This window comes from Aliivibrio sp. S4MY1, from assembly GCF_028765545.1.
Lineage (GTDB): Bacteria > Pseudomonadota > Gammaproteobacteria > Enterobacterales > Vibrionaceae > Aliivibrio.
In genome coordinates, this window is sequence record NZ_JARACP010000013.1 from 57,672 (window position 1) to 103,622 (window position 45,951).

At 37.4% G+C, this 45,951-nt stretch carries 55 protein-coding genes and 2 pseudogenes (1 of these 57 cut by a window edge); 24 read left to right on the forward strand and 33 right to left on the reverse strand.

Annotated elements, in window-relative coordinates:
- The 4 genes from PVK71_RS14985 to PVK71_RS15000 all read right to left on the reverse strand — a co-directional run.
- Nucleotides 1-284: the 5' portion of a DUF1439 domain-containing protein gene (locus tag PVK71_RS14985; RefSeq protein WP_274419674.1), read on the reverse strand. It extends 271 nt beyond the left edge of the window; the window shows 284 of its 555 coding nt (coding positions 1-284); it begins with the start codon at nt 282-284; its stop codon lies beyond the left edge, outside the window.
- A gap of 411 nt (nt 285-695) precedes the next feature.
- Nucleotides 696-2,771 (reverse strand): ATP-binding protein, encoded by a 2,076-nt coding sequence (locus PVK71_RS14990; protein ID WP_274419673.1) that lies wholly within the window; start codon nt 2,769-2,771, stop codon nt 696-698.
- A gap of 9 nt (nt 2,772-2,780) precedes the next feature.
- Nucleotides 2,781-3,965, reverse strand: a complete 1,185-nt coding sequence (locus tag PVK71_RS14995; RefSeq protein WP_274419672.1) for an FIST signal transduction protein — start codon at nt 3,963-3,965, stop codon at nt 2,781-2,783.
- Between the two features lie 96 nt (nt 3,966-4,061).
- The gene (locus PVK71_RS15000) at nt 4,062-4,517 is read right to left on the reverse strand and encodes a hypothetical protein (RefSeq protein WP_274419671.1); all 456 of its coding nucleotides are present in this window, start codon (nt 4,515-4,517) and stop codon (nt 4,062-4,064) included.
- A gap of 269 nt (nt 4,518-4,786) precedes the next feature.
- Here PVK71_RS15000 and ccoN point away from each other — a divergent pair, with 269 nt between their 5' ends.
- From ccoN to ttcA, 11 genes are all read left to right on the forward strand, one after another.
- Nucleotides 4,787-6,217, forward strand: coding sequence for a cytochrome-c oxidase, cbb3-type subunit I (gene ccoN, locus PVK71_RS15005; protein ID WP_130047355.1), 1,431 nt, complete (start codon nt 4,787-4,789; stop codon nt 6,215-6,217).
- Nucleotides 6,218-6,229: 12 nt separating this feature from the next.
- On the forward strand, nt 6,230-6,841 hold the full coding sequence (gene ccoO, locus PVK71_RS15010) for a cytochrome-c oxidase, cbb3-type subunit II (protein WP_130044484.1): 612 nt from the start codon (nt 6,230-6,232) through the stop codon (nt 6,839-6,841).
- Nucleotides 6,842-6,851: 10 nt separating this feature from the next.
- Nucleotides 6,852-7,034 carry a cbb3-type cytochrome oxidase subunit 3 gene (locus PVK71_RS15015; protein WP_130044485.1) on the forward strand — a complete coding sequence of 61 codons (183 nt, stop codon included), beginning with the start codon at nt 6,852-6,854 and terminating at the stop codon, nt 7,032-7,034.
- The gene (gene ccoP, locus PVK71_RS15020) at nt 7,031-8,002 is read left to right on the forward strand and encodes a cytochrome-c oxidase, cbb3-type subunit III (protein WP_274419670.1); all 972 of its coding nucleotides are present in this window, start codon (nt 7,031-7,033) and stop codon (nt 8,000-8,002) included. Before PVK71_RS15015 ends, ccoP begins: the two co-directional genes overlap by 4 nt.
- Nucleotides 8,003-8,104: 102 nt before the next feature.
- Nucleotides 8,105-8,584: a FixH family protein gene (locus PVK71_RS15025; RefSeq protein ID WP_130047358.1), complete on the forward strand. Its 480-nt coding sequence runs from the start codon at nt 8,105-8,107 to the stop codon at nt 8,582-8,584.
- Nucleotides 8,585-8,602: 18 nt separating this feature from the next.
- Nucleotides 8,603-10,981, forward strand: coding sequence for a heavy metal translocating P-type ATPase (locus PVK71_RS15030; protein WP_274419669.1), 2,379 nt, complete (start codon nt 8,603-8,605; stop codon nt 10,979-10,981).
- Nucleotides 10,974-11,138, forward strand: a complete 165-nt coding sequence (ccoS, locus tag PVK71_RS15035) for a cbb3-type cytochrome oxidase assembly protein CcoS (RefSeq protein WP_274419668.1) — start codon at nt 10,974-10,976, stop codon at nt 11,136-11,138. Before PVK71_RS15030 ends, ccoS begins: the two co-directional genes overlap by 8 nt.
- Nucleotides 11,135-11,809, forward strand: coding sequence for a sulfite exporter TauE/SafE family protein (locus PVK71_RS15040; protein WP_274419667.1), 675 nt, complete (start codon nt 11,135-11,137; stop codon nt 11,807-11,809). The genes ccoS and PVK71_RS15040 overlap by 4 nt, the downstream gene beginning before the upstream one ends.
- Nucleotides 11,810-11,904: 95 nt before the next feature.
- A complete protein-coding gene (locus PVK71_RS15045; protein WP_274419666.1) occupies nt 11,905-12,657 on the forward strand; it encodes an FNR family transcription factor in 753 nt (250 codons plus the stop codon).
- Between the two features lie 149 nt (nt 12,658-12,806).
- Nucleotides 12,807-13,754 (forward strand): universal stress protein UspE, encoded by a 948-nt coding sequence (gene uspE, locus PVK71_RS15050; protein WP_274419665.1) that lies wholly within the window; start codon nt 12,807-12,809, stop codon nt 13,752-13,754.
- Between the two features lie 148 nt (nt 13,755-13,902).
- Nucleotides 13,903-14,826, forward strand: coding sequence for a tRNA 2-thiocytidine(32) synthetase TtcA (ttcA, locus tag PVK71_RS15055; RefSeq protein ID WP_130044493.1), 924 nt, complete (start codon nt 13,903-13,905; stop codon nt 14,824-14,826).
- Between the two features lie 83 nt (nt 14,827-14,909).
- Here ttcA and PVK71_RS15060 read toward each other — a convergent pair whose 3' ends face one another.
- From PVK71_RS15060 to PVK71_RS15070, 3 genes are read right to left on the reverse strand one after another with little or no spacing between them, the layout of a single operon-like run.
- On the reverse strand, nt 14,910-15,557 hold the full coding sequence (locus PVK71_RS15060; protein ID WP_274419664.1) for a DUF2987 domain-containing protein: 648 nt from the start codon (nt 15,555-15,557) through the stop codon (nt 14,910-14,912).
- Nucleotide 15,558: 1 nt separating this feature from the next.
- Nucleotides 15,559-16,293 (reverse strand): glucosaminidase domain-containing protein, encoded by a 735-nt coding sequence (locus PVK71_RS15065; RefSeq protein WP_338000084.1) that lies wholly within the window; start codon nt 16,291-16,293, stop codon nt 15,559-15,561.
- A 7-nt stretch (nt 16,294-16,300) separates the two neighbouring features.
- Nucleotides 16,301-17,113 (reverse strand): hypothetical protein, encoded by an 813-nt coding sequence (locus PVK71_RS15070; RefSeq protein WP_274419662.1) that lies wholly within the window; start codon nt 17,111-17,113, stop codon nt 16,301-16,303.
- Nucleotides 17,114-17,437: 324 nt separating this feature from the next.
- Between PVK71_RS15070 and potA the strand changes: the two genes are divergently transcribed.
- From potA to PVK71_RS15095, 5 genes are all read left to right on the forward strand, one after another.
- Nucleotides 17,438-18,556 (forward strand): spermidine/putrescine ABC transporter ATP-binding protein PotA, encoded by a 1,119-nt coding sequence (gene potA / locus PVK71_RS15075; RefSeq protein ID WP_274419661.1) that lies wholly within the window; start codon nt 17,438-17,440, stop codon nt 18,554-18,556.
- Nucleotides 18,540-19,397, forward strand: a complete 858-nt coding sequence (gene potB / locus PVK71_RS15080) for a spermidine/putrescine ABC transporter permease PotB (protein WP_274419660.1) — start codon at nt 18,540-18,542, stop codon at nt 19,395-19,397. Before potA ends, potB begins: the two co-directional genes overlap by 17 nt.
- Complete coding sequence (gene potC, locus PVK71_RS15085; protein ID WP_274419659.1) at nt 19,397-20,167, forward strand: spermidine/putrescine ABC transporter permease PotC; 771 nt, start codon at nt 19,397-19,399, stop codon at nt 20,165-20,167. Before potB ends, potC begins: the two co-directional genes overlap by 1 nt.
- Before the next feature lie 108 nt (nt 20,168-20,275).
- Entirely contained in the window at nt 20,276-21,310 is a 1,035-nt protein-coding gene (locus PVK71_RS15090) for an extracellular solute-binding protein (protein WP_274419658.1), read from the forward strand.
- A gap of 205 nt (nt 21,311-21,515) precedes the next feature.
- The gene (locus PVK71_RS15095) at nt 21,516-22,559 is read left to right on the forward strand and encodes an extracellular solute-binding protein (RefSeq protein WP_274419657.1); all 1,044 of its coding nucleotides are present in this window, start codon (nt 21,516-21,518) and stop codon (nt 22,557-22,559) included.
- 80 nt (nt 22,560-22,639) lie between these two features.
- On the opposite strand, the gene cobB is transcribed toward PVK71_RS15095, so the two are convergent.
- A complete protein-coding gene (gene cobB / locus PVK71_RS15100; protein WP_274419656.1) occupies nt 22,640-23,371 on the reverse strand; it encodes a Sir2 family NAD+-dependent deacetylase in 732 nt (243 codons plus the stop codon).
- 165 nt (nt 23,372-23,536) lie between these two features.
- Here cobB and PVK71_RS15105 point away from each other — a divergent pair, with 165 nt between their 5' ends.
- A complete protein-coding gene (locus tag PVK71_RS15105) occupies nt 23,537-24,448 on the forward strand; it encodes a LysR family transcriptional regulator (RefSeq protein ID WP_130044502.1) in 912 nt (303 codons plus the stop codon).
- A 250-nt stretch (nt 24,449-24,698) separates the two neighbouring features.
- Entirely contained in the window at nt 24,699-25,919 is a 1,221-nt protein-coding gene (locus PVK71_RS15110; RefSeq protein WP_274419655.1) for a NupC/NupG family nucleoside CNT transporter, read from the forward strand.
- 116 nt (nt 25,920-26,035) lie between these two features.
- On the opposite strand, the gene PVK71_RS15115 is transcribed toward PVK71_RS15110, so the two are convergent.
- The 9 genes from PVK71_RS15115 to PVK71_RS15155 all read right to left on the reverse strand — a co-directional run bounded on the left by PVK71_RS15115 (nt 26,036) and on the right by PVK71_RS15155 (nt 32,878).
- On the reverse strand, nt 26,036-26,326 hold the full coding sequence (locus tag PVK71_RS15115; RefSeq protein ID WP_274419654.1) for a putative quinol monooxygenase: 291 nt from the start codon (nt 26,324-26,326) through the stop codon (nt 26,036-26,038).
- Nucleotides 26,327-26,377: 51 nt separating this feature from the next.
- Complete coding sequence (locus PVK71_RS15120; RefSeq protein WP_274419653.1) at nt 26,378-27,034, reverse strand: Qnr family pentapeptide repeat protein; 657 nt, start codon at nt 27,032-27,034, stop codon at nt 26,378-26,380.
- Between the two features lie 225 nt (nt 27,035-27,259).
- Complete coding sequence (locus tag PVK71_RS15125) at nt 27,260-27,634, reverse strand: hypothetical protein (protein ID WP_274419652.1); 375 nt, start codon at nt 27,632-27,634, stop codon at nt 27,260-27,262.
- A 124-nt stretch (nt 27,635-27,758) separates the two neighbouring features.
- Nucleotides 27,759-28,358: a sugar O-acetyltransferase gene (locus PVK71_RS15130; protein WP_274419651.1), complete on the reverse strand. Its 600-nt coding sequence runs from the start codon at nt 28,356-28,358 to the stop codon at nt 27,759-27,761.
- Nucleotides 28,359-28,387: 29 nt separating this feature from the next.
- Nucleotides 28,388-28,816 (reverse strand): PACE efflux transporter, encoded by a 429-nt coding sequence (locus tag PVK71_RS15135; RefSeq protein ID WP_130087115.1) that lies wholly within the window; start codon nt 28,814-28,816, stop codon nt 28,388-28,390.
- 135 nt (nt 28,817-28,951) lie between these two features.
- Entirely contained in the window at nt 28,952-30,877 is a 1,926-nt protein-coding gene (locus tag PVK71_RS15140; protein WP_274419650.1) for a transglycosylase SLT domain-containing protein, read from the reverse strand.
- A gap of 73 nt (nt 30,878-30,950) precedes the next feature.
- The gene (locus PVK71_RS15145; RefSeq protein ID WP_274419649.1) at nt 30,951-31,499 is read right to left on the reverse strand and encodes a VRR-NUC domain-containing protein; all 549 of its coding nucleotides are present in this window, start codon (nt 31,497-31,499) and stop codon (nt 30,951-30,953) included.
- A 121-nt stretch (nt 31,500-31,620) separates the two neighbouring features.
- A complete protein-coding gene (locus PVK71_RS15150) occupies nt 31,621-32,076 on the reverse strand; it encodes a PaaI family thioesterase (protein ID WP_274419648.1) in 456 nt (151 codons plus the stop codon).
- Nucleotides 32,077-32,215: 139 nt separating this feature from the next.
- On the reverse strand, nt 32,216-32,878 hold the full coding sequence (locus tag PVK71_RS15155; protein ID WP_274419647.1) for a hypothetical protein: 663 nt from the start codon (nt 32,876-32,878) through the stop codon (nt 32,216-32,218).
- A gap of 62 nt (nt 32,879-32,940) precedes the next feature.
- Here PVK71_RS15155 and PVK71_RS15160 point away from each other — a divergent pair, with 62 nt between their 5' ends.
- A complete protein-coding gene (locus tag PVK71_RS15160) occupies nt 32,941-33,393 on the forward strand; it encodes a hypothetical protein (RefSeq protein WP_274419646.1) in 453 nt (150 codons plus the stop codon).
- Between the two features lie 62 nt (nt 33,394-33,455).
- On the opposite strand, the gene PVK71_RS15165 is transcribed toward PVK71_RS15160, so the two are convergent.
- From PVK71_RS15165 to PVK71_RS15195, 7 genes are all read right to left on the reverse strand, one after another.
- Complete coding sequence (locus PVK71_RS15165) at nt 33,456-34,001, reverse strand: sugar O-acetyltransferase (protein ID WP_130047390.1); 546 nt, start codon at nt 33,999-34,001, stop codon at nt 33,456-33,458.
- On the reverse strand, nt 33,998-34,255 hold the full coding sequence (locus PVK71_RS15170) for a hypothetical protein (RefSeq protein ID WP_274419645.1): 258 nt from the start codon (nt 34,253-34,255) through the stop codon (nt 33,998-34,000). Before PVK71_RS15170 ends, PVK71_RS15165 begins: the two co-directional genes overlap by 4 nt.
- A 9-nt stretch (nt 34,256-34,264) precedes the next feature.
- On the reverse strand, nt 34,265-34,579 hold the full coding sequence (locus tag PVK71_RS15175; RefSeq protein ID WP_130047381.1) for a cupin domain-containing protein: 315 nt from the start codon (nt 34,577-34,579) through the stop codon (nt 34,265-34,267).
- 86 nt (nt 34,580-34,665) lie between these two features.
- Nucleotides 34,666-35,013: a RidA family protein gene (locus PVK71_RS15180; RefSeq protein WP_274419644.1), complete on the reverse strand. Its 348-nt coding sequence runs from the start codon at nt 35,011-35,013 to the stop codon at nt 34,666-34,668.
- Between the two features lie 160 nt (nt 35,014-35,173).
- A complete protein-coding gene (locus PVK71_RS15185; protein ID WP_274419643.1) occupies nt 35,174-35,527 on the reverse strand; it encodes a YkgJ family cysteine cluster protein in 354 nt (117 codons plus the stop codon).
- Between the two features lie 5 nt (nt 35,528-35,532).
- Nucleotides 35,533-35,868 (reverse strand): zinc ribbon domain-containing protein YjdM, encoded by a 336-nt coding sequence (locus PVK71_RS15190; protein ID WP_274419642.1) that lies wholly within the window; start codon nt 35,866-35,868, stop codon nt 35,533-35,535.
- A 169-nt stretch (nt 35,869-36,037) separates the two neighbouring features.
- On the reverse strand, nt 36,038-37,069 hold the full coding sequence (locus PVK71_RS15195) for a cytosolic protein (protein WP_274419641.1): 1,032 nt from the start codon (nt 37,067-37,069) through the stop codon (nt 36,038-36,040).
- A 297-nt stretch (nt 37,070-37,366) separates the two neighbouring features.
- Between PVK71_RS15195 and PVK71_RS15200 the strand changes: the two genes are divergently transcribed.
- On the forward strand, nt 37,367-39,412 hold the full coding sequence (locus tag PVK71_RS15200) for a tetratricopeptide repeat-containing diguanylate cyclase (protein ID WP_274419640.1): 2,046 nt from the start codon (nt 37,367-37,369) through the stop codon (nt 39,410-39,412).
- Nucleotides 39,413-39,470: 58 nt separating this feature from the next.
- Here the strand turns inward: PVK71_RS15200 and PVK71_RS15205 are convergent, their stop codons facing one another.
- From PVK71_RS15205 to PVK71_RS15235, 7 genes are all read right to left on the reverse strand, one after another.
- Nucleotides 39,471-39,977 carry a YgjV family protein gene (locus PVK71_RS15205; protein WP_274419639.1) on the reverse strand — a complete coding sequence of 169 codons (507 nt, stop codon included), beginning with the start codon at nt 39,975-39,977 and terminating at the stop codon, nt 39,471-39,473.
- A 341-nt stretch (nt 39,978-40,318) separates the two neighbouring features.
- Nucleotides 40,319-40,453: a hypothetical protein gene (locus PVK71_RS15210; RefSeq protein WP_274419638.1), complete on the reverse strand. Its 135-nt coding sequence runs from the start codon at nt 40,451-40,453 to the stop codon at nt 40,319-40,321.
- Between the two features lie 108 nt (nt 40,454-40,561).
- Entirely contained in the window at nt 40,562-41,026 is a 465-nt protein-coding gene (locus tag PVK71_RS15215) for a hypothetical protein (protein ID WP_274419637.1), read from the reverse strand.
- A gap of 339 nt (nt 41,027-41,365) precedes the next feature.
- Nucleotides 41,366-41,680 (reverse strand): type II toxin-antitoxin system RelE/ParE family toxin, encoded by a 315-nt coding sequence (locus PVK71_RS15220; protein WP_274419636.1) that lies wholly within the window; start codon nt 41,678-41,680, stop codon nt 41,366-41,368.
- Nucleotides 41,671-41,925 (reverse strand): type II toxin-antitoxin system Phd/YefM family antitoxin, encoded by a 255-nt coding sequence (locus PVK71_RS15225; RefSeq protein WP_011263488.1) that lies wholly within the window; start codon nt 41,923-41,925, stop codon nt 41,671-41,673. The genes PVK71_RS15220 and PVK71_RS15225 overlap by 10 nt, the downstream gene beginning before the upstream one ends.
- 294 nt (nt 41,926-42,219) lie before the next feature.
- Nucleotides 42,220-42,456: a GNAT family N-acetyltransferase gene (locus tag PVK71_RS15230; RefSeq protein ID WP_338000252.1), complete on the reverse strand. Its 237-nt coding sequence runs from the start codon at nt 42,454-42,456 to the stop codon at nt 42,220-42,222.
- Between the two features lie 383 nt (nt 42,457-42,839).
- Complete coding sequence (locus PVK71_RS15235) at nt 42,840-43,370, reverse strand: GNAT family N-acetyltransferase (RefSeq protein ID WP_274419634.1); 531 nt, start codon at nt 43,368-43,370, stop codon at nt 42,840-42,842.
- Nucleotides 43,371-43,730: 360 nt separating this feature from the next.
- Here PVK71_RS15235 and PVK71_RS15240 point away from each other — a divergent pair, with 360 nt between their 5' ends.
- Nucleotides 43,731-43,979: a type II toxin-antitoxin system Phd/YefM family antitoxin gene (locus PVK71_RS15240; protein ID WP_045037887.1), complete on the forward strand. Its 249-nt coding sequence runs from the start codon at nt 43,731-43,733 to the stop codon at nt 43,977-43,979.
- Nucleotides 43,969-44,253: a type II toxin-antitoxin system RelE family toxin gene (locus tag PVK71_RS15245; RefSeq protein ID WP_012535033.1), complete on the forward strand. Its 285-nt coding sequence runs from the start codon at nt 43,969-43,971 to the stop codon at nt 44,251-44,253. The genes PVK71_RS15240 and PVK71_RS15245 overlap by 11 nt, the downstream gene beginning before the upstream one ends.
- A 50-nt stretch (nt 44,254-44,303) precedes the next feature.
- Here the strand turns inward: PVK71_RS15245 and PVK71_RS15250 are convergent, their stop codons facing one another.
- Nucleotides 44,304-44,447, reverse strand: a complete 144-nt coding sequence (locus tag PVK71_RS15250; protein WP_274421852.1) for a hypothetical protein — start codon at nt 44,445-44,447, stop codon at nt 44,304-44,306.
- 29 nt (nt 44,448-44,476) lie between these two features.
- Here PVK71_RS15250 and PVK71_RS15255 point away from each other — a divergent pair.
- Both PVK71_RS15255 and PVK71_RS20535 read left to right on the forward strand, forming a co-directional pair.
- Nucleotides 44,477-44,668 (forward strand): annotated as a pseudogene (locus PVK71_RS15255) (phage integrase N-terminal SAM-like domain-containing protein); the annotation flags it as partial.
- 1 nt (nt 44,669) lies between these two features.
- Nucleotides 44,670-44,879: pseudogene (locus tag PVK71_RS20535) on the forward strand (IS91 family transposase); the annotation flags it as partial.
- Between the two features lie 260 nt (nt 44,880-45,139).
- On the opposite strand, the gene PVK71_RS15260 reads toward PVK71_RS20535, so the two are convergent.
- On the reverse strand, nt 45,140-45,951 hold an 812-nt coding region (locus PVK71_RS15260; protein WP_274419633.1), incomplete at its 5' end, for a hypothetical protein.

Here is a 45,951-nt window from a genome sequence, read left to right on the forward strand (position 1 = left end):
AGCGTGATTGACAGGTTCTGTTTTATCTCATTGAGCATTTGAACATCAGCGGTCGTGTTTGCAAAAACACTAATACGATCAGCTTCGATACGACCAATTTGAACATCAACATTTTCAACATTTACTTGAGCATATAGAAAACCAGGAATACCAACTGATTTGTCTACATGAATTTCATCTGTAAGATAATCAGTCATTTCTTTTTCTGTTATTGAGTAGCTCGCGCAACCAGATAATGTCAGTACAGAAACTAAAGTGAATAGAGCACGTTTTTTAATATACATAGAATGTTTAGCCTTAGATACCATTAACAACGAAGCCAAAATAAACTTAGCCCGTGACAAGGTAACATAAATACAATTAGGCATAGTTTAATGGCAATACTAAATAGGCACAAATTCAAAAGAGATAAATTACAGATAATTGACTAAATTAAGTCAAAACCAGCCAATGACAGGATTATTTTAAAGTACAACTTAGTGCGCATTATATATCTTATGTTAAATAAGGTTTATTAACATCCAAATATAAGTACATATAGCTTCCCTTTCTGCACAACTTCTTTTGAGAACAATCAATTTAACCATAACCGTATTTACCATAAAATAGCTAATAATCATTAAATAATACTTCGTATCCATCTAATGATTATTAGCTTAAAACATTATCTTCATAAAGCTATAAGCTATTTCTTTCTATAGATTTAAAGATCTTAATACTGCTTTTAATTGCTTTGCTCTTATTGGTTTTGAAACAAAATCATTCATTCCAGCATCAATGCATAACTTCTTTTCTTCACACAATGCATGACCTGTGATTGCAACTATTGGAATTATGGATCCTGTAGCTCGTATTTCTTTAGTTGCACTAATACCATCTTTTATTGGCATCGACACATCCATTAAAATGACATCATAGTTATTGTTATGATCAGACCATTCTTGAATTACTTCAACACCATTCTTAACCAAAGTAACTTGATGTCCTTGCCGTTCTAATAGTAACTTCATTACTGCTTGATTTGCTTTATTATCTTCAGCAACTAAAACGGATAAATATTGTTTACTTATCTCTGGTATTAGTTCATTTATTGGAAGTTTTCTAGATATTGACGCAGCTTCTTTCAATGGCAACTTTACAGTAAAAGTACTTCCTTCGCCGATTAAGCTTTCAACTTCAATGGTACCATTCATCAATTCCGTAAGACGTTTTGTGATTGATAAACCTAAACCTGTCCCTCCAAATTGACGGGTAATTGAGCTATCTGCTTGTATGAAAGGCTTAAAAAGCTGCTCAGTAATATCTCGAGCAATACCTATTCCTGTGTCTTTAATTGAAAAGCAGATTAAATTACCATCAAAAAGGCTGATATTTAAACAAACCGCCCCGTTGTTGGTGAATTTTACGGCATTTCCCACTAAGTTAAAGATGATTTGAGCGATGCGAGTTTGGTCAGCAATAACATTAACGGGCACACTTCGTGACACTGTCACAGTTAAATTTATACCTTTATCCTGAGCTATCACCTTGAAATAATCAATGGCACTATGAATGGTTTTAATTAAATCAATTGGTTGCTCATCTAGAATAAAAGTTTCTGATTCAATTCTCGAAATATCTAATACATCACTAATTATTGTGAGAAGAAGCTGAGATGAAGTTTCCATTTGTTCAAGCCATTGTCTTTGCTCAAATGATAAATGGCTTCCACTAAATACATCTATCATACCTAGGATTGCATTCAGTGGTGTTCGGATCTCATGACTCATCATCGCTAAAAACTGAGATTTTGCTCTGTTAGCTTTCTCTGCTTCAACTTTTGCTTTATGTATTTCGGTTATGCGTTTTTTTCTAGCTGAAATGTCTTTTGCTGTACCTCGATAACCTGTAAGTACACCAAACTCATCATAATATGGCGTGCCACTCAAACTAAACCATACTTTATTATTCAACTTTTCAGGACACCACTCTAATTCATTAAATGATTTATTATGATGCTTTGCTGCTAATATTTGCTTTCGAATCGATTCACTTTCAATTAAACCTAATAAGTTTTGCGAACTCATTTTAGTATCATTGATTTTTGTTCCTGCTAAATAACTGAAATTAAAGTTAATATCAGTTTCCCAGAACCAATCACCAACTGTATTAGCGAAGTCTTGAAAGCGTTGTTTACTTAAATGCAATGCTTTAGTTTTTATGTCAACAAGTGATTGAAGCCTGTGTTTGTAATCAATATCAATAACTGCCCGCTCAATAAGTGGTGTAAAACGTTGTAAGCTATTTTTAGTTGATGCTGAATATTCACCAAATCGACGACTGGTCAAAACAATAACAGCATGTCCTGATGAAGATTGAATTCCAGAAATTGCAACTGAAGAGAATTCAGTTTTAAGTTCAGGAGGAAGAGATGAAAATTCTTGGGTATTCTTAGGTTTAAAAAGAATAATACTTTCGTTATGACAAGCTCGATAAAAAAGATCACTAAAAGAGCAAGTTAAGTCGTTAAAAATATCATCTGTTGAGGCAAGAACGGATAAGCATTTTTCATCAGAGGAAGAAATAACAAACGCATTATCGAAATGGATAAACTTTTTAATAACGACAAGTAAACTATTAAAAATATCTTCTTTATTTTGAGCATCTGAAATGGCCGATAAGCCATTTAATATAGCTTGGTTTTCTTTATAAAGATGAGATTCTCGTTCTTTACTTCGTTTTAACTCTAGCAATGCTTCCTGGAGTTGTTCTTTCTCTGCATGATCCTTCACTGAGTTGCCCTAATAATGAAATAAAACAGTAGAGACCATTAAATTACCGTGAGCATTCTCGCCACCAGTAAAACGTCCTTGCTCACCGAAAGTAAATGGGCATATATAAGGAGCGCCATGCATTGCCGAGTTAACTGAATGACAAACTGCATCCATAGATGTTTTTATATGCATCATTGAACCGGCACAAAATATATTAATACCGCCAATTGGACTAAAGTTATCGTCATAGGAATTAATGGCCGAATTAATGACTCGCTGTGGTCGAGAAATAATTTGCTCTTCTCCACCGTACATCATAAAAATCTCCTCTCCTTCATTAATACTAGCAAAACATTCCATGCCTCCATCATGAGTAAATTTTACAGGATGGGCTAATTTGAAATATGGAACCGAATACATATAACCAGCAATTCTTCCTAAAGGAAATTGAGTCACTCTTTCTAGAAGGTTTGTTTTATCTCCAAGCCCCATTGGTAATTCAGTCCACTGCTTATAAACATCAATAACTGGTTTATGATCAATTTCATAAATAATTCGATTATATGTTTTCGTTGCAATTCCCGATGTTGAAGAGCAAGCATATCCAGAGTGAAAGGAATAAGACACTTTACAGGAGGGGTAAAAAACAGATAATGAGATTCCCGAACTAAGCAATTCATCTTGGGTAAAGATACACCACTTTCCCTGTACATTATTATCCGCAGCGGTTCCACCTATAAGAGGTATTGCCGTACCAAAATATTCATCTATTGCTGTAATTATTTTCTCTTCTTGTCCAGGTGTTGCATGGAGTAAAACCAATGCAGGTAATTCTCCTTCGCGACCACTATCCTTAATTGCTTTTTCTAATAATTGTTTTGTAAGCTGAGTGATCTCATGATTGTTATCAAGTTTAGCAATACTTGTTCCATATCGTCCATGCTTTGAATCATAGAGTGCCCATAATGCAATTGAATAACACTCAAGAAATCCATGATCAGTCATTACCCCTCGGCATGAGGTGCAACCATGAATTTTGGTATTAGGGAATCGCTTTTTTAACGTATTTATAATAAGGTGACTATCATGCTCTTCAGTGAAATAGCACAACAAAATATCAGGTTCGATAGGATGAACAAGTAAATTACTTAGACAGTATTCAATCGCTTTTCCTGAATTGTTATTCTGTGAATTTGTGCTAATTATCTTCATAATCCTTCCAAATTGTTTTAGTTTTATTAAACAAACTCTAATTTATCATTGAATGGTTGATTTCCGCACACTTAAAGAATAACACATTGAAAATTATCATTTTATGGAATTAAAAATCACATTTATTTTTTGAGAGCTATTCGACACTTCTACATTCCATGCCATATCATTATGTTTACATTTTGGTACAAATACTGAATATATTTGTTTGTCATTTGGCTTATTCGAAGGCGTGAACTTTAACGTTCCCATATTCATCTTCACGCCCGTTGCTTCCATTTCCCAAGCCTCACTTAGACCTGAAACTAGGATACTGACTTCTGAATTTTGCAAGATAGGACGCTGTTTTACATCAATAATGACTTGATTATTATCGATATTAAAAGCACAAGACTTTTCAGTTATGTTACAAACAGTCGCATCTTGGTCATTTTTCACACTCTCCATCGGATCTTTGTAGGTAATTGTTCTCCAAGTAAATGCAGTAATTAATACTACCAACAAGAAAATAAGTTGAAATAAACGAGGACCTGTTAACTTTTCTACAGCCATAGTTGAAAAAACCTGTGTTATCTAGTTCAAAAAAAATGAAAAAATGTTGCTTAACCGTAAAATTCCTATGGGCATCAACTATGATTCAATTTTGAAGTGAAGTATCATTAACGCCGAAAATGCCATTTTTGCATTAAAAAAGGATATTTCAAAATAAAAAGGTCACAAATCTAATTATTAGAGATTGAATTTTGGATGGCATTGCGAACAATTTGTTCGCACTATGGAAAGTAAAGTGTAGTTAATAATAAAAGTGGAAGCATGCAATTATGAGCCAAGTACAGCAGCATGAACAAAACTACAACTATACCGTTGTTCGCCAATTCTCTTTAGTAACCATACTATGGGGTATTGTTGGCATGGGTGTAGGTGTACTAATTGCCGCTCAGTTAGTTTGGCCGCAACTTAATTTTGACACACCATGGCTTACGTATAGTCGTCTGCGTCCTCTGCATACCAATGCAGTAATTTTCGCATTCGGCACAAGTGCCCTTTTTGCAACATCTTATTATGTTGTTCAGCGTACTTGTCAAACACGTTTGTTTGGTGGTCCATTAGTTGCGTTCACCTTCTGGGGTTGGCAAGCAATTATTCTAGCAGCAGCAATTTCATTGCCTCTAGGTATTACATCAGGAAAAGAATACGCAGAATTAGAGTGGCCGATTGATATCGCAATTACTCTGGTTTGGGTTGCGTATGCTATCGTTTTCTTTGGAACCCTGTTTAAGCGTAAGACATCCCACATCTACGTTGCAAACTGGTTCTTTGGAGCCTTCATTTTAACCGTTGCCGTTCTTCATATTGTGAATAGCCTTGCTGTTCCTGTATCTATGACTAAATCGTATTCGATTTATTCTGGTGCTGTTGATGCGATGGTACAATGGTGGTACGGCCACAACGCAGTTGGTTTCCTATTAACTGCAGGCTTCCTTGGTATGATGTATTATTTCGTACCAAAACAAGCAGAGCGTCCAGTTTATTCATACCGTTTATCTATTGTTCACTTTTGGGCTCTAGTATCACTTTATATCTGGGCCGGCCCTCACCATTTACATTATACAGCACTGCCTGACTGGACTCAGTCACTAGGTATGGTAATGTCACTAGTTCTATTTGCTCCATCTTGGGGCGGTATGATTAATGGTATTATGACGCTGTCTGGTGCTTGGCATAAACTTCGTTATGACCCAATTCTTCGCTTCTTAATTGTTTCTTTGTCTTTCTACGGTATGTCTACCTTTGAAGGCCCTATGATGGCAATTAAATCAGTAAATGCCCTATCTCACTACACTGACTGGACAATTGGTCACGTACACTCTGGTGCATTAGGTTGGGTTGCAATGGTATCAATTGGTTCTCTATACCACTTAATTCCTAAGCTATTCGGTCAAGAGCGTATGTACTCTGTATCACTAATCAATGTTCACTTCTGGTTAGCGACTATCGGTACGGTTCTTTACATTGTGGCAATGTGGATTTCTGGTGTTATGCAAGGTCTAATGTGGCGCGCAGTAAATGCAGATGGCACATTAACATACAGCTTTGTTGAGTCATTAGAAGCCTCTTACCCATTCTATTTTGTTCGCTTCTTAGGTGGATTTATCTTCTTATCAGGAATGTTCTTACTTGCATATAATACATACAAGACCGTTACTGCTCCGAAGAACAGCCTAAAAGCTATTCCTCAACCAGCTCAATAAGGAGGCTATGTTATGAGTTCTAATCGTCATGAAATCATAGAAAAAAACGTTGGCCTTCTTGCGGTTCTTATCGTTGTTGCTATTAGTTTCGGTGCGTTAGTTGAGATCACTCCTCTAATTTTCCAAAAACAAACAACTGAACCAGTAGAAAACTTACGTGTTTATACACCATTAGAAATGGAAGGCCGTGACATTTATATCCGTGAAGGTTGTAGTGTTTGTCATAGCCAAATGATCCGCCCGTTCCGTGCTGAAACAGAACGTTACGGACATTATTCTGTTGCTGGTGAAAGTGTTTGGGAGCACCCATTCTTATGGGGTTCAAAACGTACAGGTCCTGATCTAGCTCGTGTTGGTGAGCGTTATTCTGATGAATGGCACCGTGTTCACCTAATCAACCCTCGTGATGTGGTTCCTGAATCAAATATGCCTGGCTTCCCTTGGTTGGAAGACAACGTGTTAGATGGTGAATTGACATCGCAAAAAATTGCTATTTTCCGTAACAACTTTGGTGTTCCATACACTGAAGAAGACGTAAAGAATGCGGCTGATGCGGTTAAAGGTAAGACTGAGATGGATGCGCTTATTGCTTATCTTCAATCACTTGGTCATGCAATGAAGTAAGGAGGTCCCTATGGACGCTGGAACTATTCATGCAATTTGGACAGTTATTCTGTTTTTAAGCATGGTAGGTATTATTTTTTGGGCTTACAGTAAAAAGCAAAAGGCTCGCTTCGATGAAGCCGCTAACTTGGTTTTTGCTGATGAACAAGAAGATACTTCAAGCCAAAACAAGACAGGAGTTGATAAACAATGAGTACTTTTTGGAGTCTCTGGATAAGTATCATTACTATTGGTACATTAATTGGTTGTGGTTTACTGCTTCGTTTCTGCTTGAAAAATACAACAGGAATTGAAGAAGGTGAAGACATGGGTCATGAATACGATGGTATTCGAGAGATCAATAATCCACTGCCAAAATGGTGGACTTACATGTTTTTAGCTACAATCGTCTTCTCTATCGTTTATCTAATCCTTTACCCTGGATTAGGTAACTTTAAAGGCGTTTTAGGCTGGACAAGTTCAGACCAAACGGTTCGTACGGTTGAAGAATCACACACATCGATTGAGCGTTCTCATAAAGAGAAAACACTTGACCAATTTGCTCGTGAATTAGATGACGCAAATACGAATTTTGGCGAAACATTCTCAAAACTTGCATATAAGCCGGGGACATCAGAGTTCCGTGCTATTACTGATATCGCAAATGACGAAGAAGCACTAAAAGTAGGTCAGCGTTTGTTCCTACAAAACTGTTCTCAATGTCATGCATCAGATGCAAGAGGCATGATTGGCTTCCCTAATTTAACCGATAACGCATGGTTATATGGTGGTGAGCCAGAAGCAATCAAAACAACCATCATGAATGGTCGTATTGGTAACATGCCAGCTTGGGGTGACGCTTTAGGCGCCGACGGCGTTAAAGAAGTTGTTAGCTATACACTTGCCCTATCGGGTCGTAAAGTTAACGCGAAAGAAGCCGCAGCAGGCAAACAACGCTTCATCGTTTGTGCTGCATGTCATGGTACTGATGGTAAAGGTAACCCTGCGTTGGGCGCACCAGATCTAACTGATAATGATTGGTTATTTGGAGATTCACGCGCAGCAGTTACTGAATCAGTAGCAAATGGCCGCCAAGGTGTTATGCCTGCATGGAAAGACGTATTAGGTGAAGAAAAAGTACAACTTATTTCAGCCTACGTCTGGAGCCTAAGCAACAAATAATAAATATAATAGCCCCTGCATGTACAGGGGCTTTTTTCGCTCTTATATTAAAAATATTACATATAAAGCGCTAATAGCTCGACTTTAATAGGAATCATTACTATGTCTCAGCCTTGGTATAAGCAGTTTTGGCCTTGGTTTCTCATCATCCTTCCAGGTACCGTTGTTGTTGCTTGTATATCAACTTACATTTTATTTGTAGAGCACGATGTTGATCTCGTCGCAGAAGATTATTACAAGAAAGGTAAAGCAATCAACGTCGATCTTTCAAAAATCAAAGTGGCTCAAGAGTTATCTATATTTGCCAAAGTACGTAGTGTAGATAAGACAATTGAGATCCAACTTGATAAAGGTAAACTGGAGCATAATCCAGCAATAAAAGCTATCTTCACTCATAGAACGCTTCCCAATCACGACTTTTCGCAAGTATTAACATCAGATGCGAAAGGTATTTATCGCCTTCAATTAGATGAACCATTAAATGGCCCTTGGTTTATCGAATTGCTCCCACATGACAGCGCATGGATGGTCCAAGGACGCACAAATTTCCCGAGTGAAGATTTTTTCCCTTTAGGTAAGTAGATTAGGTAAATAAACCATATGTCGAAGGATTGTTACCACTGCAGTGAGCCTGTTCCATTAGGCTCACATTTTCAAGTTGATATTTTAGGTGAAACTCGTGATATGTGTTGCCCAGGCTGTGAATCAGTAGCGCAAACTATCGTTGAAAATGGCCTTTCTTCTTATTATCAATATCGTACGGCCCCTGCCGATAAAGCAGATTTAATCCCTGAGCAGTTAAAAGCATTAGCTCATTATGATCATAATGAAATTCAAAAAGAGTTTATTCGAACGAATGATAACCATAAAGAAGTGACATTGTCACTTGATGGTGTATCTTGTGCTGCCTGTGCTTGGCTCATTGAAAAACAACTTGCCAACGCACAAGGTATACACCAAATAAAAGTAAATACCTCTACTCATAGAGCATTATTAAGTTGGAACCCAGAAGAAACCAAATTAAGCACCCTGCTTACTCTTATTCATCAACTTGGTTACAAAGCAGCCCCTTTTGAAGCCGATAAACAAGAAGAAGAATATCACCACTCAATGAAGCAATACTTATATCGTTTAGGTATTGCGGGACTAGCAACCATGCAAGTGATGATGCTTGCTGTTGCATTATACTTAGAAGTCTTTGGTGATCTCGATGCGGAATTCAGAAACTATCTTCGATACGTGAGCTTAGTTTTTGCAACACCTGTAATGCTTTACTCTGCTTTGCCATTTTATATGAATGCATGGCGAAGCTTAAAAGCTAAAACACTAGGAATGGATGTTCCCGTTTCTATCGCGATGTTATTTGCTTATTTCGCAAGTGTTGTTGCTACCGTAACTGAATCAGGTGAAGTATTTTTTGAATCAGTTGCTATGTTTACCTTTTTCTTATTATTAGGCCGATTTCTTGAAATGCGTGCTCGCCGCAAAGCAGCAGCTATTACAGGAAACTTGCTCAAACTTATCCCCGTAATGGCAACATTAACTTCAGGAAAGAAAGTACCCGCGCGCACACTTGATGTTGATGACACTGTTATTGTCCCTCCAGGTGAACATCTGCCAGCAGATGGTATTGTTATCGCAGGTTACAGCGCTATTGACGAATCAATGTTTACTGGAGAGTCGATGCCTGTTGCTAAAAAGGAAACTGATCCGGTTTATGCTGGCACCATTAATGGTGATGGTAACTTAACCATTAAGGTAACAAAAACCAAAGCCAATTCTTTAATATCAAACATAGTTAAACTTCAAGATGAAGCGCAGATGTCTAAACCTAAAGTCGCTGAAATTGCTGACTTGGTAGCTCGTTATTTTGTAGCAGGTATCTTAATTATCTCCGCCTTCACTTGGTTTTATTGGCATGAAACAAAACCAGATGACGCTTTTTGGATCATGTTATCTGTACTTGTTGCGACTTGTCCTTGTGCCTTATCATTAGCAACACCAACAGCAATCACCTGTTCAACCTCTCGATTGGCACAGCTTGGTTTAATGCTTCGTCGTGGCCATGTTTTAGAAACACTGTGCAAAGTTAATCGTTTGGTTATCGATAAAACCGGAACATTAACCGAAGGAAACATTCAATTAACTCAAGTTCATTCCTTTACTAATATGTCAGAAGAAAGCGTAAAAACAATAGCGGCTGAAATGGAGTCGTTTGCAAATCACCCTATTGCTCGAGCTTTCTCACAATACAGAGATGTAACTCAAACACACTTTGATCGAGTTGAAAATATCATAGGCTCTGGTTTGCAAGGGTATATTGGTAACGATGAGTGGAAAATTGGTCATAAAGCCTTTGCTGCACAAGATTGCCAGTTAGAAAATCATCATGATTACCAAGTGTGGTTATCTAAAAATGGACAAGCGGTTGCTGCCTTTTCTTTAGATGACCCAATACGTCAAGAAAGCAAAGCATTAATTCAATCACTGCATCATTTAGGCATCAAAGTGACTATGTTAACTGGCGATAGTAGCTCATCGGTTGAAAAAGTAGCTAATGCCTTGGATATAGATGAGGTTATTTCTGGGGCAACACCTCAAGGGAAATTAAATTATTTAAAATCATTACCAAAAAGTGAAGTCAGTTTGATGGTTGGCGATGGTATAAATGATGCTCCTACTCTTGCTGGTGCTCACCTCTCTATAGCAATGGGATCTGGAACTGATGTTGCTAAAGCCTCAGCAGATATGATCCTTCTGGGTGATAATCTTTCTCGACTTATTGAAGCGCGAGAACTTGCGATGAAAACTCGTAAAATTATCCGCGAAAACTTAGCGTGGGCTTTAGGTTATAATGCCATTATATTACCACTGGCTGTCATGGGTTTAGTTGCACCTTACATTGCTGTAGTAGGAATGTCGGGAAGCTCTATTATTGTTGTTTCCAACTCTCTCAGGTTATTAAAAGAAAATGGCTAGTTTATATTTGTTAATCCCAATTGCGATTATGTTAGTGTGCGTTGCCGTCGCCATTTTTATTTGGGCTGTTAAAAGCGACCAATTTGAAGATCTCGATCGTCAAGGTACCGAAATATTATTCGATGAACAATCTTCCGTAAATAAAGAAGATAAATGAACATTGATTTATTAGGAGCCTTTCTTGTTGGCATGATGGGGGCTGGCCACTGCATAGGCATGTGCGGTGGTATTTCTGCTGTAATATCCATGAACACCAGTAATTCAAAGGCCCCTCGTTGGCTGTTTATCTTACTCTATAATGTTGGTCGAATTTTATCTTATTCAGTTTTTGGTTTTATTATTGGTGGTGTGTTCGTTTCTATTGCTGCGACAGCAGAAAGTTATAGTGCTCTAGTGTATTTAAGGATCTTCGCTGGTATCCTTATGTGCTTACTCGCTTTGTATATCGCAAATTGGTGGAAAGGATTGGTGTATATAGAAGTCATAGGTAAGCAATTATGGAAATATATATCACCGCTAACAAAACCATTATTACCACTAAAGACCCCTTTTCATGCAATTCCATTTGGATTTTTATGGGGATGGCTTCCTTGTGGTTTAGTTTACTCAACATTAAGTTGGGCAGCCGTTTCTGGTGGTGCGATTAACGGTTCATTAATCATGTTTGCTTTTGGTATTGGTACGCTTCCTGCTATGTTTCTAGTTGGTGTTGGTGCTCATGCCCTTCAGTCATTCATTAATAACTCAATAACCAAAAACATAACTGCCGCATTATTATTAACGTATGGTATTCACACTGTTTATATTGCGTTACATCAACTAATATAATTATAAATTTTTGCATAGTTTTGTATTTATGCTACCACTTTGGTACTGGTTAATGCTAAAATTGACTTATATCAATTATAAGAGCATTGAATGAGATGATGTCAGATAACTCAGCAAACAAACGAATCCAGTCAGGCGGATGTGCTATTCACTGCCAAGATTGCAGTATCAGTCAACTATGTATTCCTTTTACTTTAAATGAGTCTGAGCTTGATCAGCTTGATGAAATCATTGAACGTAAGAAACCAATTCAAAAAGGCCAGGAACTGTTTAAAGCTGGCGATGAATTGAAATCTTTATACGCTATTCGTTCAGGCACAATCAAAAGCTATACGATTACAGAGCAAGGTGACGAGCAGATCACTGCATTCCACTTAGCGGGTGACCTTGTTGGCTTTGATGCTATCACTGATGCTGAGCATCCAAGCTTTGCTCAAGCTCTTGAAACATCTATGGTATGTGAAATACCTTATGAGATCCTTGATGACCTATCAGGTAAAATGCCAAAACTTCGTCAACAAATCATGCGTTTGATGAGTAACGAAATCAAAGGCGATCAAGAGATGATTTTGCTACTGTCTAAGAAAAATGCAGAAGAGCGTTTAGCGGCATTCTTATATAATCTTTCAACTCGTTTTCATCAACGTGGTTTCTCACCAAGAGAGTTTCGTTTAACAATGACTCGTGGTGATATTGGTAATTACCTTGGGTTAACTGTTGAAACAATTAGCCGTTTATTAGGTCGTTTCCAAAAAAGTGAAATGTTAACAGTTAAAGGTAAATACATCACAATCAATGATCATGATGCTTTAGCTGAACTTGCTGGTTCTGCAAAAGAAATTAAGTAAATTATCTAAATAGAAACATTTTAAAAGTGAGGTATATCTTCTGATGTACCTCACTTTTTTGTATCTAATTTCTCCATATTTCCCCTCAAACTGCTAAAGTAAAGATAACAAAATGATTTTATGAATTGGTTTTTACCAAGGAGGTTAGTATGAACCGCTACCGTAAAATACTTGTTGTTGGGATAATTGATCAGGATGAACAACCCGCTTTAAACCGTGCGCTGGATATAGCAAAACGCAGCACAAAATCGTCTGAAATAACGCTATTCTGCACAACGTATGATTTTTCTTATGAAATGACATCCATGTTGTCTGCTGATGAGCGTACAGCCATGAGAAATGGTGTTGTCTCTCAAAAAGTAAAAATGTTTGATGAAATCATCAGTAATTACGATATTCCAAAGCATGTTACTATCAAAGTGAAAATGGTTTGGCATAATCGGCCATACGAAGCCATCGTCAATGAAATCTTTGATGGCAGCTATAATTTATTAGTAAAATCTACTCGCCAGCACGCAAAATTAGAAACCGTCTTTTTTACTCCAACTGACTGGCATTTATTGCGTAAGTCCCCTATTCCTGTTCTTCTTGTAAAAGAGAGAGCATGGCCAGAAAATGGTAATATCTTAGCTTCAGTACACGTAGGTTCCGAAAATCCAACACACTTAGTGCTCAATGATAAAATGGTCGATGAAGCTAAATATTTTGCCGATGTGCTTAACTCAACACCACATCTGGTTAATGCTTACCCTTCAACCCCTCCTTCAATTCATGCAGAACTGCCTGAATTTGATGCAATACAATACAAAGATGCTATTCGTGGTCATCATTTAACAGAAATGAAAGCGCTAAGACAAAAACACGGTATCCCTGAAGAGCAAACACACGTATATGAAGGGCATACAGAAGAAGTTATCTCTGAAGTAGAAGATGAACTGCATGCTGCACTTGTTATTCTTGGTACAACAGGAAGGACCGGTTTGTCCGCTATTTTTATAGGAAATACCGCAGAGAACACATTAGATTTACTCAATAGTGACGTATTAGCGCTAAAGCCTGAGGGATATATTAGTCCATTAGACCCTAATCATATCTAATTACCTACATTAATACCGTAAAGAGTAAGGGTTACTTAAGTAGCCCTTGTTTTACATTCCAAAATAATCTTTGTGGAAACTCGCTTATTGAATTTGATTGGGTATAATACCCGCCTTATCAGTTCCATCATTAGTTTAGAGTAAGTAAATGAGCGAATTAACCAAAGCGCAGCAATATAATTTTAATAAGCTTCAAAAGAAGATCCGTCGTAATACAGGTAATGCCATTGTTGATTACAACATGATTGAAGATGGCGACCGTATCATGGTATGTCTTTCTGGCGGTAAAGATAGCTTTACTATGCTTGATATCTTAATGAGCTTAAAGAAAAATGCGCCAATCTCATTTGACTTAATTGCTGTGAATCTTGATCAAAAGCAACCTGGTTTCCCTTCTCATATTCTTCCTGAATATTTAGAAGAACTGGGCGTTGAATACAAGATTGTAGAAGAAGATACCTACTCTATCGTTCAAGATAAAATCCCTGAAGGCAAAACGACTTGTTCATTATGTTCACGTTTGCGCCGTGGTATTCTCTACCGTACCGCAAAAGAACTTGGTGCAACTAAGATTGCATTAGGGCATCATCGTGATGATATTTTAGAAACTATGTTCTTAAATATGTTCTATGGCGGTAAATTAAAGGGCATGCCACCAAAATTGGTTTCTGATAATGGTGAGCACGTTGTTATTCGACCACTGGCTTACTGTCGCGAGAAAGACATTATTAAGTATGCTGATATGCGTAACTATCCGATTATCCCTTGTAACCTATGTGGCTCACAACCAAACATGCAACGTCAGAACGTTAAGCAAATGCTAAACACATGGGATAAGCAATTCCCAGGACGCATTGAAACAATGTTCACAGCAATGCAAAACGTAGTGCCTAGCCATTTAGCCGATTTTAATACGTTTGATTTCAAAAGTATTAACCGCGACTCTGGTGTTATTAATGGTGGTGATATCGGCTTTGATAAAGAAGAAATGCCAGTACAGCCTATTGATGCTGACGACGCAGTTGCAGAGTTTGACCCATCACTAAAACTTGATGTTATTACTGTAGAGTAATCTTTCATTTATGCACAAAAAAGGCGTTAACTTTTAAAGTTAGCGCCTTTTTTATTATACTTATATTACTGATATAAATAGGTTTACTTAACTAGCCAAGGCGTTACTTTCAAAGGCTCAGCAGGCAATAAAACACGTACATCATCAGCATATTTTTCAAAACTAACCGTAGCTCTTCCATTTTTTAAAGAAAGTGTCTCACCGTTTGATAGCTTGACACCTTCAGTGACAGTGTCACTAAAAACAAACGTAATACCTTCAACGTCAGGCATAAAGTAGCTTGAGAACATGCCACCTATATCGCCAAGTATAGCATCCATTTGAAGGGCGAGTTCTTTTAACTCTGCAACTGAAACTTGGCCATCAAATTGCTGATTTGCAAGAACTTCCATTGAAATATCACACTGCTTACCGTCTTCAGTTTGAATGTAAACTAATGGATTGGCTGATTTTAAATTATCATCAATAGGAAGAGTCAATTCCTGATTACTTGGAATCGTAAATTCCTCATAATGCTCTTCTTTTTCCATCCATGCTTTGGTTATTTGACACGCTTTACCTGTTTTAGAATCATTGAAGAACAATGCCATGCGGACATCATCATGCCCTTCTTTTTGATTCACTTTTAACTGGTAATACAGTTTCGAATACGTAAAACGATACTGCTCAGCTTTAACTGGTAACGCCAAACACAACAGTGACAACGTTGTCGCACCAATCCATTTTTTCATTTTATCTCCAATACTGACTATTATGGCGGATCATCGCTTGGATCTCTTCTACGTAAGCTTCACCACGCTCAGAATAACGAATTAACCCATACGCTAATGCATTTGCTTCTTGTTCTGGTGTTAATGCTTCTGGAGAACTATGTAGTTTTGCTCTAATAACACGAAGTTCAGCATAGGCATTGTTGCGGTTAACGTTCATAAAGTAAGCGTGAACTGCTTCTTGTGATGAATCAAACTTTGCAACTTCATGCGCTGCGTCTTCATTACGCTTACTAGGAACCACACCACAACCTTTAGTGTAACACCATTGACCAAAGTAGTTGTTGGCTTCGCGAGCAAAACGAGAGGTTCCCCATGCCGATTCATTTGCCCCTTGGCTTAATATTAAAGGTGCAGGAATATAATCTACTTTTACCAGCATCGCGTTAACCCAATCTACATTTACGCCAGCTTCCGTTAGCTTTTCTTTATAAAGCTCACCTAACTTAGTTGCCTTATCCAAATCTTTAGATGTTATGTCAGAATCATTATCTAACTTAATGACTAATGACTCTATAAATTCACGCTCTTCCTGTACACGAGCGTTTTCAGCGATTACTGCTGGATACATAAAATTGAAAAACGCCGCTTTTTTCTCTTTTACATCAGTGAATGCTTTAAAGTCAGGCACTTTTTCTTTTGGTGTACACGCTGCCATCAATAAAACAGCGAACAAAACAATCGTCTTTTTAATCATAATAAACTCACGCGTTGAAAATATCATTGTTAACATCTTGGTTCGGATTATCAGAATTACCTTTATCATCCCTCACCATTACTTTTAAAGTAACACCAAACATATTGCGGTAAATAATTCCTTTCACATTGAAAATAAACGGCATTACCACAATTAAACCAACACCATATAATGCAATGCCAAAGACTAACGCTAGCATAATCACAACATGAATCAGCAACATTGATGTTAATTTTTTATTTGTCGCTCTAAATGAATATAGCAGCGCTTTTAACGGTGGTACTTTTTTTTCACACACTAAAAGTACAGCGAAACCAAAAGCCATTGATAAGTACAGTGCAACCATTGGCAAATAGATATTCACCAAACCTTGCAGCACTTCCGATAAAATCGTCACTAATGCGACCATTCCTGCAGACGTTAATCCTTTAAAAATATAATTAGTACGGCATTTAAAACCAGCTGCATGACTCATGCCCATCAAACTGGCGCCTGCCGTTAATGGCGAAATAATCACTTGTGCACTTAACCCTGCAACAAAAGCAGCATAAGATATCTTAGTTGTTAGTTCCGTCTCACCAAGGAAAGCATGAAATAACACAGCAGGATCACCCAGCTGTATTTGCAAAGCCACAAAAAAGACGGCCATGTACGAAGATGTAAGCAACAGAATTGCTGGAGAAAACGTGAAAAAATGTTTAATTGTATTTTGCCAAGCCTCTTGAAGTACGCTAACAGGGCTTAATTCAAAATCCCCTGCCATCGCTTTTTCAATACTCCCACCAAGAACAAACTTTTTTTCTTTTGGTTGGTCACTCATTTTTGTCTACCACTATAAAACATAAGCCGATTATACGGTTTTCGTTAAGGTAGTGCAGTATTCAGAAAAAAGAATTTTACAAATCTTCAAAAGAAGGAGATTTATTTGTAATAAAACCAATCAAATGGCAGATTATTGGCTATAATGAAGCTCAATGAATGAGCAAACAATGGATAAAAAGTAGCTTATTAGAAAAAAAATAGGGCAATCAAATAAAAAACACTTTTCATATCGTAACTTGGGGTCTATCATGCGCCCGAAATCCCATCTTACATTCATAATACTAAGCGCGGTATAGCTACCCAAGGCGGAGATAAAAAGACATTGAACGTTACACAAAAATCCGAAAAAGAAGCCGTTATTAAATTAACTGGCATTTCAAAAAGTTTTGATGGCAAAGAAGTGATCTCTAATTTCGATTTAGATGTTAATCACGGTGAATTTTTAACTATTCTTGGCCCATCAGGTTGTGGTAAGACCACAGTGTTACGCATGATCGCAGGTTTTGAAACTGCTGATGCTGGAACAATTTTACTGGATTCGACAGATGTAACGTCAATACCCGCTGAACAGAGGCATGTGAATACCGTATTCCAAAGCTACGCCCTATTCCCACACATGACGGTATTTGAAAACGTTGCTTTTGGTTTACGCATGCAAAATGTGCCAAATAATGAAATTGAACCTCGCGTAACAGAAGCGTTGCAAATGGTTCGTTTAGCACAAATGGCAAATCGTAAACCACACCAGTTATCTGGTGGCCAACAACAACGTATCGCTATTGCTCGCGCAGTAGTTAATAAGCCTAAAGTTCTTCTTTTAGATGAATCTTTATCTGCTCTTGATTACAAATTACGTAAACAAATGCAAATTGAGCTTAAACAATTACAACGTCAATTGGGTATTACTTTTATCTTTGTAACTCACGACCAAGAAGAAGCCCTTTCAATGTCTGATCGTATTATCGTAATGCGTGATGGTGTTATTGAACAAGACGGCACTCCTCGTGAAATTTACGAAGAACCTAAGAACTTATTCGTTGCTCGCTTTATCGGTGAAATCAACGTGTTCGCAGCCACCGTGCTAGAGCGCCTTGATGAAAAACGCATTAAAGCTGAAATTGAAGATACGTCTGCAATTGTTTACTGTGATCTGGATGTTAATCCTGGTGACAAAGTAAAAGTATTGCTGCGTCCTGAAGATTTACGACTTGAAGAAATTAAAGAATCAGATACTAAAGGCATCACAGGTTACGTTCGTGAGCGTACCTACAAAGGGATGACATTAGATTCTGTACTTGAATTAGATTCAGGTATGAGAGTAATGATCAGTGAGTTTTTTAATGAAGATGATCCAGATGTTGATCACTCTTTAGGTCAAAAAGTAGCAATTACTTGGGTTGAAAGCTGGGAAGTGGTGTTAGCAGATGAACAAGAAGTTTAATCTCCAAAATATCATCATCACAATTATTGTTAGTTGGCTACTGCTGTTCGTTTTCATTCCAAATGTAATGATCATCGGTACGAGCTTCTTAACTCGTGATGAAGCAAATTTAATCGAAATGACGTTTACGATGGATAACTATCTGCGTCTTTTTGATCCACTATACGCAAAAGTACTTTGGCATTCATTTTACATGGCCATTGTTGCAACGTTAATTTGTTTGGTTGTGGGTTACCCATTCGCCTACATTGTTGCGAAAATGCCTGAAAGATGGCGTCCATTTATGCTGTTTTTAATTATTGTTCCTTTTTGGACTAACTCATTAATCCGTACTTATGGCTTAAAAATCGTGTTAGGTACTCAAGGCATTTTAAATAAAAGCTTAATCGCAATGGATATCATCGATAAACCATTGCGAATTATGTACACAGAAAGTGCAGTAATGATTGGTTTGGTATATATATTACTGCCTTTCATGATTTTGCCACTGTACTCAGCAATTGAAAAACTTGACGGTACTTATTTAGAAGCAGCTCGTGATCTAGGTGCAAACAAACTTCAAACATTATGGAAGATTGTATTGCCATTAACGATGCCAGGTATTATTGGTGGTTGTTTATTAGTATTACTACCGGCACTTGGTATGTTCTATATTTCAGACCTATTAGGCGGAGCGAAAAACTTACTAATCGGTAACGTAATTAAGAGCCAGGTATTAAACGCTCGTGATTGGCCATTTGGTGCAGCAACCAGTATCGCCCTCACCTTAGCAATGGCATTAATGCTTTACGCTTACTACCGTGCAGGCAAGTTATTAAATAAAAAGGCGGATCTAGACTAATGGGACGCACAATTAGATTTAGTTTTATGAGTTTGGTATATCTTTTCTTATACCTACCAATCATTGTTCTGATTGCAAACTCATTCAACGCAAGTAAATTTGGTATGAAATGGGGCGGCTTCACTACAAAATGGTATGAAGCTCTAATTAGCAATGACAGCTTAATGCAAGCGGCTTGGCACTCAATTACTATCGCAGTAATTTCAGGCACAGCAGCAACCATTATCGGTAGCCTAACCGCAGTTGCCCTTTTCCGTTATCAGTTTAAAGGCAAAAAGTTCGTTAATGGTCTATTGTTTGTAGTAATGATGTCTCCTGATATCGTGATGGCAATTTCATTACTGGCTATTTTCCTTGTAATTGGTTTTGAACTTGGCTTTTTAACTCTATTAATTGCTCACATCACTTTCTGCTTACCATTCGTGGTAGTGACAGTATATAGTCGCTTAAAAGGCTTTGATGTGAAGATGTTAGAAGCTGCGCGTGATTTAGGTGCAAGTGAATGGGTAATTCTAAAGCAGATTATCTTACCACTAGCAAAACCTGCAGTTGCTGCTGGCTGGTTATTAAGCTTTACCCTTTCATTGGACGATGTGATCATCAGTTCATTTGTAACGGGTCCGACATATGAAATTTTACCACTGAAGATTTACTCAATGGTTAAAGTTGGTATTTCACCTGAAGTTAATGCCTTAGCAACTGTTATGTTAATTGTTTCACTTGCTTTAGTTGTTCTATCACAACTATTAGCAAGAGAAAAAATAAAGTAAGTTTCAAATTTTAAAAAAAACTATTGTTTAGATAAACAATAGAATCTGGAAGACATGCCTTTTGTTCGACATGTCTTCTTTTTTATCACTCTAATGGAGAGTCAATCAATGAACAAAATGGCTGCGTTTTTTACTGGAACCGCCTGTGCTTTAGCACTAACAATGAATGTTGCTAACGCAAAAGAAAATGATGAATTGGTATTCATGAACTGGGGACCATACATTAACAGTGATATTTTAGAAGAATTTACTAAAGAAACGGGTATTAAGGTTATCTACTCGACTTATGAGTCGAACGAAACGTTATACGCGAAAATGAAGGCACACAACAAAGGTTACGATCTTGTTGTTCCTTCTACCTATTTCGTTGCAAAAATGCGCGACGAAAAAATGCTTCAACCAATTGATAAATCAAAGCTATCAAACTTTTCTCAATTAGATACTAACTACTTAGACAAGCCATTTGATCCTAAAAATGAATACTCTATTCCACACGTAGTGGCGATCACAGGTCTTGCTGTAAACACAGAAATGTACAACCCAGATGACTTCAATAGCTGGGCAGACCTTTGGAACCCAGAGTTTGAAGGTCAATTAATGTTAATGGATGATACTCGTGAAGTATTCCACATTGCATTACGCAAATTAGGTTACTCAGGTAACTCTACAAATCCAAAAGAAATTGATGAAGCTTACGCTGAGCTACAAAAACTAATGCCAAACGTATTAGTATTTAACTCAGATAACCCAGCAGCACCATACATGGCTGGAGAAGTGGGTCTTGGTATGCTTTGGAATGGTTCTGCAGCTGCTGCACAAGCTGAAGGCTTACCAATTAAACTGATCTTCCCTAAAGAAGGCGGTATCGGTTGGGTTGATAACTTTGCAATTCCATCTGGCGCTAAAAACGTAGAAGCATCTCATAAGATGATCGACTTCCTACTTCGCCCTGAAATTGCAGAGCGTATTTCTAAAGACACAGGCTACTTGACTGCTGTTAAAGCATCAAATGACAAATTTAAAGATATTGCTCCGCTGTTCCCGTCTCAAGAAGATCTTGACCGTGTTGAATGGCAATCAGCTGTTGGCGACATGACAGTGAAATACGAAGAGTACTTCTTAAAACTGAAAGCCGGACAGTAACCTAACCCTTTACTGACCTTAACTAATGGCAGCGTTTATCGCTGCCATTTTTGTATCTATACTATAGCTTTTCAACTAACTGATTTATCAATATTAATTGATTTAAGCCAATATATTGTTTTATAAAGCAATGAAGTCATTCTTAAAAATTGTTATAATGAACAACTAATTAATGGAACACCTTTCATCTTAATAGGAGAAAGAAATGAAAAAGTGGACAACTCTCGTCTCTACAGGACTGTGCGCTGCAGCCTTAATCGCTGGTAATGCACAAGCTGCAGATAAAGAGCTCTATTTTTATAACTGGTCAGAATATATTCCTAATGAAGTACTTGAAGACTTCACAAAAGAAACCGGCATCAAAGTTTATTATTCAACTTACGAGTCTAACGAAAGCATGTACGCTAAATTAAAGACTCAGGGTTCTGGATATGACCTAATTGTTCCTTCTACCTACTTTGTGTCTAAAATGCGCAAAGAAGGCATGCTACAAAAGATTGACAAGTCTAAACTTCCTCATTTTAAAGATTTAGATCCAAACTACCTAAATAAGCCTTTTGATCCAAACAACAACTACTCTATTCCATACATTTGGGGCGCAACAGGTATCGGTGTTAATGCTGATATGATGAATCCGAATAAACTTCACTCTTGGAATGATTTTTGGGATGAGAAATGGCAAGGCCAGTTAATGATGATGGATGACTCACGAGAAGTGTTCCACATTGCATTAACTAAGCTTGGCTACTCAGCAAACACAACCAACCCTGATGAAATCAAAGCCGCTTACGAAGAGTTGAAAAAATTACTGCCAAACATCTTGGTATTTAACTCAGACTTCCCTGCAAACCCATACTTAGCTGGCGAAACAAGTGTTGGTATGCTTTGGAACGGTTCAGCTTATATGGCGCGTGAAGAAGGTGCCAACATTCAAATCGTATGGCCAGATAAAGGCGCTATTTTCTGGATGGACAGCTTAGCTATTCCTGCTGGCGCAAAAAATGTAGATGCAGCGCATGAAATGATGGATTTCTTACTACGTCCTGAGAATGCAGCTAAAATCGCACTAGAAATTGGTTATCCAACACCCGTTAAATCAGCATACCCTCTTCTTCCAAAAGAATTTGCGAATGATCCAAACATCTTCCCACCACAAGAAGTAATGGATTCAGGCGAATGGCAAGATGAAGTCGGTGAAGCAAGCGCTCTATACGACGAATACTTCCAACGTCTAAAAGTAGATATGTAATATAACTCTATTTAGCTTCATCAAGATTGAAGTAAACGAATAAAAAGCCAATAAATCAGACGATTCATTGGCTTTTTTAATTACTTAGCTTTATTTATCTCTCTCTCTAACAACTCTGAGACTAACTCAGGAACTAACAGGCCTGCCTTTCCATAGCGTTTCTCTTCAAATTCATCGTCAACAGCGCTTGGCTCTAAGTTAATCTCAATAGTATGAGCTCCATGTAATCTTGCTTCATGAACAAAACCCGCAGCTGGGTACACGGAACCTGATGTGCCAATAGAAATAAACAAATCAGCTTTATTTAATGCATCATGAATTAGTCCCATCTCTAATGGCATCTCACCGAACCAAACCACATGAGGACGCAGCTGCGCAGGGATCTGACAACAATGGCATAAATCGCCAGTATGTATATCATCAGTGCATACAATCACTTGATTTGATTCTTCACAACGAATTTTATTTAACTCGCCATGCATGTGGATCACATTTGAACTGCCACCACGTTCGTGTAAATTATCGATGTTTTGAGTCACAATCGTCACCGTACCATCAAGTTCATTCTCAAGCTTAGCTAACGCCTTATGAGCCGCATTAGGCTGAATCTCATCACTGTTTAACAGAGCGCGACGTTTATTATAGAAACTTTGAACTAGGTCAGGATCTTTTAAAAAGCCTTCTGGAGTCGCAACATCTTCAATTCGATGATTTTCCCATAAACCATCACTGGCACGAAACGTTTGAATTCCTGATTCTGCAGAGATCCCTGCTCCCGTTAAAATTACAATATTCTTATATGGAAATAACATTTTAATATCCTTAACCGCCGCCTTTATCTTTAAACTCTATCACGAAAAAACAATGTCTTTTCAATAGATAACTAAAAACAAAGACACAACTCACTTTATTCAATTCAATCGCTCTATTACAATAGAAGCGTTCTTTTACTGTCAAAATCACCAATAGAGAAGCCTATGTTAAAGCAAGCCAAACAAATGATCGTATTTAATGCGCTCACACAACAAAAAAGCTTTACCAAGGCCGCTCAGCTTCTCGATATATCTAGAACACAAGTAAGCTTACAAATTCAACTTCTTGAAGAGCGCTTAGGTGTTCAGTTAGTACAACGCACGACTCGATCTTTTTCGCTTACCGAAGCTGGGCAGTCATTCGCGGTGCATTGTGCCAATATTGCCGATGAAATTAATGAAGCTGAAAATGAACTGCTTTCTAATATCGACACGCTAAATGGTAAATTGCGTGTTGGTATCGCACAGTCTTTTGCAACCAACCACATTTTGCCTTATTTATCAGAGCTGCATCAGCGCTATCCACAGCTTAATATAGAGATAACGTTATTTGATCATAAGATCGATGTGATTGCAGAGCAATTAGACTTATGGATAGGTGTAATGGATTCCCCTCCAGAAGGATTTGTCGCAAGGCATCTGATTGATTGTCACTTTGTGCTCGTTGCAAATCCCTCTTATCTTGCCAAGCATGGGATCCCTTATCACCCTTACGATCTTAAAAAGCACAATTGTCTAACCTATATGAGTCGTGAACGTAAAGACAATGTCTGGGGTTTCCATAAAGGTGATGAGAATCTACAAATAAAAGTATCGGGGAATTATCGGATTGATTCGGCCGATGCAATTCGTAATGCGACCGTATCAGGTAATGGTATTGGTTATATTGCCACTTATCTTCTCTCTGATGAACTGCGTAATGGAAAGCTAGTTCAACTGTTACCAGATTGGGAATTAAATCAATCCATGCCGCTTTATGCCGTTTACCCGCGCCATAAATTCTTAGCGAAAAAAGTTCATATTTTTATGGAATTTGTTCGAGAGCACATTAATTCAGACAAAATTGATAACATCTAATCATATAACCAACACTCTAATTTAGGGATAGTTAGGTTTAATAAATCGCCTCATTATCCCATATAGTAACAACTGACTCTCTTATATGTGATAAAGTTCTCAAATGCCCGGTTATTGATGAAAGTATAAACAAATAACCTTATTTTTGTTATTGCTATGTGGATCCAATAACATTTTGATCCTTGTCACACTTTTATTTTTGACTAGAATACCCCCGCAATCATCAACTAAATACTTTTGGAGTTTGACCTTGAACTTTTTGGTCAGTATTTTAGGCATTGTTTGCCTATTCGCGATTGCGTTTCTTTTTTCAGAAAACCGACAAGCCATCAAATGGCGCACTGTATTAGGCGCGTTCTTAATTCAGTTATTGTTCGCTGGGTTCATCCTCTACGTACCAATTGGCCAAACTATCCTTAATAGTATCTCTATGGCTGTTTCAGACATTATTGCTTATGGTCGAGTTGGTACCGAATTCCTTTTTGGTGATCTTGCTCAATACAAGTTAGGCTTTATTTTTGCCGTTAACGTTTTACCTACCATTGTATTTTTCTCAGCCCTAATCTCTGTTTTATATTACTTAGGTATTATGGGTTGGATAATCAAAATTATTGGTGGCGGATTACAACGCTTTCTTGGCACAACTCGCACCGAATCAATGTCAGCAACCGCAAATATCTTTGTTGGATCAGTTGAAGCGCCATTAGTTGTACGTCCTTTCCTTGCTAAAATGTCTCGTTCAGAACTGTTTGCCGTAATGGTTGGTGGTCTAGCTTCTGTTGCTGGTGGCACGATGGTAGGTTACGCCGGGTTAGGTGTTGAATTACGATACTTAATTGCAGCAAGCTTTATGTCTGCCCCTGCTGGTTTAATGATGGCAAAACTTCTGGTTCCACAAACCGAAGAGATTAACGAAGCCGAGCAATATGAAGACGATATCGTTGATGATGCGCCAGTAAACATTATAGATGCCGCATCACAAGGTGCATTAAATGGCTTACAAATTGTATTTGCGGTTGGCGCAAGCTTATTAGCTATTATCAGTTTAATTGCACTGGTTAATGGTGGATTACATAAAGTGGGTTTATTAGTTGGTTTTGATAACTTAAGCCTAGATCTGATCTTTGGTTACCTATTTGCACCTATTGCATGGCTAATTGGTGTTCCATGGTCAGAAGCAACCATCGCAGCAAGTTTAATTGGTAAAAAAATCGCAATTAATGAATTCGTAGCCTTTGCTGACTTAATGGCTGTAAAAGATCAATTAAGTGAGCATTCTCAAGCGATTGTAACTTTCGCTTTATGTGGCTTCGCAAACTTAACCTCTATTGCTATGTTAATGGGTGGATTAGGTGGCGTTGTACCAAGTCGTCGCCCAGACATTGCACGCTTAGGCATGAAAGCTATCTTTGCTGCAACATTAGCAAACTTAATGAGTGCCACAGTTGCAGGTATCTTCCTTTCTTTCTAAAGACATCGATACTGATAACATAAGACATAAAAAAGCCACTCATGATAATACGTGAGTGGCTTTTTTGTTTATACATGGGCTAAGTAACCTAATAATGGCTAATTACTTAACGTCTATTAAAGCTTCGTCATACGATTAAGTACAAATGAAGTGATTGAGCCGTCTACCGCTTTTACATACTCTGCAATATGAGCCGTATTTAAATGATCTTGTAAAAACACTTCGCTTTTCCACTGTTCATGAAATACAAATACATGTGGGTTATCGTTGTCTTGATGTAAATCATACTGAATGCAACCAACTTCTTTGCGTGTTGGTTCAAGCAACTTAAGCATTTCTGCCTTAACAAAGTCCGCTTTCCCTTCTTGGGCTTCAATTCTTGCAACAATCGTTAATATCTGAGTCATTTTATACTTCCGCTCTACTGAATAAGCTCGTGATGTTCTATTAAACTCTTTTTACTCAGGCAGCACAACTAATCCTAATAACTCTAGTAATTGCTCTTGCTGCCAACTGCAAATTTTAACCCCCGTCACGTCTATTTTACGGGGATCTAAACCTTCTAATTCACAATGGCATAAGTTAGCATCTTGCATTTTAAACTGCTCCCAAGCATCTTCAGAAAACGATCCTCGAGATAAGTCAGAGCCTTTAAAGGATGTACCTTGTAAATTCGCCCCATTCCATTTATTTTCAAACAAATCGCACTTTTCAATACATAAACGTTCGAAGTTTGCATAGGATAAATTACAACCTGTAATGTAAGCTGAACAAAAGTACATTTGGTGATTAATTTGATTTGAAAAGCTAGCCTGAGCAAAGTTTGCCCCTTTTAAATCACATTCTCTAAACTCAACACCAAAAGCATTTGCGCCTTTAAAATTGGTCATTGCTATCTTGCAACGTTTAAAGGACGCATCTCGTAAATCTGCATATTCAAAATGACAGCCTTCAATTGCACCTTGTTCAATAAAACTGCAATCGACAAATTGAGCATCCCTTAAATTTACTCTAGAAAAATCACATAAGTAAAACTTACACCCTTCATAATAAGCATGACTCAAATCTTGACGTGAAAAATCAACAGCATTAAATGTTTCATTATATATAGCCATAAATACTCCTTAAACTTGTTAAGAAGAAGACTACCAGTAAGTACAATAAACTCAACAAAAACAAAACCCTTAATATCAACAACTTAAATTCACTATTTTTACCACCTAAGACGAGCTATAAAGGGGAACACGCCATTTTAAACTTACAATCAAACATCAAGGTCAAAAAATATTTTTGCAAAACAACGAGGCTTACAGCGTGGTAAGTTAATGTATTTCTTCTATCTACGAACAGACAAAAATTTTGCTTTTCGATCTCATAAATGCCGATACTTGTATACTGCGTGGTAAATTAAGCTTCATTACACTTTCACAGCAAGTCATTAAAACTTCTGTCGCTTTCTCTTCCCACTCACGTTCAGTTTCTAATGAGTGGAGCGAGACGCATGGCTCTGTCTTTGAATTTTGCTGAAAAGTAGTTAAGGATTGATTGAAAATCACATCTTCACAAGCTTTTATCTGACTTTGTGAAATCAGTTTTTTTCTTAGAATAGCCTGCGCTGAACTACTTAAAGTGAGCGTACTAATAAAATCACGGTCATTAAAATAAAGATCAATTGCTCTATTTAATTGATGTAGTGCAATAATGACACTGTCCATAATTACCTCCTTGTGGTTATAAATATATTCTAGGAGATTTTTAAAAAACAATGTGACGTTATGATCACGAATAAATGTTATTGTTTACAAATCATTCAATTGTGTATTTTATTGATAGCAAAACTCATATTAAACTAGCCCACATTTCCTCAAGATCTTCATCTGTTGGCATTTCTGAATGCGTGATAGTTTTGATCACTCTACAAGGATTACCAACAGCAACGCAGTCTGATGGGATATCTTTAGTTACTACACTGCCTGCACCAATAACACTTCTATCTCCTATTGTTACGCCATCAAGAATCACAGCATTTGCCCCAATCCAAACATTATCTCCAATCTTAATCGGGTTAGCTGAAGCAATTGGTAACACTCGCTCAGCTAAATCAAAAGGATGCCCTGCTGTACTTATTACGACATTAGGTCCAATTTGAACGTACTCACCAATAAAAACAGGAGCAAGATCTAAGATCTTAACTCCTGAATTTAAAAAACCACCACATTCGAAATGAATATTCTTTCCCATATCGCAATAAAATGGCGGGACGATAATCACACCTTGATAATTACCTAATATGGATTGTAATACATCTGCCCTTAATTGATGTTCAGACGGACGAGAGTGATTAAAGTCATACAGTTGTTCTTTTACTTCATCCTGAAATGCACACAGTTCTTTGTTAATAGGAATTTGAACTGAAAAATCTGACAACTTATGACTCATAACCACTCCTTAGTTAAGCAAATCCCTATCTATTGAGTGACTTGTTTTATCTCATTAATAGGGAAAGCTTTATCATAAGCTAAATTATAAACATACGCATAAAACAGATAGAAAACAACGAGACCAATATCAAGAATAAAAGCTTCTAATAGACTAATATTTAAAAACCATGCCATTGCAGGAATAGTTAAAAACAATAACCCACCTTCAAACCCTAGGCTATGAACAACACGGTTTAATGTTGATTTAATCGTAGTGCCTGTTTTTCTCATCATGTACTTATCAAATAGAATGTTATAAACATAATTCCATCCAGTTGCGACAAGAGAAAATACAACCCCCATAATACCAACATGACCCATTTCAAAACCAAATTGACTCAAAACACCGACAATAAGAATAAGACCTATCAATTCAAACATAATAGCGTGGCGAATTCGGTCAAAACGACTTCTCATAATAAAAACTCCAAAGGTTAATGTTGGCGCCATTATATAAATAATAATGACTAGATAAAGTTAGAAGCAATCTCTTTTTCGGATACTTAAAGCACTGACAGGTGACGTTGTCACTTGTAGGGTTTGACTGCTGCGTTATGGATGCCAATTTGATTCTGCTTGTGTTAAAAAAGGACCTTTCCGCCCCATGATTTCTCGATAATACATTTCAAACATTAAAATATTTTTCACATAAACTCTGGTCTCTTTAAATGAAATGCCCTCGATATACGCAAAGATATCAATATTTGAATTAGACTGTCGTCGCCATACAGACACCATCGTTGGTCCCGCGTTATACGCAGCGTAAGCAAAAATCCTATTTTGATCATAATGATTCAATAAATGACCAAGATAGCGACTGCCAATTTCAACATTCTTATCAACGTTAAACAGCTCAGATCTTTGTTGATAGCTGATATTGTACTTTTCTGTAATATACGTTGCCGTACTAGGTAGCACTTGCATTAAACCCAAAGCTCCAACAGGAGAATGGACTAACGGTGAAAAACCACTCTCTTGCCGTGTTAATGACAATAATGAGGTAACATCTACTTTATGCTTCTTACCATAGCGTTCAAATACATCGTAATAACGAACAGGAAAACGCAAATAAATGTAATCCCATAGTTGGCCAACCAATGTTGCATCATGGACAAAAGCCTGCCATTTCTGTTGTTTCGCATAAGCAGTAAGTAAAGCTTTGTCTTTCATTGGTGTTCTACTAATTAGGTGCCGCCATTGACTCTTTGCTGCCCCCTCTTTTCCAAGTGCTAACAATTCATGTATTCTAGCTATATCTGATTCATACATAGACAGCTTTTCACTGTTTACTTCAGCCCGTGCTATAGGGTATTTAACTTGCCTGTTAAGACTGATTGCTGCTGCCACACTATAAAAGTGACGTTCCCCTGATATACGTTTTAATCTCGCCTCTCCCGTTGCCTTATCGCCCAATTCAATTTCACTGCGCCCTAACCAATATTGCCAACGATACGACGTTGTACTCTCTTCTGGTAACTTCAAGACCCAATGCTGAATGCCTTTCCAATCAGCCTTTCTAATCGCCAATCGAATCCGTTGATCTAATACGACATCACTGCTTGAGTTTTCAAATATCTGATCTCGCCACTCAACTACATTTTGATCTTTTGCTTCTAATAATCGCACAGCCGCAAATTCTAACCCCGGTTGAAACTCTCCCTCTTCAAACTCAAAATGATCCATTAAAAACTGAAACGTAGGATAGGCTTTAGCGACATCATGGCGAGCTACATGCATAAACATTGTTTGAGCGTAAGCACGATTAAACACTGTGTCTTTCTTGGTTTCAAAACGCATTATCATTTTGTTTGGCTTTTGATATAGCTCTAGCATTTCGGTTAACACATCCTGACTCTGCTCACTAGATGCTAATTTTCGTAGATAAGTAATTAAACGAGGATTGCGGCTCTCTACTGCTAACAATGCACGCTGTAAGATCTCATTATCAGTTTTCCCCCCTGCCTGCGTCCAATATGAAAACAACTCATTACAAGCAGTAGATACACTCTCCCCATTTAACCAAAGTGATTCGGCTCCTTTGAATGCGAACGCTGTATTTCCTTGGTGATAATGAGCGGTGTAATACCAACATTGGTAATCTTGATCTCGAGGTAACGTGATTTGATACTCAGTTAACGCTTTCCAATTTTTAGATGCGATTAACGCATTAAGGTAATCAGCACGAATGGAAACAGAAAAAGGATAGTCAGAATACTCCGTTGAGAATTGATTCACTTGAGCGGGAGTTTTATTAGCAATATCAAATAAAAATGCACGATAATCTGTATAGGCTGCTAGTGAATAGCCATTAATACTGGCACGCTTCTTATCATAAACAGAAATGTCTTTCTTATTAAAACCTTGCTGGATGGCGTCATACGCATAGCGATCTAACCATAATTCAGAAACAGACACTGCCTCTGAGCAATAGCCAGTAAAAATCATCCCTATACACCAATGCCTCATCCTTAAGTTCATCAGCTATCCTTTGTTCTACTTTTTATAATCAATAAGTGTGGTCTATTTATTGAACATTTTCCATTTATTGATATCAGACTCCAAGAGGCTTAGGAAATTGAACCACTTTAATCTCATAGCTTTTCGCAGCGTATTGATGGTTTTCTTCAACTAAAGATACGATTTCCACATCGCATTCCAAAACAGATTTAATGTTTGATAAACAGATCAATTGCGCATCAGTTAAGCGCTCATCAGCCTGTTTAACTACAACAAATAACAATGTACCATCTGCCTTATATAAAAACAGATCTGGCTCTCCAGAGGTAATTCCTGTTCGTAGTCCTTTAAAAAGAGAAAGCTTAATTGGATCGATATATTGAGCGAGCAATACTCGTCCTGAGTGATAGGTTGGGTTTTCAACCTCCCAATTACCTAGAGCGTAAAATACCGTACCTAGCCATCCCTTATCGTTATATTGAGCAAGCGTATAATACTTAGAAAAATATAATGAGGGCTCTTCATAAACCTCAGAAGGAACAAATAAATCAGATGAGACCCAATCCATTCTCCCTTGATTCCAACTCTCTAATAACGTTTGAGGGTAATGTAATACCGTTTCCTTAATCGTATGAATCATCATAAACTCCATTTACTACGACAATATTTTAAAAATAAATCAGTTATCTAACTTCTTAATCTATAATACGTTGAATTGTCATTATGGAATTTGATAAGTGGCACATTTTCAACTAGCGAAAAAATTATTTATCTCGATAGATCATACAGGTAGCTGTGGCATGAGCATATAAGTTACCTTGTTTATCTTTCAAGCTTCCTTCAGATATACCCAAAGAATAGCCAGACTGTATAACACGGCTTTCGGCAATCAATAGTGTGTTTTGGGGTATTGCCTTCAACATTTTCACATGCAGGTCGATCGTCCCATAACCTACATTAGGTTCTAAGGTGGTATGAACAGCACAGCCTGTTACTAAGTCCATTACTGTTGCAAAGAAACCGCCATGCACACCACCAAGAGGATTTAAATGACGCTCATCCGCCATCGCTTCAAAAATGACTTTTCCATATTCAGCAACAGTGATTTTCATTGGCACAACTTCCGACATTGATGGATGTGGAAAGTCACCAGTCACCATTGCTTGCATCAGTTCTAAGCCAGACAAAAGCTCTAAACCTGTTGTTTTTTCATTAAGCATTGCATTTCCCTATGTATATTTAATTAGAATTATTATCTACATCTAGTAAAAATACTGCTTAATTAAGGGAATGCCATTATCCATTCGTCATAGTGTGAACCAAGTAACAACTGGACAGACCAGAACGACTTAACAACTGCTAACTATTTTGCTTTTCCATTTTTAATTCTGCAGAGACTTTAGTTACACGAACTGAAATCGCAATACAAATCAAATAAGGGCTTAAATACCAAAAAGCTTCTTCCAATGGATGTTTTTTGGTTTCTAGCATCGTAGTTTCATACACATGCTTTTGACTCTGATAGTTATCAAACATACCTTCTAAGTACATTATATTAGATTCAATTAGCCCCGAGCTAAAAGTGATTCTTGGTAAGCTATCAAACGTAATATTAGGAAGCTCATTAAAATTCATCGAACGTAAATACAGTGTTGATTCTAAAAACCAAGCACAAGATTGTTGCGACTCAACCCCCTCATCCACGCCTTTCTCATTCGTACATAAGAAACTCTCTAGCTGATTAGAGGTATACTTATTGATGGATTCAAGGCTTAACACTGCACGAGTATGCTCTGTCTCAGCCCAATCACTGGCCACTCTTGATCTGACTTCAGAGACGGTTCCCATCAATCCTATGCCAGCAACAAGCGGCCAAAGATAATCGACTTTTTTCCATTGCACTTTAGATAGGTTTTTGCCACACCACAAAGGGATATGTAAAACTCCAGTAAGAAGTAAGGTCATAAAGAAGAAAAACGTTGAATTGGAGAGTATAATCTCACTACTAAAAAAACTGTCCATAACGGCTTATTTACACTCTTTTGGTTACGTAAACTCTTGGATAAAAATAAAGAAGGCTCTTGATGAAAAAACGCATACATAGTGCATACAAAGGTGAAATCTATGGTATTTCATTTTTTACTTATTTTGCAGACAACTATACTGATAAAAAATCTCACCCACTGTGGTTAGCCTTGACTCAAGTTGAGAGAGCAACGGCAGATCTACTTGAGATCAGCCTACACAAGCTTCAAATACCGTTTGAACGCCACGACCCTTTAATGATCGATAAAGGCATTATTGATGCAAAACGCTGGCTTACTCTGCCTTGGAATGAGCTTGTAGATACACTCACCGATTGGGTCAAGCCATACGAAAAAAAATATCGTGAGTGGGCTCTAGAAGCAGAAGACCATACTGAAGTCTTCCAGCTAATCGCAGACCACGAGACTGCTATTTACCAATGTTGGAAAGCAGAACAAAACGGAGAACCCGGCATTGGTTATTTATCTACATTTATACAAAAGTACACATAACTATAAGTAAAAAGTGATATGTACTATTAATTCAACTTGCTCTTTTTAATGCGTAAATTCACTTATATTGATTTTGTTACGCGACATGGATTCCCAACGGCAACACTGCTCTCTGGTATATCACGCGTAACCACACTCCCCGCTCCAATCACGCAGTTATCCCCAATAGTAACCCCTGGTAATATTGATACATTACCTCCAAGCCAAACATTATTGCCAATAGTGATTGGAGAGCCATACTCAGTACTTAGACGCTCAATAGGATCTAACGGATGCGTTGCCGTAGATATCATAACATTCGGACCAAACAGAACATTATCACCAATCGTCACCTTACACACATCTAATATTGTCAAATTATGGTTAGAATAAAAATTACTCCCTAGCTCAATGTTATAGCCATAATCACAAAAGAAATTCGGTTCTATATTTACGTGATCTTTTATACAAAGCAGAGCTTTTAAAATCTCAGCCCTTTCATCTAGCTTGGTTGGATCAGCCAAGTTAAATTGATGGCATATTGCCTTCGCTCTCATCCTTTCACTGAGCAAGACGTCATCCCAAGCATCGTAAGGTAAACCTGCAAGCATTTTTTCTTTTTCAGTCATTTCAATACACATCGAGATGCCTTAGTTCCTGCTATAAAAGCGATAATAAGCAACAGCAAAACAAATACGGTAGACACCAGATAACTGATCCCTACAGAAAAACCAAATCCCCAAGCTAACGCAAAAACCAATCCCTGAAAAGCCTCATAAGGCCATTGATAAACAGGGAAATGTGAACCTGAAGATAATAGAGCAATAAGTCCTATTAACGTAAAAAATGAAGCCAATAAACCAGAAATTCGTGCTTTATCCATATCTATTACTCAAACATAAAAAATAGCTAACCAAACCGTTACTTCTTTTAAAGATGTCGCTTTAACCTTGTGTTTTTCGTGCGCTTTAATATTAAGGTAATCGCCTTTCTTTAAGTGTACTTCACGGCCATCTTCAAACTCTATGACACCAAAACCAGATAACACCACGACCCACTCATTTTCATCCTGATCATACCACCCTTGCTCTGGCGAACTCTGTCCATAAGATAAAACACGCTCAATACGAAGATTCTGAGTTGTCACTATCTCTTCAAATATCTCAGAAGGGACTGAGGTTGGAATATCTTCAAATACATTATTCATCTGCTGCTCTCCTTGCATAGCATTTAAAATAAAAAAGCCCGATAAACCATTGTCTATCGAGCTTTATTTTAATACAAATCGTCTTGTTATTTCACCGCAGCGACAAAAGCAATTTCAACTAAATAATCAGGATCGGCTAACTCTACTTTTAAGCAAGCTCGGCTTGGTGCACAGCCTTCAGGTAACCACTTGATCCATGCCTCATTTAAAATGCTTAGATTTGCAAAATCAGTAACATAGATAGTGACTGAAACAAGACGTGATTTATCACTATTCACGCTTGCAAGCATCTCTTCTGCTTGAGCAAATACTTGATCTACCTGACCTAGCATATCTGCGGTTTCATCAGCTGGCACTTCAACAAAATGCGCCATCTTATTAAACACGGTTACATCAGACCATTTTTCACTTGGATTAATACGTTGGATATCCATTATTCAATAACACTCAGCTATAAATTATCATGGCGCATTTTGCTCAAGATTTACCATTTTGTCACTTTAAATTTATAAAAATTGCATATAATTTATGCGACTTAAATTATGATAATTAGACTATGGCAGTAACATATTAATATCAGAGTCTATATTGCATTCAAACCAACACTTGCCGTGTACTTCTATTAAAGTGATGCACTAATTTTTCGATGTTCTCATCTACCATTTGCTCAGGTTTGCATCCATTTGGACAAGCCATACGTGGTGTTGTGCCAAACAAGCGGCAGATCAGTGGGCGTTCTTCATATACAGTGCATCCATGTGGACCTAAGTGCACACAATTATACGCTTCTAGTGCGGTTTCATGTTCAGCGTCTGTTTTAACAGGCAAACGTCGCATTTCTTCTGCAGAGGCTGTTACTGGCCCACAACAATCGTGGCACCCTTTTGTGCATTCGAACGATGGAATACGCTGTCGTAAAATCTCAATGACTTTTCGATCATCATTCATAATAGTTAAGCTTTTTTAACAAATTGAGCAGTGACCATCATTTCACCAACGCCATCTACTTTGCAATCTAACTGATGATCTTTCCCATCAACGATACGTTTAATGACTGCTTTTGTGCCTACTTTAATCACTAAAGAGCTGCCTTTTACTTTGAGATCTTTAGCCACCGTAACTTTGTTGCCTTCTTCTAACAAGGTTCCGTTCGCGTCTTTTACGCTCACCATCTCTTCCATAAGGACTTCTTCAGGGTTCCACTCATGGGCGCATTCAGGGCAAATAAAGTGGTTTTGATCTGGATAAACAAATTCTGAATGACATGCAGGACAAGGAGGAAGAGACATATTCGATTACTTCTTATTTAATGAACTTAACCTTTATAGTAATAGGTCTATATAAAGAATGAAATGCCTTAGTGAAATATCATTAAAACACATATACAAAAACACCCCATTCAAGATGAGGCGTTTTTATTCAGTTATCGGCACAAGCACTAATTCTCAGCAACAAGCGCTAGGCTAGCTGTCTTAATTTATGCTCAACCATTGGGTCATCAGGCACTAATAACTGCGCCATTTCTAACAGTTGGATCGCATCTTGTGGGTGCTCATCTTGATGCTTCATTGCGATATCAATTAAAGGTTGTACATCTATTTGAGCTTGATGCTCTTGTACGTGCGCTTCTTTCTCACCAAGGACAATGTTGTGTGCTTTACTCAATAAGCCTAGACGATGCTCAGAGCTTGAATTGGCTTTATTAAGGCGCTTGTAATAATCTTCTTTAAAACGCAATGTTTTAGTCTGCTGACGGAACTGAGCAATATCGATTTGTTGGTGACGCATAAAATCAACCGCCACTTGCTTATAAAAACCAAACTTATTCAAATACGTTGCATGAGTACCGTGCCCCATGCCAAACACACGTAAATGTGTCAATTCTGGATAACGTTTTGCGTGCAAGCGATCAATACGGTTAGTCGGGTCATAAATGATATAACCTTTCGCTTTGCCTAAATTAAGATCGTGATAATCCCCTTCCCAATCAAATTGTTGTGCTATCTCTGTGCTTGATCTGTCATCCCACGGCGCTATATTCTGGTTTTTAGTGCTCACAGGGTGAAACAGCAATACTTGGTCAAGTTGCAACACATCGGCAAAAGCACCAACGGCAAAACCACCGCGACTTAACCCATAACCCAATCGGTTTTTAAACGGTTCGAGTAATGTCGATAATTGTTCGAGGAAGAAGATTAAATTACGATTACGGAACCAATTACTTTGACCTAAATGTTGAAAAGCAATGATATTCACATCTTGTTTTTGCGCCAAGAGATAACCCCACGGTGCAAAGTCATCATGAAGATCTTGTTCTTTTAGGTTAGTTCCCGCAGGAGAAAACGTAAACAGTAATGGCTTATCCAAGTCAATAAACTCATACTTAACAAAGACATCGTCAAGTAAATCGCTTCCAGTCATTGGAAGTCTTGCTTGTTGCTCTGGATGTGAGTTGGTTAACCACTCATCTAACCAATACAGTAATTTCATTTAGCTCTCCTCTAAAACAGGCGCGAGATTGTATCAAAAATCACCGCTAAACGAAAATTTAGTTTGAACACTAACATTTATAACTGAAATAAATTTAATAAGCAGTTAATGCAAAAGAATAAAAAAATCAGCAATAATAGTGAAAGAAACCCACTAGAACTGATTATTCGCATTTTCATTTTTTGTTGAATGTCACATAACAATAAAAACAACCTCTCAATAATAAGATTTTAAAGTATATTTACACTTCTTCTATTGATAAAATAAATGTTACTTAATTCTTTTTGATATTCCTACATGAAACTAAGGCTTTTAACAGTTACGCTGATTTCTATAATCTTGATTATTGCTCTTTCTATTACCTTTTTATCAAAAGATGCACCTGTAAATTCATCTAAAGAATCGCCTTCAATCAAAAAAGCCATTGAGTTAATCCTTAATATTCAGTCAGCCCGCCGCGGGGAACATCTTGATTTTTTAGTCTCTGTTATCTCTCAGCCCCCGACATTACAAACAAAAAAATCAGATATCTTCTATATTGAATTTCTTAAAGGTTATGTAGCTTCAGCTAACAACCAATTTGATCTAGCTGAAAATCATTTTAATTATGCTCAGCAATACATATATACAGATCTTCCTGCACATGTACTCTCTCGTTTTTATTATGAAAGAAGTTATATTGAAATAGAGCAAGAGCAATATGAAAGATCGAAACTTAGCTACCAAAATGCGGAAAGTTTATTTAATTCAAACCAAGATTATAGCGAGACCTTTATCTCAATAGCACTCGGTAGAACTTATGATCTTGCTCATGTTGAAAAAGGAAGCTTACTCAGCATTCAACAAGCTCAAAAAAATCTCGAATTTGCACAAGAAATCAAATACTCAGAAATGGAACATGTCTATTTCATTCTTGGCCTTTCCTATTGGAACAATAATCAAACCATTCTAGGCATTGATTTTAAATTAAAAGCGTTGAATATTTACATAGAGAAAGAACAATATAGCGATATCGTTTATACCTTAACAGATATTGGTATCGACTATCTATTTTTAAAAAACTATGACGAAGCGATTCGCCAATTAACGCAAGCCCTTGAGTATCAAGATAAAAATAACAGTACAGAGCCTGATGAAGCCTATTACATCGTATACAAACTATATAGTGCTTACCTTCAAACCAATGATATGGCAAATGCAAAGCATTACTTAGATGAAGCAGAGAGACTTCTTAGAGCACAAAGTGAGTCGATTGTTAAAGAAAACTTCCAAACAAACCAATTGCTGTTAGAAGCAGAATATCTTTCGATTACCGGAAAAGCAGAAGAAGCACTTATGCTACTAACACAAGCCAGTGAGCGTCACGCAAACGGGCTTTCAAACAGCTTTTATCACTTTGATGTCACCTTATATAATACTTATGGCAAGGTTTACAACCACTTAGAATTATATGATAACTCTGTTCATCACCATACTTTAGCAAAAGAGGCGATTCAAAAGCGCAAACTCTTTTACTTAGAAGATGAAACCTACTTTTATTTATATGATGCTTATCTAAAACAGCAAGACTATCAAAAAGCCGCCTTTTATTTAGAAAAAAGCTACGCGGTAAAAGCAAAGCAATTGAATGATAATAACCAAGCACAAACTCAATTTTTACTTCACTATTTTGATAATAAAAAGAAAGAAAATAGAATTCTAGAGCTTGAAAAAAACGCCATTAAGATAATGTTCTTCTCTGGTTTCCTTCTTTGTATCCTTGTTGTTATCGCTGCTTTTGTTCGAATTTTGTTCAGCAAAAACAAAAAGATCAATGCGCTTAATATTAAATTGCATGATCTTAGCTTAACCGACGGTTTAACAGCAGTACCAAACCGAAGAGCATTAGAACTGCACTTCTTAGAGAACAAGCAAGATGTAACTATTCGCTCTGTCATGATGATAGACATAGATTACTTTAAAAATTACAACGACACCTATGGCCATAAAAAAGGTGATGAAGCACTAATCGCCGTCGCTAAAGCGTTAAAAGGAAGCTGTAGAGAAAATGATTTTCTCGCTCGATTTGGTGGTGAAGAGTTTATTATTGTAATGAAGGATACCAATAAAGCAGAATCAATAAAGATGGCCGAAAACATTCAAGCCAGTGTCGCGTCTTTATCTATTCCTCATAAGAACTCTGATGTGTCTTCTTTTATTACCTTAAGCATGGGGATTACAACCTACTCTGTTAATAAAGAAGATAGTGCTAATAATGAAAAGGCGATCATCAAAGCAGATAAGGCGTTGTACTATTCGAAGAACAATGGCAGGAATCAAAATACCCACTTTTATGATATTTAAAGCCTGTAATTACACAGGCTTTAAATCATGCTGAAAAATACGACCATGAAAAAACAACTTAACTGTGAAAGCATGGACTTTTAACATGTATTCTGTAGTAACCAATAGCACTGCTTGCAATAAACAAAACGTCGATTAATACCGCTACTGGTGAACCAACTATAGCATCATGCACACCCCACACACCTGTCCCAATAACCATCAGCCAACGCATTAGCTTGTCGTTGCTACTAAACGAAGCTTTCGTATGCAATAGCGACGCTGTACAACTCAGAACACTAGTTAAACCACTGAAAGTTAGAACTGTACCGAACAAAGTAACGAAATAGAACAACCACTTTATTTTAGGGTTTGAGATAACGATACCAGCTAAGTATCGGCATGCTCCTATTACCAGCAAACATGCCGCCGTCCACTCATTAAGTAGAGCGAAATGCGCAGAAATCAATAATGCCGATATACACAAAGCAGACAAAAGTAGAGTACGATTTTTAAATTGAAACGATGCGATATCAAATAGCGCAGCTAAACCAACCAATATTTGGGAGGCGACAAAAAGGGACATACCCCCTCCAATAATAACCAAGTAATATGAAAAACGTTCTAGTAGCTCAGCACGTTAATGCGCTGAACAATATGATTCTTGTTATAAATTGCAGGGGAGGTATATTGCGACTGCGTGAGTCTGAAAAAGTTGAGAATGACAGGCGGAGAGAGCTTGAACGTAAAATAGACTCATGCTGTATTCCTCCCGTCAGTGTAACTAATAATAAACGCGATTCTACAGGAAAATGTCGAAGAATAAAGGTTATGTCACCTTTCGTTACCATGAAACAATACCAATTTGTCATTTGCCCACATAGTAAAAATCACGCACTATATCGAGTTAAACTATTGCCCAAAACTCTATTTGCGATTTTCTTTACCATCTAAATACTCTGCATACTTTTTAGCAATTAGTTGATGAATATGATGTCCTGTTTTACGAACAAGATACCAATCTATCGCAGCTAAAGCGGCTAAGCCTATTATAGTTCCCATGTAAATCTCTCCTTCACCATCAAGTCACAAGTCTATCAAACTATTGGTAAAATTAATAAAGCGCTCATGTTTACGATTTTTATAATAATCGTAAACTTCCTATTTCAATTATTCGCACCAATCATCACTTGCTACCGGACTAGAATAGTCTCTTTGTTCACCTTCTATTGATATTTTTTTACCGTTGTTAAATTTATACAAGTAGGCAACACATCCCTTATAAGAAGAAACCATTAATACCTCATAAACACCATTTATTTTAGGGGTAAATGTTGCAGTAATAGAACAAGATTTCCCACCATTATAATCATCAAAACCATACCCAAATGTAAAACTTTGCTTTTCACCCCCTAAGAGAGTTAATTCTTTATATGAAAGTCTATCCACTTTACCGGCATTCTGTTTTCCAGTACAAAACTGTGCATCTTTATATATAAAAATTTCAGCATCACCTCTTCCTTGATTGGAAAATTTAATTGTTGCTACATTATTAGATATTGGCTCATCGTAAGGAGTCGACACACAGCCAGTTAACGTTAAAAGGAAAACTAACTTAAACAATCGAGAAAACATATAAATCACCTGTAATATTATAAGAGAATGACCTATCAACTTATTAAGATCATAATGTGTTTGGTTATCTTACAATCTGACTATTAATTTTATCGATATAAAAGTGTGAACTCGTTCGAATATATAGTTCAATATAACAAGGGAAATTGATGACTTAAATAAAAGAAAACGCCGCATTAAGGAGTGAGCAATGCTACCACCCAAGCTAATCCATTGTGCCGTAAATACTAAACATGACCGAAACCTTTTTGACTGTGACATTACCCCACTCAATAATTACTTGAAAGTTATTGATGCCAAGTGTAGTAAATCGTGTTGATGCGTTTGTTAAATGAACTCTTACTGCAAACCACGGTCATTGAGAACAAATTGGCGTAACTCGCGCTCTTCCCTCATGACATAAAGAATATATACGATACCATCGTTGGTTACTTTGTAAAAAATACGGCATGGCGGCAATACAATTTCACGATAATCTAAATGAGGAAGCTCAGGAACACTACGGCCTGATAATGGAAAATCCTCTAAACGCTCAATACGATGGAAAACTGATTGAACTAACGCCTTAGCCGCTAAGATATTATTAATAGCGATATATTCTGCAATTTCGTCCAAATCTAATAATGCTGATTCAGTCCAATTAATTACAGCCATTTATTCATCTTCTCTTTTGCGGCTTCATGAGAAACTACACGATTATCTGAAATTGCTTTTTCACCGCGAGCAATACCTTCAAGAATAGCAATACGTTTTTGCATAAACTCGTAATCATCAACATCTAACAAATATGCAGACGGTTGACCGTGCTCTGTAATTAACACTGGTTCTTTTGAAGCATGAAGCTCAGAAAGAATCTTGGTTGCTTGACGTTTTAATGTAGTAACTAGTTCAACTTTCATATTCAGTATCCATTATCGAAAGAATAAAGTATCACAATTGTATCACTTAGTTACCCATTGAGACAGTTCATTTAATGTTCAGGGAGATCTTTCGCCCTTCAACAATGTCTCTAGCTTGTACAAACTGCCATACTATTTCTGGTCGTTGATAAGCAAAAATAATGAGAACTGCGCGTTCGACGAGAATGACAACAGGACTTTGAAATAAATACGACCAGTTATCAATTGTTCTCTGCATTCGGGCTAGTAGTTCGCAAAAGCATATAAAGCCCTGTTAAAGGTGTGAGCAACGCATTAGGCTGATAACTCTTTGACTAACTCGATATCATTGAGGACAACGTCATTTGCACGCTCTTTATTGGTTTCCCCCGTAGGAGCAAAACCTTGCTTTATATAGAAATTTAATGCACGTTCATTGCTATCAAGTGCCCACAACGAAATCTTTTTTGCTTTCAATATACGGAGCAGGTCCTCACACTCATCGTAAAGCTCCTGACCAATGCCAGTAGCAATTTTATCAGGGTCGATTATAAATTGAACTCAGTTCATATACATCAGTGCCTTTCAAATATTTAGGCTGTCCAAAGCACAAGAAACCAGTCAATCTGCCGTCACAATCCGCAACAAGAACTTCTGCTAGATTTCGTTCTATTGTGTTTAACCATAATTTCCGACGTTTTTCTAATGTATAGCTTTCGATAAAACGTTGAGGCATCAACCCACTGTACGCATATGCCCATGAGTTGACGTGTATATTTGCAATTTTTTCGACATCGCTTGGTAATGCCTTTCGAACTCTAAAATTCATGATTTCCCTATCTGCTTAACGCCGCGTTAAACACAAAACCCAACGATAGAATGAAAAAAAACCATGCGTTGGAAATCTGTCTTAATGCATTTGCTATAATTTGTGGTTAAAACAACACACATTCGTAGAAAATGACGCCATTGCCATCTTCTTGAGTTGCAACAAAACCAACCTTCTTAAGTAACTTTGCTGAAACTACATTTCCAATATCTACACCACCAATAAGTTTTTCTACTAATTGGTTATCACGACAACTTTTAAGTAAACCAAATAATAACTCACTACCGTAGCCTTGATGCCAACTAGATTCGGCTAATAGATAACCTAAATGAGCTGTAGCATTATCTGATTCATAAAGGAAAACGAAACCAATAATCGGGTCAAAACCTTTACGTTTAACTGAAAACAAATGGCTTTCTGATACCATTTTCAAAAGCCAAACTTCAGCATCCGATTCAGTATTAATATCATGAAAATATGGAGGTAATGATTCAACAACTGAGGGAGAAAGTAAGTTAACAATTTCAGACAATAACTGTGATTTCAGCGCTCCTGACACCAAATAAGAGTCAACATTTTCAACCTCAAGTCTCGTTGTCGTGAATGCTATAGGTTTCAACTTTGAGCTATTAATCATATCGTTACCTTAAAAAATCTAGGCTTAAGATGGTTAGGGACGTCTCGCAAGTCATCCTCTGGGTATAACTCATTCAATACGCAGGATTCTTCTTTGTTGGCATTCCAACGAAGTTCATGAGTCCTATCTGTTACTGTTAAATGACTTACAACATCATAATACCAGCCTGGGGCGTCCCTAGCTTCGGTTTTCACAATTGGAACATCCATTCTATTAGTTAAAGTGGATACAACAATAACTTTTTTTAAAGTTAACAAATTCCATATAACCACTCCGAATGTAATAAATCGTGTCGATTGCTTTGTTAAACCACAATGACACGCTATAATGACCGAACAATCAACCTAATTAGAGACCGCAATGACTACTAGAATTTTAGCTGATGTTGCAGCAAGCATTACCGAGTTTAAAGCTAACCCAATGAAAGTTGCTTCAAGTGCTTATGGTGAAGCTGTTGCTATACTAAACAGGAATGAGCCTGCATTTTATTGTGTGCCAGCAGAAGCTTATGAACTATTGATGGATCGAGTTGAAGATCTAGAACTATTATCACTTGCTGCTGAACGAGAGAATGAAGAAACGATTTCGGTAAACATCCATGACTTATAAGTTAGATTTCAAAAAGAGCGCATATAAAGAATGGAATAAACTAGGTGCAACACTTCGTGAGCAATTTAAGAAAAAGCTATTAGAACGTTTAGATAATCCTCACGTGCCAGCGTCAAAGCTATCAGGCGCTGATAATTTATATAAAATTAAGCTGCGACAATCTGGCTACCGATTAGTATATAAAGTTGAGGATGACGTAATTATTGTCACCGTTTTAGCTGTTGGTAAAAGAGAACGCAGCGACGTATACAAAAAAGCGATGCACAGAATTTAACCATAGCTGTTTAACGCCCTGTTAAGTAATGAGCAACGCTACCACCTAACCTAAACCATTACACCGTAGACACTAAACTCAGCTTGAATTGAAAACGTTGAGTGTTGCGAATCTGTCTTAAACGCTTTGTTGAACGAAGCCGCTTCGCGGCAGAGTAAAACCAGTATCGTCCATACTCTCTGTACCTCCATCATTTCGATGGCGGATTACAGGAGTAAACACCATGAGCCCAACCGAACTAGAGCGATATCATCGCCTTTATGAATTACACCTTACCAACTTAACTCTCCAAGGTAAACGACCTGCCACTATTGATGCCTATTCTCGAGCAGTGCGTCGGATTAGCGAGTTCTTTGACCGTTCTCCCGATACATTAAGCACGACTGATTTAAAAAAATTCTTCGCCAGTTTAATTGCATGTACTGCCTAAAGGCTTACAACGAGTACGTGACTACGGTTTTTTACGTGGCCAAGCGAGAGCCCTGCGAGTTCGTATTCAATTACTCATGCTTGGCATTTTTTATCAAACTCCGCCAAGTATTATACCCATCCGAGCCAAAGCAATAAGAGCCTGCCCACACTGTCACCATGACATGGAGTGCGTGGGAATAACACGACCGAGATAGCCGAAAGGCAAACATAATAAGGATAATGGTTGAAGTTAACCTAGAGGAGACACAACAAATAAGACGATTTAAAAATAGCTAACCCATTGATAAAATTACTATCGTAATCTTATCTTGGCCCCACTCGCCTTGAAAAAAGACTCAAGGCGATATGCCCACCAAACTAGATCGCACAATTTACTATAAAGAAGTGGCTACGGGCTTGTTCAACACCCGGGATTTAACGCTGGCTGCGCAGCGCTTAATCCTTATTTGTTAAGTTACAATTTCCCATGATTTTGGGCTTTCCATACCAAACTACTCAGCGAGTGTTCTAATACAGGAATTTCTCGGAAATCACAGAATGGTACAGACAACGAGTTAAACACACCCGTAATTTGTGCTGGTTCTCTATGAGTACGTACCGCATGCAAACCATTTTCAGCACTAAAGCGAATGACTATAAAAAAGCCTTCGATCATGAAGTAATAGTACATACCCTCAGCTTCAGTCTCTCCACGATAGACATTGAGGTTGAGGATTAAGCTTTTAATTGATTTAGTATCAAATATGCTCTGTTTGTCTGTGATCCTATACATTGAGACTCTTACGAAATGATCTAATTTCAAAGAAACTCCCAGCTTAATGCTGCCACTGTATATGCATTGTCTTAACTTTTCGTTGAAGTCATCGCCTAGATCTATGCCTTGAAATTGATCAAGCGAACTAATAGAAGCACGCCAAAGAATACTGATTACATAAATGTAAAACCTATCGTATTTAAAGTTATCCAATATGACTGCTTGGGAAGTTTTCTTCACTGGAAACTTCCCCGTTAAAAAGCTATCCGAATACCTTTCATACCTATCATTTAATAACTCGTTTTCGCAAGAGCTACAGAATAGAGGTTCTTTGGGATCACAGTTGCTCAAATCAGGAGCTGTCGATTCATCGATAGTCACAGCGACTAGCTGTGATTTTCCAGAACGCTTTCTTCGACGATATATGGCTCGCGGGATAATATGCGATTCTCTTAAAGGCTTTGGTTTCAAACAAAGCTTACAAACTGTAGTCATTATTACCTCTTGGAACT

Bases quoted from the DNA above. Each gene is read 5' to 3' on its own strand.
- PVK71_RS14995 (WP_274419672.1), bottom strand. From the start codon at position 3,965: ATGAAGATAATTAGCACAAATTCACAGAATAACAATTCAGGAAAAGCG.
- PVK71_RS15000 (WP_274419671.1), bottom strand. From the start codon at position 4,517: ATGGCTGTAGAAAAGTTAACAGGTCCTCGTTTATTTCAACTTATTTTC.
- ccoN (WP_130047355.1), top strand. From the start codon at position 4,787: ATGAGCCAAGTACAGCAGCATGAACAAAACTACAACTATACCGTTGTT.
- ccoO (WP_130044484.1), top strand. From the start codon at position 6,230: ATGAGTTCTAATCGTCATGAAATCATAGAAAAAAACGTTGGCCTTCTT.
- PVK71_RS15015 (WP_130044485.1), top strand. From the start codon at position 6,852: ATGGACGCTGGAACTATTCATGCAATTTGGACAGTTATTCTGTTTTTA.
- ccoP (WP_274419670.1), top strand. From the start codon at position 7,031: ATGAGTACTTTTTGGAGTCTCTGGATAAGTATCATTACTATTGGTACA.
- PVK71_RS15025 (WP_130047358.1), top strand. From the start codon at position 8,105: ATGTCTCAGCCTTGGTATAAGCAGTTTTGGCCTTGGTTTCTCATCATC.
- PVK71_RS15030 (WP_274419669.1), top strand. From the start codon at position 8,603: ATGTCGAAGGATTGTTACCACTGCAGTGAGCCTGTTCCATTAGGCTCA.
- ccoS (WP_274419668.1), top strand. From the start codon at position 10,974: ATGGCTAGTTTATATTTGTTAATCCCAATTGCGATTATGTTAGTGTGC.
- PVK71_RS15040 (WP_274419667.1), top strand. From the start codon at position 11,135: ATGAACATTGATTTATTAGGAGCCTTTCTTGTTGGCATGATGGGGGCT.
- PVK71_RS15045 (WP_274419666.1), top strand. From the start codon at position 11,905: ATGATGTCAGATAACTCAGCAAACAAACGAATCCAGTCAGGCGGATGT.
- uspE (WP_274419665.1), top strand. From the start codon at position 12,807: ATGAACCGCTACCGTAAAATACTTGTTGTTGGGATAATTGATCAGGAT.
- ttcA (WP_130044493.1), top strand. From the start codon at position 13,903: ATGAGCGAATTAACCAAAGCGCAGCAATATAATTTTAATAAGCTTCAA.
- PVK71_RS15060 (WP_274419664.1), bottom strand. From the start codon at position 15,557: ATGAAAAAATGGATTGGTGCGACAACGTTGTCACTGTTGTGTTTGGCG.
- PVK71_RS15065 (WP_338000084.1), bottom strand. From the start codon at position 16,293: ATGATTAAAAAGACGATTGTTTTGTTCGCTGTTTTATTGATGGCAGCG.
- PVK71_RS15070 (WP_274419662.1), bottom strand. From the start codon at position 17,113: ATGAGTGACCAACCAAAAGAAAAAAAGTTTGTTCTTGGTGGGAGTATT.
- potB (WP_274419660.1), top strand. From the start codon at position 18,540: ATGAACAAGAAGTTTAATCTCCAAAATATCATCATCACAATTATTGTT.
- potC (WP_274419659.1), top strand. From the start codon at position 19,397: ATGGGACGCACAATTAGATTTAGTTTTATGAGTTTGGTATATCTTTTC.
- PVK71_RS15090 (WP_274419658.1), top strand. From the start codon at position 20,276: ATGAACAAAATGGCTGCGTTTTTTACTGGAACCGCCTGTGCTTTAGCA.
- PVK71_RS15095 (WP_274419657.1), top strand. From the start codon at position 21,516: ATGAAAAAGTGGACAACTCTCGTCTCTACAGGACTGTGCGCTGCAGCC.
- cobB (WP_274419656.1), bottom strand. From the start codon at position 23,371: ATGTTATTTCCATATAAGAATATTGTAATTTTAACGGGAGCAGGGATC.
- PVK71_RS15105 (WP_130044502.1), top strand. From the start codon at position 23,537: ATGTTAAAGCAAGCCAAACAAATGATCGTATTTAATGCGCTCACACAA.
- PVK71_RS15115 (WP_274419654.1), bottom strand. From the start codon at position 26,326: ATGACTCAGATATTAACGATTGTTGCAAGAATTGAAGCCCAAGAAGGG.
- PVK71_RS15120 (WP_274419653.1), bottom strand. From the start codon at position 27,034: ATGGCTATATATAATGAAACATTTAATGCTGTTGATTTTTCACGTCAA.
- PVK71_RS15125 (WP_274419652.1), bottom strand. From the start codon at position 27,634: ATGGACAGTGTCATTATTGCACTACATCAATTAAATAGAGCAATTGAT.
- PVK71_RS15130 (WP_274419651.1), bottom strand. From the start codon at position 28,358: ATGAGTCATAAGTTGTCAGATTTTTCAGTTCAAATTCCTATTAACAAA.
- PVK71_RS15135 (WP_130087115.1), bottom strand. From the start codon at position 28,816: ATGAGAAGTCGTTTTGACCGAATTCGCCACGCTATTATGTTTGAATTG.
- PVK71_RS15140 (WP_274419650.1), bottom strand. From the start codon at position 30,877: ATGAACTTAAGGATGAGGCATTGGTGTATAGGGATGATTTTTACTGGC.
- PVK71_RS15145 (WP_274419649.1), bottom strand. From the start codon at position 31,499: ATGATGATTCATACGATTAAGGAAACGGTATTACATTACCCTCAAACG.
- PVK71_RS15150 (WP_274419648.1), bottom strand. From the start codon at position 32,076: ATGCTTAATGAAAAAACAACAGGTTTAGAGCTTTTGTCTGGCTTAGAA.
- PVK71_RS15155 (WP_274419647.1), bottom strand. From the start codon at position 32,878: ATGGACAGTTTTTTTAGTAGTGAGATTATACTCTCCAATTCAACGTTT.
- PVK71_RS15160 (WP_274419646.1), top strand. From the start codon at position 32,941: ATGAAAAAACGCATACATAGTGCATACAAAGGTGAAATCTATGGTATT.
- PVK71_RS15165 (WP_130047390.1), bottom strand. From the start codon at position 34,001: ATGACTGAAAAAGAAAAAATGCTTGCAGGTTTACCTTACGATGCTTGG.
- PVK71_RS15170 (WP_274419645.1), bottom strand. From the start codon at position 34,255: ATGGATAAAGCACGAATTTCTGGTTTATTGGCTTCATTTTTTACGTTA.
- PVK71_RS15175 (WP_130047381.1), bottom strand. From the start codon at position 34,579: ATGAATAATGTATTTGAAGATATTCCAACCTCAGTCCCTTCTGAGATA.
- PVK71_RS15180 (WP_274419644.1), bottom strand. From the start codon at position 35,013: ATGGATATCCAACGTATTAATCCAAGTGAAAAATGGTCTGATGTAACC.
- PVK71_RS15185 (WP_274419643.1), bottom strand. From the start codon at position 35,527: ATGAATGATGATCGAAAAGTCATTGAGATTTTACGACAGCGTATTCCA.
- PVK71_RS15190 (WP_274419642.1), bottom strand. From the start codon at position 35,868: ATGTCTCTTCCTCCTTGTCCTGCATGTCATTCAGAATTTGTTTATCCA.
- PVK71_RS15195 (WP_274419641.1), bottom strand. From the start codon at position 37,069: ATGAAATTACTGTATTGGTTAGATGAGTGGTTAACCAACTCACATCCA.
- PVK71_RS15200 (WP_274419640.1), top strand. From the start codon at position 37,367: ATGAAACTAAGGCTTTTAACAGTTACGCTGATTTCTATAATCTTGATT.
- PVK71_RS15205 (WP_274419639.1), bottom strand. From the start codon at position 39,977: ATGTCCCTTTTTGTCGCCTCCCAAATATTGGTTGGTTTAGCTGCGCTA.
- PVK71_RS15210 (WP_274419638.1), bottom strand. From the start codon at position 40,453: ATGGGAACTATAATAGGCTTAGCCGCTTTAGCTGCGATAGATTGGTAT.
- PVK71_RS15215 (WP_274419637.1), bottom strand. From the start codon at position 41,026: ATGTTTTCTCGATTGTTTAAGTTAGTTTTCCTTTTAACGTTAACTGGC.
- PVK71_RS15220 (WP_274419636.1), bottom strand. From the start codon at position 41,680: ATGGCTGTAATTAATTGGACTGAATCAGCATTATTAGATTTGGACGAA.
- PVK71_RS15225 (WP_011263488.1), bottom strand. From the start codon at position 41,925: ATGAAAGTTGAACTAGTTACTACATTAAAACGTCAAGCAACCAAGATT.
- PVK71_RS15235 (WP_274419634.1), bottom strand. From the start codon at position 43,370: ATGATTAATAGCTCAAAGTTGAAACCTATAGCATTCACGACAACGAGA.
- PVK71_RS15240 (WP_045037887.1), top strand. From the start codon at position 43,731: ATGACTACTAGAATTTTAGCTGATGTTGCAGCAAGCATTACCGAGTTT.
- PVK71_RS15245 (WP_012535033.1), top strand. From the start codon at position 43,969: ATGACTTATAAGTTAGATTTCAAAAAGAGCGCATATAAAGAATGGAAT.
- PVK71_RS15250 (WP_274421852.1), bottom strand. From the start codon at position 44,447: ATGATGGAGGTACAGAGAGTATGGACGATACTGGTTTTACTCTGCCGC.